Annotated in this window: 40 protein-coding genes and 1 riboswitch; of the genes, 18 read left to right on the forward strand and 22 right to left on the reverse strand. The window is 64.0% G+C overall.

The annotated features are described in order from the left end of the window. Positions 1-131 precede the first annotated feature (131 nt). The 6 genes from ACVOL0_RS01060 to ACVOL0_RS01085 all read right to left on the reverse strand — a co-directional run bounded on the left by ACVOL0_RS01060 (position 132) and on the right by ACVOL0_RS01085 (position 6,798). Entirely contained in the window at positions 132-530 is a 399-nt protein-coding gene (locus ACVOL0_RS01060) for a RidA family protein (protein ID WP_481547494.1), read from the reverse strand. 35 nt (positions 531-565) lie between these two features. Further along, complete coding sequence (locus tag ACVOL0_RS01065; RefSeq protein WP_481547495.1) at positions 566-2,005, reverse strand: N-acyl-D-amino-acid deacylase family protein; 1,440 nt, start codon at positions 2,003-2,005, stop codon at positions 566-568. A gap of 3 nt (positions 2,006-2,008) precedes the next feature. Then, positions 2,009-2,884 carry a MurR/RpiR family transcriptional regulator gene (locus ACVOL0_RS01070; protein ID WP_481508579.1) on the reverse strand — a complete coding sequence of 292 codons (876 nt, stop codon included), beginning with the start codon at positions 2,882-2,884 and terminating at the stop codon, positions 2,009-2,011. 2 nt (positions 2,885-2,886) lie between these two features. Beyond that, positions 2,887-4,242 carry a GntT/GntP/DsdX family permease gene (locus ACVOL0_RS01075; RefSeq protein ID WP_481547496.1) on the reverse strand — a complete coding sequence of 452 codons (1,356 nt, stop codon included), beginning with the start codon at positions 4,240-4,242 and terminating at the stop codon, positions 2,887-2,889. 23 nt (positions 4,243-4,265) lie between these two features. Then, positions 4,266-5,531 (reverse strand): amino acid deaminase, encoded by a 1,266-nt coding sequence (locus tag ACVOL0_RS01080; protein WP_481547497.1) that lies wholly within the window; start codon positions 5,529-5,531, stop codon positions 4,266-4,268. 118 nt (positions 5,532-5,649) lie between these two features. After that, positions 5,650-6,798, reverse strand: a complete 1,149-nt coding sequence (locus ACVOL0_RS01085; protein ID WP_481547498.1) for an OprO/OprP family phosphate-selective porin — start codon at positions 6,796-6,798, stop codon at positions 5,650-5,652. A gap of 117 nt (positions 6,799-6,915) precedes the next feature. Between ACVOL0_RS01085 and ACVOL0_RS01090 the strand changes: the two genes are divergently transcribed. Further along, complete coding sequence (locus tag ACVOL0_RS01090; RefSeq protein ID WP_481547499.1) at positions 6,916-7,575, forward strand: response regulator; 660 nt, start codon at positions 6,916-6,918, stop codon at positions 7,573-7,575. A 140-nt stretch (positions 7,576-7,715) separates the two neighbouring features. On the opposite strand, the gene ACVOL0_RS01095 is transcribed toward ACVOL0_RS01090, so the two are convergent. Further along, a complete protein-coding gene (locus ACVOL0_RS01095; protein ID WP_481547500.1) occupies positions 7,716-10,358 on the reverse strand; it encodes a PAS-domain containing protein in 2,643 nt (880 codons plus the stop codon). Between the two features lie 181 nt (positions 10,359-10,539). Here ACVOL0_RS01095 and ACVOL0_RS01100 point away from each other — a divergent pair, with 181 nt between their 5' ends. Both ACVOL0_RS01100 and ACVOL0_RS01105 read left to right on the forward strand, forming a co-directional pair. Next, complete coding sequence (locus ACVOL0_RS01100) at positions 10,540-11,871, forward strand: dicarboxylate/amino acid:cation symporter (RefSeq protein ID WP_481547501.1); 1,332 nt, start codon at positions 10,540-10,542, stop codon at positions 11,869-11,871. A 234-nt stretch (positions 11,872-12,105) separates the two neighbouring features. Continuing rightward, complete coding sequence (locus tag ACVOL0_RS01105) at positions 12,106-14,397, forward strand: NADP-dependent malic enzyme (protein WP_481547502.1); 2,292 nt, start codon at positions 12,106-12,108, stop codon at positions 14,395-14,397. A gap of 237 nt (positions 14,398-14,634) precedes the next feature. Here the strand turns inward: ACVOL0_RS01105 and ACVOL0_RS01110 are convergent, their stop codons facing one another. Further along, positions 14,635-15,000 (reverse strand): helix-turn-helix transcriptional regulator, encoded by a 366-nt coding sequence (locus ACVOL0_RS01110; RefSeq protein ID WP_481547503.1) that lies wholly within the window; start codon positions 14,998-15,000, stop codon positions 14,635-14,637. A 408-nt stretch (positions 15,001-15,408) separates the two neighbouring features. Between ACVOL0_RS01110 and ACVOL0_RS01115 the strand changes: the two genes are divergently transcribed. The 5 genes from ACVOL0_RS01115 to ACVOL0_RS01135 all read left to right on the forward strand — a co-directional run bounded on the left by ACVOL0_RS01115 (position 15,409) and on the right by ACVOL0_RS01135 (position 22,402). Then, the gene (locus tag ACVOL0_RS01115; protein ID WP_481547504.1) at positions 15,409-16,548 is read left to right on the forward strand and encodes an HlyD family secretion protein; all 1,140 of its coding nucleotides are present in this window, start codon (positions 15,409-15,411) and stop codon (positions 16,546-16,548) included. Between the two features lie 198 nt (positions 16,549-16,746). Next, on the forward strand, positions 16,747-19,491 hold the full coding sequence (locus tag ACVOL0_RS01120; protein WP_481547505.1) for a M16 family metallopeptidase: 2,745 nt from the start codon (positions 16,747-16,749) through the stop codon (positions 19,489-19,491). Between the two features lie 275 nt (positions 19,492-19,766). Continuing rightward, the gene (locus ACVOL0_RS01125; RefSeq protein ID WP_282267169.1) at positions 19,767-19,964 is read left to right on the forward strand and encodes a zinc-finger domain-containing protein; all 198 of its coding nucleotides are present in this window, start codon (positions 19,767-19,769) and stop codon (positions 19,962-19,964) included. A gap of 10 nt (positions 19,965-19,974) precedes the next feature. After that, positions 19,975-21,087 (forward strand): glycosyltransferase, encoded by a 1,113-nt coding sequence (locus tag ACVOL0_RS01130; protein ID WP_481547506.1) that lies wholly within the window; start codon positions 19,975-19,977, stop codon positions 21,085-21,087. Then, on the forward strand, positions 21,068-22,402 hold the full coding sequence (locus ACVOL0_RS01135; RefSeq protein WP_481547557.1) for an O-antigen ligase family protein: 1,335 nt from the start codon (positions 21,068-21,070) through the stop codon (positions 22,400-22,402). Before ACVOL0_RS01130 ends, ACVOL0_RS01135 begins: the two co-directional genes overlap by 20 nt. A 13-nt stretch (positions 22,403-22,415) precedes the next feature. Here ACVOL0_RS01135 and ACVOL0_RS01140 read toward each other — a convergent pair whose 3' ends face one another. Continuing rightward, a complete protein-coding gene (locus tag ACVOL0_RS01140; RefSeq protein WP_481547507.1) occupies positions 22,416-23,336 on the reverse strand; it encodes an LpxL/LpxP family Kdo(2)-lipid IV(A) lauroyl/palmitoleoyl acyltransferase in 921 nt (306 codons plus the stop codon). A 213-nt stretch (positions 23,337-23,549) separates the two neighbouring features. On the opposite strand from ACVOL0_RS01140, the gene waaA reads away from it, so the two are divergent. Then, positions 23,550-24,857 (forward strand): lipid IV(A) 3-deoxy-D-manno-octulosonic acid transferase, encoded by a 1,308-nt coding sequence (gene waaA, locus ACVOL0_RS01145; protein WP_481547508.1) that lies wholly within the window; start codon positions 23,550-23,552, stop codon positions 24,855-24,857. A 238-nt stretch (positions 24,858-25,095) separates the two neighbouring features. Here the strand turns inward: waaA and ACVOL0_RS01150 are convergent, their stop codons facing one another. The 3 genes from ACVOL0_RS01150 to ACVOL0_RS01160 form a co-directional block, all read right to left on the reverse strand. Further along, entirely contained in the window at positions 25,096-26,466 is a 1,371-nt protein-coding gene (locus ACVOL0_RS01150) for a TolC family outer membrane protein (protein WP_481547509.1), read from the reverse strand. A 20-nt stretch (positions 26,467-26,486) separates the two neighbouring features. Next, positions 26,487-27,134 (reverse strand): protein-L-isoaspartate O-methyltransferase family protein, encoded by a 648-nt coding sequence (locus ACVOL0_RS01155; protein WP_481547510.1) that lies wholly within the window; start codon positions 27,132-27,134, stop codon positions 26,487-26,489. A gap of 125 nt (positions 27,135-27,259) precedes the next feature. Continuing rightward, positions 27,260-27,934, reverse strand: coding sequence for a TetR/AcrR family transcriptional regulator (locus ACVOL0_RS01160; protein ID WP_481547511.1), 675 nt, complete (start codon positions 27,932-27,934; stop codon positions 27,260-27,262). A gap of 106 nt (positions 27,935-28,040) precedes the next feature. Here ACVOL0_RS01160 and ACVOL0_RS01165 point away from each other — a divergent pair, with 106 nt between their 5' ends. From ACVOL0_RS01165 to ACVOL0_RS01175, 3 genes are all read left to right on the forward strand, one after another. After that, positions 28,041-29,168, forward strand: coding sequence for an efflux RND transporter periplasmic adaptor subunit (locus ACVOL0_RS01165; protein ID WP_481547512.1), 1,128 nt, complete (start codon positions 28,041-28,043; stop codon positions 29,166-29,168). Between the two features lie 3 nt (positions 29,169-29,171). Further along, positions 29,172-32,333: an efflux RND transporter permease subunit gene (locus ACVOL0_RS01170; RefSeq protein WP_481547513.1), complete on the forward strand. Its 3,162-nt coding sequence runs from the start codon at positions 29,172-29,174 to the stop codon at positions 32,331-32,333. Positions 32,334-32,554: 221 nt separating this feature from the next. Beyond that, complete coding sequence (locus ACVOL0_RS01175; RefSeq protein WP_481547514.1) at positions 32,555-35,428, forward strand: diguanylate cyclase; 2,874 nt, start codon at positions 32,555-32,557, stop codon at positions 35,426-35,428. Between the two features lie 52 nt (positions 35,429-35,480). Here ACVOL0_RS01175 and gdhA read toward each other — a convergent pair whose 3' ends face one another. The 9 genes from gdhA to ilvC all read right to left on the reverse strand — a co-directional run bounded on the left by gdhA (position 35,481) and on the right by ilvC (position 46,110). Next, positions 35,481-36,824 carry an NADP-specific glutamate dehydrogenase gene (gene gdhA / locus ACVOL0_RS01180; RefSeq protein WP_313173130.1) on the reverse strand — a complete coding sequence of 448 codons (1,344 nt, stop codon included), beginning with the start codon at positions 36,822-36,824 and terminating at the stop codon, positions 35,481-35,483. A gap of 120 nt (positions 36,825-36,944) precedes the next feature. Further along, on the reverse strand, positions 36,945-38,006 hold the full coding sequence (gene leuB / locus ACVOL0_RS01185; protein ID WP_481547515.1) for a 3-isopropylmalate dehydrogenase: 1,062 nt from the start codon (positions 38,004-38,006) through the stop codon (positions 36,945-36,947). 167 nt (positions 38,007-38,173) lie between these two features. Continuing rightward, a complete protein-coding gene (leuD, locus tag ACVOL0_RS01190) occupies positions 38,174-38,752 on the reverse strand; it encodes a 3-isopropylmalate dehydratase small subunit (RefSeq protein WP_481547516.1) in 579 nt (192 codons plus the stop codon). 166 nt (positions 38,753-38,918) lie between these two features. Beyond that, on the reverse strand, positions 38,919-40,337 hold the full coding sequence (leuC, locus tag ACVOL0_RS01195) for a 3-isopropylmalate dehydratase large subunit (RefSeq protein WP_481547517.1): 1,419 nt from the start codon (positions 40,335-40,337) through the stop codon (positions 38,919-38,921). 35 nt (positions 40,338-40,372) lie between these two features. Then, positions 40,373-41,926: a 2-isopropylmalate synthase gene (locus ACVOL0_RS01200; RefSeq protein ID WP_481547518.1), complete on the reverse strand. Its 1,554-nt coding sequence runs from the start codon at positions 41,924-41,926 to the stop codon at positions 40,373-40,375. Continuing rightward, positions 41,923-43,023 (reverse strand): threonine dehydratase, encoded by a 1,101-nt coding sequence (locus ACVOL0_RS01205; protein ID WP_481547519.1) that lies wholly within the window; start codon positions 43,021-43,023, stop codon positions 41,923-41,925. Before ACVOL0_RS01205 ends, ACVOL0_RS01200 begins: the two co-directional genes overlap by 4 nt. Positions 43,024-43,134: 111 nt before the next feature. Further along, a complete protein-coding gene (locus tag ACVOL0_RS01210; protein ID WP_313173550.1) occupies positions 43,135-43,386 on the reverse strand; it encodes an ACT domain-containing protein in 252 nt (83 codons plus the stop codon). Next, the gene (gene ilvG, locus ACVOL0_RS01215) at positions 43,370-45,097 is read right to left on the reverse strand and encodes an acetolactate synthase 2 catalytic subunit (RefSeq protein WP_481547520.1); all 1,728 of its coding nucleotides are present in this window, start codon (positions 45,095-45,097) and stop codon (positions 43,370-43,372) included. Before ilvG ends, ACVOL0_RS01210 begins: the two co-directional genes overlap by 17 nt. A 38-nt stretch (positions 45,098-45,135) precedes the next feature. Next, on the reverse strand, positions 45,136-46,110 hold the full coding sequence (ilvC, locus tag ACVOL0_RS01220) for a ketol-acid reductoisomerase (RefSeq protein WP_481547521.1): 975 nt from the start codon (positions 46,108-46,110) through the stop codon (positions 45,136-45,138). A 735-nt stretch (positions 46,111-46,845) separates the two neighbouring features. Here ilvC and ACVOL0_RS01225 point away from each other — a divergent pair. Further along, positions 46,846-47,580 carry an AfsR/SARP family transcriptional regulator gene (locus tag ACVOL0_RS01225; protein ID WP_481547522.1) on the forward strand — a complete coding sequence of 245 codons (735 nt, stop codon included), beginning with the start codon at positions 46,846-46,848 and terminating at the stop codon, positions 47,578-47,580. Between the two features lie 273 nt (positions 47,581-47,853). Then, positions 47,854-49,557, forward strand: coding sequence for a gamma-glutamyltransferase (ggt, locus tag ACVOL0_RS01230; RefSeq protein WP_481547523.1), 1,704 nt, complete (start codon positions 47,854-47,856; stop codon positions 49,555-49,557). 293 nt (positions 49,558-49,850) lie between these two features. Here the strand turns inward: ggt and ACVOL0_RS01235 are convergent, their stop codons facing one another. Next, positions 49,851-51,431, reverse strand: coding sequence for a BCCT family transporter (locus tag ACVOL0_RS01235; protein ID WP_481547524.1), 1,581 nt, complete (start codon positions 51,429-51,431; stop codon positions 49,851-49,853). A 186-nt stretch (positions 51,432-51,617) separates the two neighbouring features. Next, positions 51,618-51,719, forward strand: a riboswitch (TPP riboswitch). A 115-nt stretch (positions 51,720-51,834) separates the two neighbouring features. On the opposite strand from ACVOL0_RS01235, the gene thiC reads away from it, so the two are divergent. The 4 genes from thiC to ACVOL0_RS01255 all read left to right on the forward strand — a co-directional run bounded on the left by thiC (position 51,835) and on the right by ACVOL0_RS01255 (position 57,655). Beyond that, positions 51,835-53,709 (forward strand): phosphomethylpyrimidine synthase ThiC, encoded by a 1,875-nt coding sequence (thiC, locus tag ACVOL0_RS01240; protein WP_481547525.1) that lies wholly within the window; start codon positions 51,835-51,837, stop codon positions 53,707-53,709. A gap of 107 nt (positions 53,710-53,816) precedes the next feature. Continuing rightward, positions 53,817-54,407, forward strand: a complete 591-nt coding sequence (locus ACVOL0_RS01245) for a DUF4136 domain-containing protein (RefSeq protein WP_481547526.1) — start codon at positions 53,817-53,819, stop codon at positions 54,405-54,407. Between the two features lie 55 nt (positions 54,408-54,462). After that, positions 54,463-55,146, forward strand: a complete 684-nt coding sequence (locus tag ACVOL0_RS01250) for an ion channel (protein WP_481547527.1) — start codon at positions 54,463-54,465, stop codon at positions 55,144-55,146. A 241-nt stretch (positions 55,147-55,387) separates the two neighbouring features. After that, positions 55,388-57,655, forward strand: a complete 2,268-nt coding sequence (locus ACVOL0_RS01255; RefSeq protein WP_481547528.1) for a winged helix-turn-helix domain-containing protein — start codon at positions 55,388-55,390, stop codon at positions 57,653-57,655. The last annotated feature ends 16 nt before the right edge of the window (positions 57,656-57,671 follow it).

Genomic DNA, 57,671 nt, shown 5'->3' on the forward strand with positions numbered 1-57,671 from the left:
CGGCTGAAGCTGTACCGGCAATGCCTCTGCCGAGCATGGCTCGGCACTACACCTGGATTGCTAGGAAAGCCTCTGCCGAGCACGGCTCGGCACTACGGTGAAGCCTGTCCCTGCCGGACGTTACAAGGGCATCAGCTGCGCTGCGGGCGCTTGTAGGCTACGCAGTCCACTTCCACCTTGCAGTCCACCACCATGCGGCTTTCGACGCAGGCGCGGGCAGGCGGGTTTTCGCCGAAGTAGTGCTTGAACACGCCATTGAAAGCGTAGAAATCGCGGGCGTCGTCCAGCCACACGCCGCAGCGCACGACATGCTCGGGGCCGTAGCCGGCCTCGGCGAGGATCGCCAGCACATTGCCGATGACCACATGCGACTGCTCGGTCACGGTGCCGGTCACCAGCTCGCCATCGCGCATCGGTACCTGCCCGGACACGAACAGCCAGCCGTCGGCTTCGACTGCACGCGAGAAGGGCATGTGCTGCTTGCCTTGGCCAACGCCACCTTCGGCGCCATAGCGTTTGATGTCACTCATCGGTATTCCTTTGTATTGGGTACAGCGGTTGTTACTCAGGCTGCCGGTGCAGTCTCGGGACAGACAAAAAGGCCGGCTCGGGCCACGACCTGCTTGCCGTCGTAGCTCAGGCAGCCATTGACCCAGACCGCGCTGATGCCTTCGGCGGCGCGGATCGGGTCGTGGAAACTTGCGGTATCGCGTACCCGTGCCGGGTCGAACAGCACCAGGTCCGCACACCAGCCGGCGCGGACAAAGCCGCGCGCGCCCATCGCGAAGCGCGACGCAGGCAGGCCGGTCATCTTGTGCACGGCGGTATGCAGCGGGAACAACTGCTCGTCGCGGGAATAATGGCCAAGCACGCGCGGGAAGGTGCCCCACAGCCGTGGATGCGGGCGGGGATCACGCGGCAAGCCGTCCGAGCCGATCATGGTCAGCGGATGGGCGAGGATCTGGCGTACGTCGGCCTCATCCATGCCGTGGTAAACCGCGCCGGCCGGTTGCAGGCGGATAGCCGCGTCGATCAATGACACGCCCCAATCGGCAGCGATTGCTGCCAGAAGCCGGCCGCCCTGGCCGGGTTCGGGCTCGGACCAGGTGATCAGGATGTCGAAGGCGTCGGTGACCTGCTTCAGGTCCAGGGTCGAGGCGCTGGCGGCATAGGGGTAGCAGTCACAGGCGACATCCTGGGTGGCCGAGGCGGCGTGCAGGCTGGCCAGTACTTCGCCGCTGCGGCCCCAGTTGTCGATGCCGGCGCACTTGAGGTGTGAGACGCGCACGGCGGCCTGCGGCGCGCGCGCGGCACTGAAAGCCTCTTCCATCGCCTCCAGGATGCCGCCGAACTCGTCGCGCAGGTGGGTGGCATACAAGCCATTGCGCGGCAGCTCCGCGGCCAGTGCATCCACTTCCGAAGACGGTGCGCTGAAGGCGGAGGCATAGGCCAACCCACTGCTCAGCCCCAACGCACCCTGGGCAAGGCTGGCGCGCAGTTGTGCGCGCATCGCGCTGATTTCGTCGGCGCTGGCGGCGCGGTCCAGGCGATCCATATGGTTCTGGCGCAGCGCGGTATGGCCGATCAGTGCAGCTACGTTCACAGCAGGACCAACGAGCTCCACCGCCTTGCGGTAGCTGGCGAAATCCGCATAGCGGAAATCCTCGGCATCGCCGAGCAGGTTCATCGGGTCCGGCACCTGCTCGCGGATCTGCACCGGGCTGGCGCTGATGCCGCAGTTGCCAACCACCACGGTGGTAACGCCCTGCGACAGCTTGCTGAGCATGTCCGGGTTGCGGATCACCTCCAGGTCGTCATGGGTGTGCACGTCGATGAAACCAGGCGCCAGGGCCAGGCCGTGCGCGTCGACCACATTTGCCGCCGGAACGTCACCAAGCTGGCCGACCGCGACGATGTGCCCGGCATTGATGGCTACGTCGCCCTGCACGGCGGGCTGGTCGCTGCCATCGAAGATCAGGGCATTGCGTATCAGGAAATCATGCATGGATCAGTCACCCAGCGGCAGGCGCGAATCGCCGCCACGGTGGCGGTCCAGTGCCAGCTTGATGCGGCGCAGGTGCTCGTGGTTGGCGTTGGCGTCGCTGAGTGCGGTGGTGGTGGCGAGCACGTCAATCGCCAGCATCATCGCGTAGCGCGACGCGGAGGGCTTGAACACGAAATCGGTTTCCTCGATCTGGATCGGCAGCAGCCAGTCGCTGCGTTCGGCCAAGGCGGTACCGGCCTGGGTGATGGCGCCGATGCGGGCGCCATAGGTACGGGCGATATCGGCGGCGGAGACGATCTCCGGGGTGATGCCGCTCACCGACAACACCAGTACCAGGTCTTCCGGGCCTAGCGTTGCGCCGATGATCTTCATCATCAGCGCATCGCTGCAGGCCGAGACCGGGCGGCCGAAGCGCACCAGACGGCTCTGCAGTTCCTGTGCGAACACGGTGGAGCAACCGCCCAGGCCGAAGATGTGGATCATCCGCGCCTTGCACAGCGCGTCGGCCAGGCCCTGCACGACGTCTTCCTTCAGGTTGGCGATGTTGTGGCGCAGGCTTTCCTGGATGTCATCGCAGATCTGCGCGTACAGCGCAGATACCGGTGGCGCGTTCTGCTGCTCCAGGAAGCGCTTGCCGACCGCGCTGGCCGAGGCCAGGCGTGCGCGCAGTTCGCGCACGTGCTCGCAGCCCAATGCCTTGGCGAAACGCGAGATGGCGGCGGCACTGACTTCGGCGCGCTCGGCCAGCTCGCTGACCCCGTACTGCGCGGCGGCATCCACGTCGGCGAGGATGGCTGCGGCAATGCGTGCTTCCACCGGACTGAACTCGTGCTGGCGCTGGCGCAGCTCATAGACGATATCGAACGTATTCTGCGACATGTTCAAAGCACCGTGGACAGGGCCATCACCAGCGACAGGGCGATGACGGAAATAAGGGTTTCGAGTACCGTCCAGGTCTTGAAGGTCTGGGCGACAGTCATGTTGAAGTATTCCTTCACCAGCCAGAAGCCACCGTCATTGACATGTGACAGCACCACCGAGCCGGCACCGGTGGCCAGCACCAGCAATTCCGGGTGGGCATAGCCCATGGCCGCGGCAATCGGCGCGACAATGCCCGAGGCGGTAGTCATCGCCACGGTCGCCGAGCCAGTGGCAATGCGCATCAGGGCGGCCATGGTCCAGCCCATCAACAGCGGCGACAGCTCGAAGCGCTGCGACAGGCCGATGATTTCCGCGGCGACGCCGGTATGCACGAGGATGCCGTTGAGGCCGCCGCCAGCACCCACCAGCAAGGTGATCGCGGCGGTAGGCGCCAGACATTCCTGGGTGAACTTGAGGATCTGCTCACGGCTGAAGCCACGCAGCAGGCCCAGGGTGACGAAGCTCATCAAGGTTGCCAGCAGCAGCGCCACCACCGAATGGCCAATGAAGCGCAGGCCGTGGTTGAGCGACGAGCCGGGTGTTGCGATCTGGTCGGCCCAGCCGCCGAGCAGCATCAGCACTACCGGCAGCAGCAAGGTGGCCAGGGTGATGCCGAAGCTGGGCAGCTGCTCGTCGGGAATGCGGCCATGGCCTTCGTCCAGCAGCGCTGCTTCCATCGGGTTGTGTGCGGGCAGCTTGATCCGTGGAGCGACGAATTTGGCGAACACCGGGCCGGCGACGGCGGCAGTAGGCAAGCCGACCAGCAACGAATAGAACACGGTACGGCCGACATCGGCGCCATAGGCATTGACCGCCAGCATCGCCGCCGGGTGTGGTGGCACCAGGCCGTGCACCACCGACAAGCCGGCCACCATCGGCAGGCCCACCAGCAGCAGCGGCACGCCGGTGCGGCGGGCCACATTGAGCACGATCGGGATCAGCAATACGAAGCCGACCTCGAAGAAGATCGGCAAGCCAACGCAGAAGGCGATCAGCATCATCGCCCAATGCACGTTCCTGGTGCCGAAGCGGGCGATCAGGGTGCGCGCGATGCGCTCGGCGCCGCCGGACTCGGCCATCATCTTGCCGAGCATGGTGCCCAGCGCGACGATCAATGCGATATGCCCAAGCGTCTTGCCCACGCCTTGTTCATAGGCGGGCAGGATCTCCGGCGCCGGCATGCCGGCAAACAGCGCCAGGCCCACCGATACCAAGGTGACACTGATGAAGGGATTGAGTCGGAAGCGGGCGATCAGCACGATCAGTGCAAGGATCGACAATGCGGCGTAGATCAACAGCAGATTACCGTCGGTCATGCGTACAGGCTCGATGGAAGCGGTTAGAACTGCGTGGAAACAGCGCCGACAACGCGGTGCGCGTCATCGACCACCAGCAGGTGGCGCCATTTGTCGAAGGTCAGGCAGGGATGGGAAATGTCGAAACAGAGCATGTCGCCTACCTGCAGTGCATCGTCGGCCTGCAGCTCAAGGAAGGCGTGCTGGTCCATCATCGCGGTGACCTTCCAGTGCGCGGCGGCCGCGCTTGGTGCTGCATCACCGGGGCGATAGTGCAGGGCGGGCACCGGGAAGCCGGCATCGAAGGCGGCATCACGCTTGCCCAGTGCAATGATGGCCTTGCCTGGTTCAGGGCGCGACTGCACGTAAGCCCACAACCGCAGTGCGGGTTGCAGGCTGCTGCCCATGTCGCGAGCGACCGGGTTGCTGGCATGGATGCGTTCGGCGGCCTGCCGGTAGATGCCGACGTCGTGGCTGAGATAGCAGCCCGGGCGCAGCACGATCTGTGCATCGGGGTCATTGGCAAGCGCCGAGAATTCTTCGGCGACCACATCGAACCATGCGGAGCCGGCACCGCTGAGGATGGCGGGCAACTGGTGGAAACCACCGTCGGCGCGGATCGCCTGCCACTGCGCCAGGCTGCGCTGCAACATGGCGCGCACGCCAGGCTCATCACCGGCGACGCCTTCGTAGACTTCCACGCCGACCAGCGCGACCGCACCCGGCCAACGCGCAATTTCGTCCAGCACGGCCTGCGCCTGGGCTTCATCGCGCACGCCGGTACGGCCACCGGCCAGGCCAATCTCCAGCAATACCTTGATCTGCTGCCCGCGCGCGCTGAAGTAGCTGCCCAGTGCGGCCACATTGGCGGCCGAGTCCACCACGCAGGCGAACCAGAAGCCCGGGTCGCGCTGCTGCAGGGAGGCGATCAGCGCGAAGTTGCCCTTGCCGACCAACTGGTTGGCCAACAGTACGCGCTGTACGCCTTCGGCATGGGCAGCAGCCGTTTGTGGCGCTGTGGCCAGGGTGATGCCCCAGGCACCGGCATCGAGCTGCATGCGGAACAGCGCCGGGCTCATGGTGGTCTTGCCGTGCGGCGCCAGCTGGCAGCCATAGGCCTGCGCGAACTGACGCATCCACTGCAGGTTGTGCTGCAGCGCCGGGGCGCTTAGCACCGCGGCGGGCAGGCTGAGCTGCTCTGCCAGGATCGAAGGTGCAGCGGCTGCAATCGACGCGGCTGTCCACGGGCCGCCGCTGGGGAGGCCCTTGCCGACTAGAACTGTTTCGGAATGAAAGTAATTTTCCTGCACGAATCCTGCCTCTTGCCGTGGTCGCCCGGGATTATGGGGGGCTATTGGGGCGAAAGGTGGAGAATACGTGAAAATTATTTTCTTGTGTGCGCTGGTCGGGGCCGGCCGGACTGGGGGCTCAGAAGTGCAGCTGTGCGCGCCCGGCAAGAATCCCGGTGTGGTCCAGCGTCTGCCCGCGCAGTTCATCACGGCGCCGGCTGTCGGTCCAGTCCAACATCAGGCGGAGTCTGCTGGAGGCATACCAGTTCACGCCGAGGGTCCAGGCTTCAGCGCTGACATCGCGCGGCTGCGCTGGCCATTGGCGGCCATTTATACGGTCATAGCGGGCGACAAGTTCCCAGCTGCCGAAGTTGCCTTGGGGGTCCAGCTGCACAAAGCGGCCCCCCTGGGCGTCGTAGGGGCGGGTTTCGCCGGTCAGGAGCCAACTGCCTTGCAGATAGCCGGCCTGGACCTCGCCACGTTGCTGGCCGTCATCGTAGCGGGCACCGCCGTACTCGGCCTGCCACGACCACGGGCCGGAAACGCCGGCGGTTTCGAAGCTGTAGCGGTTCACCGAGACCGCGCGGCCGCTGCGGAACTCCACCAGTGGCAGGCGGCCATTGTCACCATGGTGGCCGGTGGCGCGGGCCTGTGCGCGCAGCGGCAGGGCACCATCGGCACCTGGATGGCTGTGCTGCTCGTGGGCACCGGAGACGCCAACGTGCAGCACATGGCCCGGCTGGCTCCACGGCGCATGACCAACGCGGCCGCCGATGACGTGCCCCTTGGCCTGCCAGACGTCGATGCTTTCCAGACTGAAAACGCTGCCGCTCCAGAAAACGCCCTGGTGATTGCCCTGCACGCCGATACCCAGCCGGTAAGCGGTGCCCAATGACTGCACCAGGAAGCTGCGTTCGATGGTGGGCGTGTGATTGGCGCTGCTGCGGTCGTCCAAGGTATAGAACTGCTTGAACTGGCCCACGGTCAGCTGGGCAGTGCCGATCCTGTGGGTGAGATAGACATCGCGTGCTACCGGGCGATGGCCGGCGAAGTCGGCCTCGAGTTTGTAGCCCACGCTGTGTACTTTGCCGGCAACCCCCAGCCAGGCCGCGCGCAGACCATCGCCGCTGTGCTCGGCTGGGCCGCGCTGGTCGTTGTCGAAATGGGCAAATTCGTAGTACAGGCGGCCACTGGCCTTGACGGAAACGCCGTTGCTGGCAAACGCAGCGGGTACGCCGGCCAGCACCAGCATGGCGGTGGTTGAAGCACGCAGGGGGAAAGCGGCCATCCGTTGCCTCGGCACATTGGGGAGTGCGCGGACGATAGACACGGCTGGTGTGGCCACCAATAGCGATTTGGGACTAGGGCCAGCATGGGTGGGCTGCGCCCGTGCCAAACTGGTGGCATGAGCTTGATCAAGGTGCTTGTCGCCGACGACCACCCGTTGTTCCGCGCTGCCGTGCTGCATGCATTGCGCGAAGGCGGAGCCGTGGGCGAGATGCTGGAAGTGGCCAGTGTGTCAGCCTTGAGCCAGGCGGTTGCCGAGCATGCTGACGTGGATCTGGTTCTGCTCGACCTGACAATGCCTGGCGCGCACGGGTTTTCCTCGTTGGTGTGGCTGCGCGGGGAACGGCCGGAACTGCCGGTGATCATCATTTCCTCCAATGACAATCCAAGGGTAATCCGCCGTGCACAGCAGTTCGGTGCGGTCGGTTTCATTCCCAAGTCCGCGCCGGTGGAATCGATAGGTGCGGCGGTGAGCGCGGTGATGGAGGGCGATACCTGTTTTCCGCCCTTGGCGGCAGTACGCTCCGAGCACGACGCGATGCTGGCTTCGCGGCTGGCGCGGCTGACCCCGCAGCAGATCCGGGTGTTGCTGTGCATGGCCGATGGGCTGCTCAACAAGCAGATCGCGCACGTGCTTGGTTTGGCCGAAAACACAGTGAAGGTGCATGTCACTGCCGTGCTGAAGAAGCTGGAGTGCAATAGTCGCACCCAGGCGGCGGTGTTGTTGAAGACGCTGGAGGCGGAGTGGGAGCCGGCATTGCCCGGCGCAGCACCGTAGTGCCGAGCCATGCTCGGCAGGGGCCACCCAGCACCGTAGTGCCGAGCCATGCTCGGCAAGGGCTTTCCCGGTAATGTCCCAGCCGAGCATGGCTCTGCTCTACAGGTAAGGCCTTACCGTGCGGTGGCGGCGTGGTTGATTCAACTTCCGCGTTGGTAGAGGTATGTCATCAACGAACGCAACGCTGCGGTCCGTGCCTGCTTGGAAACAAAGCCCCAATTGCGGTCGCGCGCGAGCTCGCGCAGTTCCGGGTCCTGCTCGGCAGTGAACAGGATCACGCCGGGCTCGCTACCCCAGCCTTCCACCAGCAGGGGGAGCAGGGCAGGGCCGCTGATATCACCCATGCGTACGTCCAGCAACAACAGGTCGGGCAAATTGTCGGGCCGCGTCGCGGCCTGGGCCGCTTCCGCGCCGCCGGCGAACTCCACCTGGCAGCCCCAACGTTCCAGCAGCAGGCGCGTGGCCAGGCTGATGCGCGGATCATCGTCGATGCACCAGACCCGGCATCCAGCCAGCAGTGAATCTGTTTGTGGTTCCTCCGCCGGTTTGACCGGCAGCGCGCTACAGCCAGGATCGCCGCGCGCCAGGGTGATCGAGAACACACTGCCACGTCCTGGCGTGGAGCGCAGGCCGATGCGGTGGTCGAGCAGGTGGGCGATGCGATCGACGATGGCCAGCCCAAGGCCGGCGCCGGGTTCCTCGCCGGCACCATTGTCGAGCCGACGGAACTCCTCGAATATTTCGCGCTGGCGCGCTTCTGGAATGCCGGTGCCGGTGTCGTGTACTTCGATGCGCAGTTGTTGGCCGTCGCGGCGGCAGCCGATGACGATGCGTCCGCTGCGGGTGTAGCGCACGGCATTGGACACCAGGTTCTGCAGGATCCGTCGCAGCAGGGCCTCATCGCTGCGCACCACTGCGGTGGTGGTGACATGGCTTACCCGCAGGCCGCGCGCATTGGCGAGGATGCCGAACTCGACACTCAATGCTTCCAGCAGTGGCTCCAGCGCGAAGTCACGCACCCGCTGCTCGAGCGTGCCGGATTCGAGCCGGGAGATGTCGAGCAGACTGTTCAGGATGCCGTCCTGCGCGGCCAGTGCATTGTCGACGTTGTCGGCGATATCGCGACTGGTGGTGTCCGTCAGGCGGCTGCGCAGCGTGGACAGAAACATGCGTGCGGCATTCAAGGGTTGCAACAGATCATGCACGGCTGCTGCCACCCATCGCGTCTTGGCCTGGTTGGCCTCCTCGGCATCACGCTTGGCATCGGCCAGGTCGCGGGTGCGCTCGCGGACCCGCGCACTCAGTGTGTCGGCCAATGAGCGCAGGTCGCGTGCGGCCTTGCGATAGCGGGTGATGTCGGTATAGCTGGTGACAAAGCCGCCGCCCGGCAAGGGGTTGCCGCGGATCTCGATGACATTGCCATCGGCGGTCTCGCGTTCATGCATGTGCGCGGTGGCCGAGCGCAGGTGATTGAGTCGACGTTCGATTGCTGCCTCCACCGGGCCGGGACCGAGCAGGCCGCGGCGTGCGTTGTAATGGAAGATATCGGCAATTGGACGGCCTACCTGGACCAAACCGGGCGGGAACCGGAACAGCTCGATGTAGCGCCGGTTCCAGGCCACCAGATTGAGTTGGGCATCGACCACGCAGACGCCCTGTGGCAGGTGTTGCAGGCTGGCACTTTCGCCGTGGTCGGTGACATGGGCCGCATGTACGACGCCATCCTGGGCGGTGCGTAGTTCCTGCGCATGCAGCTCGACCAACTGTTCAAGTTCGCGACGGCTGCGCTCGCGCAGGCGCGCCAGTCGTTGCCGTTGCCACAGACCGTAGCCCAGCAGCAGCAAGGCGATGATGCTGGTCATCACAATGCCGGCGAAAGTGCGCGCGCTGTTGCGGCTGCTGGCGGTGCTGCGCAGCAGGTGCAGGGTCCATTGCTGTGCTGGTAAGGGCTGCGAAACCCAGATCGCATCATCGCCATCGGCGAGTTGCACCTGCTGCTGGTTGGGCCCGAGGCGTGCGCCCGGCCAGTACTGCAACTGCCGTTGCGGCAAGGGTGCGTATTGGCGGCTGCGCAGCAGTTCTTCGCGCACAGCGTCGTCCAGGGCATGCAGGGTCAGGTAGCGCCAGGGACGATGGCTTGAGAGAAAGATCACACCGTTGCTGTCGCTGACGAAGACCGTATCGGAGGTGTCTGCCCAGGTCTGCTCCAGCGGCCGCAGAACGACCTTGACCACCATCACGCCGACCGGTTCACCGTGTTCATCGCGCACCGCTTCCGACAGGAAATAGCCCGGCATGGCGGTGGTCACGCCCTCGGCATAGAAAGTGCCGCTGCCTTCGTGCATCGCCTGGCGAAAATAAGGGCGGAACCGGTAGTCATTGCCGACGTTGTTGCTGCGTGGCATACGCCAGTTGCTGGCGGCGACCGCCACGCCGTTACGGTCGAGCAGGGTCAGGGTCGAGGTGGCAGCCGCACCGTTGATGCGTTCGAGCTTGCGGTTGATGCGTTCGCGCTCGGCGCCGTCCATGCTTGCGCGGGCCAGCGCGCTGCGCACATCCGGATCCAGCGCCAGCACTGCCGGTAGTACCCGGTGGCGTTCGATCAGGGCCTGCATGGCCTCGCCATGCAGGCGCAGTTGGGTGGCCGCGCGCGCGGCGTCACTGGCCAGGCTGCTGCGCTCGAACTGGCGTAGCGCCACCAGGCTGATCGCGGCAATCACGAATGTGGCTATCAGTGGCAGCAGCCAGCGCCTCCGGCGCCGATGGGAGGGAAAGAACGGCATGGCTGCGATGGTCTGGCAGGGCTGCTGCGCGGACCATAGGTCTTGTCCTGATATTGCCGGGCGTGCCCCGGATTCGTTGAATCGGTCTCGTTTGTGCGCTGGCAGTAACACCAATGCGTTATCGGCGGCGCGCGGTTTGGCGCGTAAAAACCCTCGGTAGTGATATCGAGGTGTTTCCGCCATGCATGCCCCTTCCGTCTCTGTTGCCAGTCCGGCCGCGCTCCGCTTGCCCCTCTACCGTCAGCTTTATGTCCAGGTGCTGGTGGCAATCACGCTGGGCGTGCTGTTGGGGCATTTGGAACCGGTGTTTGCCGAACAGCTCAAGCCGCTGGGCGATGCCTTCATCAAACTGGTGAAGATGATCATCGCCCCAGTGATCTTCCTGACCATCGTCACCGGCATCGCCGGCATGACCCACCTGCGTAGCGTTGGCCGGGTATTTGCAAAGGCGATGGCGTACTTCATGTTCTTCTCCACGCTGGCGCTGGTGGTCGGCATGGTGGTGGCGCATGTGGTGCAGCCCGGCGCTGGCATGAACATCAATCCTGCCGACCTGGATCAGAGCGCGGTGCAGGGCTATGTGGCGCGGTCGCATGAGCTGAGCCTGGTGGGCTTTGCACTGGATATCATCCCCAAGACCCTGCTCAGCCCTTTCGTTGGCGACAACATCCTGCAGGTGCTGTTCGTCGCGGTGCTGTTTGGTATTGCCTTGGCTTCGGTCGGCGAAAAAGGGCGGCCGGTGCTGGGCTTGCTGGAGGCGCTGACGAGCCCGGTGTTCAAGCTTGTACACCTGCTGATGCGGGCTGCGCCGATCGGTGCGTTTGGCGCCATCGCTTTCACCATTGGCAAGTACGGTATCGCCTCGCTGGTCAATCTGGCCTGGTTGGTGGGCGCGTTCTACCTGACCTCGTTGCTGTTCGTGGTGGTGATCCTAGGTGCGGTGGCGCGTTTGTGCGGGTTCTCGGTGTTCAAGCTTGCCCGCTATCTCAAGGCCGAGCTGCTGCTGGTGCTGGGCACCTCCTCGTCCGAGTCGGCACTGCCGTCGCTGATGGAAAAGATGGAAAAGGCCGGCTGCAGCAAGTCGGTGGTGGGTCTGGTGGTGCCCACGGGTTACTCATTCAATCTGGATGGCACCAATATCTACATGACGCTGGCGGCCTTGTTCATTGCCCAAGCCACCAATACCGAGTTGAGCCTGGGCCACCAGATCGCGCTGCTGCTGGTGGCGATGCTCAGCTCCAAGGGCGCTGCGGGGGTTACCGGCGCGGGATTCATCACCCTGGCGGCTACCTTGGCGGTGGTGCCGGAGGTTCCAGTGGCCGGCATGGCATTGATCCTGGGAGTGGACCGTTTCATGAGTGAATGCCGCTCGTTGACCAATTTCATTGGCAATGCGGTGGCGACCGTGGTGGTTTCGCGTTGGGAGGGCGCGCTGGATCAGCGCCGCCTGCGGCTGGTGCTCGATGGCATGGAGCCGCCGGAACTACCACCGTCAGCGCCAGTCAAGGCCTGAGGTTTACCTGTGTGTGCGTTTTTTTCGCGGGGCTTGCCACCGAGCAGGCGGCCCCGCGACTTTTTTGCGTCCCGAGCTTGTCATCCTCGGGGCTGAAACTGATACGCACGCAGTGCCGTGGACAGGCCCGAATTGTGCGGTTGCAGCATGAATGCGACAGCGTAGCGACAGGTCCAGCTGCCTTAACGGCGTTATCATCTCCCGTCCTTCTTGCCCATTAGCGCCCACAACTCGATGTCCAACGAAGATTTCAAGCAGGCCGCCCTCGAATACCACCGGATGTCGCCGCCCGGCAAGATCAAGGTGGTGGCAACCAAGCCCATGTTGACCCAGCGCGATTTGTCGCTGGCATATTCGCCGGGTGTGGCACATGCCTGCGAAGCGATCATGGCCGACCCGGCCATGGCCAGCGAGATGACCGCACGCGGCAACCTGGTCGGTGTGATCACCAACGGCACCGCGGTGCTGGGCCTGGGCAATATCGGCCCGCTGGCCGGCAAGCCGGTGATGGAAGGCAAGGGTGTGCTGTTCCAGAAGTTCGCCGGCATCGATGTGTTCGACATCGAAGTCAACGAAAACGACCCCGACAAGCTGGTCGAGATCATCGCCTCGCTGGAGCCGACCTTCGGCGGCATCAATCTGGAAGACATCAAGGCACCGGAGTGCTTCGTCGTCGAGCGCAAGCTGCGCGAGCGGATGAATATCCCGGTGTTCCATGACGACCAGCACGGCACCGCGATCATCGTCGGTGCGGCCGTGCTTAATGCCATGGTGATCACCGGCAAGAAGATCGAGGAGGTCAAGCTGGCCACCACCGGCATGGGCGCGGCGGGTATTTCCTGCGTCAACATGCTGGTTTCGTTGGGGTTGAAGCCGGAAAACATCCTGGCCTATGACCGCGATGGGGTTATCCACACTGGCCGTACCGACCTGGACCCGGAAAAGGCACGCTACGCCCGCGATACCGACAAGCGCACGCTGGCCGAGATCGTCGACGGCGCGGACATCTTCCTGGGCCTGTCGGCTGGCGGCATCCTGAGCAAGGACATGGTCGCCAGCATGGCGCGTGACCCGGTGATCTTCGCCCTGGCCAATCCCTATCCGGAAATCCTGCCGGAGGACGCCAATTCGGTGCGTTCGGACATCATCATGGGTACCGGCCGTTCGGACTACCCCAACCAGGTCAACAACGCGCTGTGCTTCCCGTACCTGTTCCGCGGCGCGCTGGACGTGGGTGCGACCACCATCAACGAAGAAATGAAGGTCGCCTGCGTGCGCGCGATTGCCGCGCTGGCCCGCAAGGAGGCCTCCGACCTGGGCGCTGCCTATGGTGGCGAGGTGCCCAGCTTCGGCCGTGACTATGTGATCCCGCGCCCGTTCGACCGCCGTCTGCTGGTCGAGTTGTCGGCTGCCGTGGCGCAGGCCGCGATGGATTCGGGCGTTGCTACCCGTCCAATCGCCGACATGGCTGCCTACCGCGACAAGCTGGCCCAGTTCGTCTACCGCACCAGCTTGTTCATGAAGCCGGTCTATGACCGTGCGCGTTCTGACAAGCAGCGCGTGGTCTACGCCGAGGGCGAAGAGGAAGTGGTGCTGCAGGCGGTGCAGAACGTGATCGACGAAGGCGTCGCCTTCCCGATCCTGATCGGTCGCCCGGAGGTGATCGAGGCCCGCATCGAGCGGCTGGCGCTGCGCATGCGGGCCGGCGTCGATTTCGAAATCACCAACATCAACGACGACCCGCGCTTCAACGAGTACTGGCAGTACTACCACGAGATGACTGGCCGCAAGGGTGTCACCGTGGCCGCGGCGAAGAACCTGATGCGCTCGCGTCCGACCCTGATCGCCGCGGTGATGGTTGCCCGTGGTGAGGCCGATGCGATGCTGTCCGGCCTGGTTGGTCGCTTCCACAAGAAGCTTGGCTATGTACGCAGCGTGATCCCGTTGGAGCCCAAGGTCAGCTCGACCTCGGCGATGACCGGTGTGATCAACAACCAGGGCGTGTTCTTCTTCGTCGATACGCACGTGCAGGAAGATCCCAGCGTCGAGCAGATCGTCGAATCCACGCTGCAGGCGGCGTTCCGCATGAAGCTGTTCGGCATCGAGCCGAAGATTGCGCTGCTGTCGCACTCCAACTTCGGCAGCCACGACTCCAAGGACGCATTGAAGATGCGCCAGGTGCGTGAGGCGCTGCTCAAGCGCAACCCGCGCTTGAACGTGGATGGTGAGATGCAGGGCGATACCGCCTGGGATGAGGCGCTGCGCGACAAGCTGTTGCCCAACAGCACGCTCAAGGGCCGTGCCAACCTGTTCGTGTTGCCCAACCTGGAAGCAGCCAACATCGCCTACAACCTGGTGCGCGTGTTCACCAATGGCGTGGCGATTGGTCCGATCCTGATGGGTATGACCAAGCCGGTGCACATCCTCACCAGCAGCGCCAGCTCGCGCCGTGTGCTGAACATGACCGCGATTGCCGCGGTCGATGCGCAGATCCGCAAGCAGATGGAAGTCGATCGCGCGGGTTGATTGCCAACTCGCAGTGGTCAAAGCAGAGCCGGCCTTGTGCCGGCTTTTCTTTTGCGGGTGAGCGAGGTTGCCGATCTCTTGTGGGAGCGGCGTCAGCCGCGAAGCAGGTGGCTCATCAGATCGAAAAATCGCCTGGTACTTCAGCCACGCCAGCTTCGCGGTTTACACCGCTCCCACAAGCGTTGGCATATGTTTCGGACAGGCGGCACCGATTGAACCCTCGGTCGCCGCCGAACATCACAACTGGGGAATCTTCTGCGCCTCCACTATCTGCAGCACCAGTTTGCGGGTGGCGGCGCGGCAGGAGCGATAGGCCAGCAACAGCCTCCGTTCCGATGGATCGTCCACCAGCTCTGCATTCTCGCTGGGCATCGCAGCAGAGATCGCATCCAGTTCACCTCGCCCGGTCGCCAACCATTCAAACGAAACATCCGTCACCAGGGCAATGGTGATCAAACGCATCGTGCTGGGCGATATGCCCGTCGGGCTTTCCCAGTTTCCCACCGCGCTGCGGCTTACCTTCAGTTGGCCTGCCAACTCCGCCTGCGTCATCTTCATCTTTCTCCGCGCCTTGCGGATGCGGATTCCCAGATGGTCATGCATAAATTTCTCCTCGAGCGTTGACCATGAGAGCCGACTAAAAGCCTAAGCCATTGCGAGCTGGCGCAGTCGGCAAAGACTTATTGTCAATGTTCATTACGCCCGTGGATTGTCGGAACGAAACTCGTCATTGATATTGACGACTTTTGCCAATGTAAATTGCACCCGCTGTTCGCGGTGTTTGATGTCGCTACGCTGGGTTGAAAGATGTGTTTGTCGTTGAATGGGCATTGGTAATGCGCCGACAAACTGATGAGTTTTTTTCTTAAGTGTTGAATCAGTGGTGCAAGCGTGGTGCAAACCGGATCGAGTGAAAAACTGCAACCCACCGATCAGCGCTGGGGGTCATGGATGAAGTTCAAACGGCCTGCAAAACTGTATGCATATTCCACGGGTACATTCCTGTTGTTTATGGTTGTGGCGATTTTGTTTGGCCTTGGCGGTGGCGGTGAGCCCGCAGTCGTCGGCAGGCTGGTGCCGGTACAGGGAATGGCGACGGTGGTGGCACCAGTGGGCGGGGTTGTGCGTTGGCTGGATGCGGATGACGGCAAGCGGGTCGTCGAGGGCGATACCTTGGCCTTGGTGGCCACACCGCGAACCATGCCTGAGCATGGCGACGCCAACCTGGCGCTGGAGCATGGTCTGCAGCAGAAGGAAGACAGCATCCTGCTGGCACGCGATGCGCTCAAGGAGCAGCTGGCAGCGCAGGCGTCAGGCTTGCACGAGCAGATGCAGGCTGCGCGCGCCGAGGCGCAGCAGATTGCGCTGGAGATCGCCACCCGGCGTGAGCAGATACGGGCCGCTGGCGACGTACTGACACGGCGGCGCGGGATTGAAATGGCGTCTGCCGCGGGTCTTGCCGCGGCAGAACAGCAGGAAGCGCTGGTGCTCGAATACACCGTGCAACTGTTGTCGCTGCGCCGGCAGCAGGCAGCGACGCAGCGCGTGGTCGCACAATTGAAACAGGCAATCCAGGAGCTGCCAGGGCGGCAGAAAGCCAACGATGCCGCCTATGCGGAGCATCTGGCACAGCTGCGCCTGGATCAGCTTGAGAACGAAGCCAGTGCTGCGTTACTGGTGAAAGCGCCGGTGGATGGTGTGGTGGTTGCACGGATGGTCAAACCCGGGCAATCGGTGCAGTTTGGCCAGCCCTTGCTCAGCGTACTGCCGGGCGATGGTCGGCTGGAGGCCGAGCTGATGGTGCCGGGGCGCGCGATCGGGGCGATGGCGCCGGGTGACCGGGTGGTATTGCGCTATCAGGCGTTTCCGCATCAGAAGTTCGGTGCGCAGCATGGCACCATTTCGCATATCGGCCGCACGGCGGTGGATAGTGAAGAGGCCAGCTTTGCCGCGGAATTGCCAACGGTGAAGGAGGCTTTCTATCGGGTTACCGTCGAGCTGGCCAGCCAGGCGATTGTGGCCCATGGTCGCCTGGAGCCACTCAAGCCCGGCATGATGCTGGACGCGCAGATCACCGGGGGGCGGGAGCCGCTGAGTGATCGTTTGCTGCAGCCCATGTATTCGTTCGGGGGCTGGTTGGGCGGGCGTTGATGGCTGGTGATTGCTGCAATGGAAGGATCGCCTCAATTGCATGCCAGCAGATGCTGGGCTGGCTGCTCTGGCGCCCCAGGCTTGTCAGCTTTTGCGATGATCTGCGTTGGTGTCTGGCCGCACCCGACGTGACACCGGGGGTGCCGTGCACATGGATTTTTGCATTGATCGAATACCAATGGGGACTGGATTCCGATGATGAAACTTTCGTGTTGTGGCTTGGCGTTGGCGCTTTCGTTGGCATTGATGCCGCCGGCGCAGGCAAAATCGGCCATGGTCACGGTGCCTGCCAGTGTGCAGGCCGGCCCCTGCGTCGAGGGTGTGTGTGAGTACCGCTTGCAGAATGGTCTGCGCGTGCTGCTGTTTGCCGATGCCAGCAAGCCCACCGTTACCGTCAATCTGGTCTATGGTGTGGGCTCGCTGCATGAGAACTACGGCGAGACCGGCATGGCGCATCTGCTTGAGCACCTGATGTTCAAGGGCACGCCCAAGCACCCGGATATCCCTGCTGAAATGCAGCAGCGCGGGGTCAGCAAGAACGCGACCACCTCGCTGGATCGCACAAACTACTTCGCCTCGTTCCCGGCCAATGATGAGACCCTGGACTGGTTGCTGGGGCTGGAAGCCGACCGCATGCTCAACGCCAAGGTGGCCAAGGCCGACCTGGACAGCGAGATGACGGTGGTCCGCAATGAGATGGAAGCCGGCGACAACAGCCCGATCGGCGTGCTGATGAAGCGCATGCGCTCGGTGGCCTTTGATTGGCACAACTACGCCAACATGCCCATCGGCGCGCGCTCGGATGTGGAAAACGTACCGATCGAGAACCTGCAGGCGTTCTATCGCACCTGGTATCAGCCGGACAATGCCTTGCTGATCGTCGCTGGTCGCATCGACAGTGAGCAGGTGCTGGCGCGGGTTGCCGCGCATTTCGCGCCACTGAAGAAGCCAGTTCGGATCCTGCCTGGCTTTCATACCGTGGAACCGGTACAGGACGGTGAGCGCGAAGTCAGCGTGCGTCGCAGCAGCGATCTGTCCTTGATTGCCGCCAGCTACCACGTGCCAGCACTGGCGCAGGCCGATAGCGCGCCGTTGGCAGTACTGGGCAATGTATTGGGGGACAACCCCAACGGCCGCCTGTACAAGGCGCTGATGGAGACCAGGTTGGCCGCCTATGCCGGTGCCAGCAGCGAGACCCTGCATGATCCTGGCTTGTTTACGCTGGTATCGGTGTTGCCCAGGGAAGGCGATCCGGACAAGGTGCAGGCCGAGTTGTTGAAGCAGGCGGAAGCCATCGCCGCAGCGCCGATCACCGATGTGGAAGTGGCTGCTGCCAGGCAGCGTCTCGGCAACGCCATCGATAAACGTGCCAGCGACGTCAATGCGATGGCGATGGCCTTGTCCGAATACCAGGCTGCCGGCGACTGGCGCTTGCTGTTCGTGCAGCGCGATGCAATCGAGGGTGTGACCGCGGCTGATGTGAACCGGGTTGCGGCGGCCTACCTGAAGCCGCAGAACCGTACCTTGGGTCGCTTCGTCCCCACCGCCGCGCCGGACCGTGCGGTGATTCCCGCAGCGCCGCCAATTGCAAGCCTGGTGGATGGCTACAAGGGTCGAGCCGCGGCCAGCGCGGGTGAAGCGTTTGATCCCAGCGTTGAAAACATCGCCGCGCGTACCGAGAGTTTTGTCATCGGCGATGGTCTGCGGGTTTCCTTGCTGCCCAAGCGCAATCGCGGGCAGACGGTGACTTTGAATGCCAGCTTCCGCTTCGGCGACGAGCAGGCCATTAGCGGGCGCAGCGAGGCCGGCAGCTGGGTTGGGCCGATGCTGATGGCGGGTAGCAAGAGTCTGGATCGCGGCCAGATCGCGGCCCGGTTTGATGCGCTCAACACCCAGGCGCAGGTGAGTGGCGGCATGCAAGGTGCCAGCATCGGCCTCAACGGCAAGCGCGAAACCTTGGCCGAGGCCCTGCGGCTGGCGGCCGATGTGCTGCGCCACCCGGCATTCCCGCAGGCTGAGTTCGAGCAGTTGCGGCTGCAGGCGCTCACCGCGCTGGAGTTCCAGCGCAGGGAGCCGGGAATGCTGGCGTCGATGGCGTTGAATGCGTATTTCGATCCATGGCCGGTTGGGCATCCGCTGCACGTGCAATCGGTCGATGAGTCGCTGGCCCGGTTGAAGGCGCTCAAGCTGGACGAGGTGCGTGCCTATCACCGCGACTTCTACGGCACTGCCGTGGGTGAGATCGCGGTGGTGGGAGATTTCGATCCGGTGGCGTTGAAGGCCGAGTTGCAGGCCTTGTTCGCCGATTGGAAATCGCCCAAGGCCTATGCGCCGATCAGCACCCACTATCGGGATGTGGCTGCAACACATGAGCGCTTCGCCACCCCGGACAAGCCCAATGCAGTGCTGCTGGCACGGCAGAACATCTCCATCAATCTGGCCGATGCGGATTTCCCCGCGCTGAACATCGCTGTCGCCATCCTCGGCGGCGATCCGCTCAAGGCACGCCTGGCCGAGCGTATCCGCCAGAAGGAGGGCTTGAGCTACAACGTCGGTGCTGGGCTCAGTGCCGACGAAAGCCGCGTAGGCCGCGATGACAATGGCAGCCTGGGCATCCAGGCGATCGCGGCGCCGGAAAACATGGGCAAGCTGGAGGCCGCGCTGCGTGAGGAACTGGGCCGCCTGGTCGCTGACGGCATCAGCGTGGAGGAGCTGCGTAGCGCAGTAGCCGAAAAGAAGGTGGCACGTGAGCAGTCACGGGCGGCCGATGCTGCCATCGCCGGGCTGTTGAGTGATCACTTGTACTACGGCCGCGACATGAGGTTTGAAGCGCAGCGTGATGCCGAGTACCAGGCACTGACGGTAGAGCAGGTCAACGCTGCCATCCGCAAACACCTCAAGCCGGAGCGGCTGAGCGTATTTGTCGCCGGTGACTTCAAGTAACGGTGACCTCAAGCAGGCAGGCAGCGGGGCAGTCGGCGGCTGTTCCGTTGCAATGCCACGCAGGGTTGCCAGTGGGGTGCCGTGGTCGTAGTCACTGCCGGGATCGCTGCCCACTCACGCTGGGCCGGCCGCTGCAGCAGGGCAGGATAGGGCGGCACTGTCCCGGTCGCGGCCGGGACAATGCCGGGTTTTCGCCACCCGCGCTGCGTTGAAGCGGCCGCTTGGGCCCGGCACTGCTAGAATTGCGCGAACCTGGTTTTTTTGTGAATGACGCCATGAGCCATACCGCCACCGCGCCCGCCAACGCCGAGAAGCGTTACACCGTGCACCGCGCCGATCTGCCGCTGAGCTGCCCGACGCCGGAAATGGCGCTGTGGAACTCGCACCCGCGGGTCTACCTGCCGATCGAGAACGAACCCAATGGCGAGGCTGCCTGCCCGTATTGCGGTTCGGTATTCGTACTGGCCGACTGATCGCTGACCGATGCGCCGTTTGACGGTGGTGCAGTTGCTGCCGGCGCTGCATTCCGGCGGCGTCGAGCGCTCAACGTTGGAAATAGCTGCGGCACTGGTGGCTGCCGGTCACCGGGCCATTGTCGTGTCCGCCGGTGGGCGCCTGCTGCAACCGCTGTTGGACAGCGGTGCCGAACACCTGACCCTGGATATCGGCCGCAAGTCGCTGCTGACCCTGCGTCACGTGGCCTCGCTGCGACGCCTGTTCAGCGAAACCGGCGCCGACATCGTGCACGCCCGTTCGCGCCTGCCAGCCTGGCTGGGCTGGTATGCGCTGCGCGGCATGCCTGCGAGCCAGCGTCCGCGCTGGATGACCACCATGCACGGGCTGAACTCGCCTGGCCGCTACAGCGGCATCATGGCCAGCGGCGAGCGGGTGATCTGCGTCTCGCAGACCGTGCGTGACTACCTGCTTGAACATTACCGGCAGACCGATCCGACCAGGCTGCGGGTCATACCGCGCGGTGTGGATGTGGTCCAGTTCCCGCGCGTGGAGCGCAGCGACCGCAGGCCGCGTCTGGCCGTGGCCGCGCAGCATCCGCAACTGGGCGCGCAGCTGCCGTTGTTGTTGTTGCCCGGGCGTGGCACCCGCCTCAAGGGGCATGTGCATGCCTTGCAGCTGCTGGCGGCGTTGCAGCGCGAAGGGCAACCGGCAATGTTGTGGATGCCAGGCGTCCGCGAGCCTGGCCGCGAGGCCTATGTACGCGAGCTGGAGCAGTTGGCGCAGACACTGGGTGTAGCCGATCATGTCGTGCTGAGCGAACCCACCGTCCGCATTGCCGAGGCCTATGCGGCCAGCGATCTGGTGCTGCAGCTGTCGGACAAGCCGGAAGCGTTCGGTCGCACCGTGCTGGAGGCGCTGTCGGTGGGTCGTCCGGTAGTTGGATGGAACCATGGCGGGGTGGGCGAACTGCTCAACCAGCTACAGCCTTCCGGCGCGGTCGCGCGGGGTGACCTGCAGCAGTTGACGCAAAGCGTGTTGCAGCTGCTGCACAGCCCGCCGTCGCTTCCGCGAAAAATTCCCTATACGTTGCAGGCCATGCAGCGTGCGACCCTGGATGTCTATGCAGAACTCGGTAGCTGATCGGCCTCATGCGGTGATGTCACGGCAGGCGGGCTGGTGGGCGCCGATCTGGGTCATCGCCTATGTCGCCCTGTTGCCGTTGCCGGGCATTGCCGAGTCGGTACTGGCGCTGGGTGCCTTGTTTACCGTGCTGCGCCTGTTGTTGCTGCGGCTGAAAGCAGGCGACGGTATCCGCAGCCTGTTGGGCGTGCCGGCCTTGGCGCTGACCAGCGTGCTGTTCTGTGCGTACTGGTTGCCGCAGCTCGGCTCGGCGGTAGGTGCGGAGGACCCGGGCAGAGTCTGGGGCAAGGTCGCCAGTGGGCTGCGCTATCTGCCCTTCATGTGGCTGGTGGCGATAGCGGTGGGTACCAGCCAGCGCCGCCGCACCACCTTTACCGGCCTGGCGGTGGTCACCGGGCTGTGGACGCTCGATGCACTGCTGCAGGCGGGTATTGGAACCAGTCCCTTGTTCTGGAGTCTGGACCAGCTCAAATGGCTGAGCAGTGGGCACGGCCTGTGCACCGTGCAGGAAGTTGCCGCGGCTGATCGCCTGCCCGGTGTCTTCGGGCCCTGCAATCTGAAATTCGGCCAGGTGCTGGCCAGCCTGTCGCCGTTCCTGCTGTTTCTTGTCGGCGCACGCTTTGGACGTTGGGGCTGGTTGGCGAGCGCCGCCGCGGTTGGCGTGGTGCTGGTGCTTGCTGGTTCACGTGCTTCGCTGATCACCTATGCGCTGGTCCTGCTGATTTCCGGTTGGCGCCTGCTGGGGGCCAGGTGGCTGCTGTTGGTGATGCTGGCCGGTGTTGTCGGCATGGGCGCATTGGCGGCGGGCTCAGCACAGGTGCGTGAGCGTTTTGCGCGTACCGCGATGGCGTTCAGTGGTGGTGCCGGCGGGGTCAACGAGGCGCTGTCAGGACGTAGCCAGATCTGGTCGGCTGCGCTGTGCATGGTGCGCGAGCACCCGGTCAATGGTGTCGGCGCGCGCGGTTTCCGCGACGCCTATCCGGGCTGCAATCCAAGCCCGGAGCAACATCCGGTGTGGGGCGAGGGTCCGGCCCTGCACGCCCACCAGATCGTGCTGGAGATCCTTGCCGAGACCGGTGTGCTTGGCCTGTTGCTGTGGATTGCCGGCGCGGCGATGGCGCTGCGTGCCTGGATCTACTCCGGGCCACAGGCGCGTGATCGGGCGCGTCCGGCGGCGCTGGCCTTGGCGGTGACGGTATTTCCGCTCAATACCCACCTGGCATTCTATTCCGCCTTCTGGGGCGGGCTGACGGTAGTACTGGCGGCGCTGTATGCCGGCGCCTTGCTGGCCGAGCCGGACAAGCCTGGCAACTGAGACGGCAGCCGCTTCAGTCGTAGAAGTGACTGCGGCCTTCGGGCTGGCGCTTGAAGCGGCGGTGGATCCACAGGTACTGCGAAGGTGCTTCGCGCACCATCTGTTCGATGGCCGCGTTGACCTGGGCGGTATCTGCAACCGCATCGTCGGTGGGGAAGTCGGGCAGGGGCGGTGCGATTTTCAGCACATAGCCGCTGCCTTCACGTCGATGGAAAAACGGCACGACGGCGCAGCCGGTCATCCGCGCGAACTGATGGGTGGCGGTGATGGTGGAGGCCTGCATGCCAAAGAACGGCACAAATACCGAATCCTTGCCACGCATGTCCTGGTCCGGCGCGTACCAGAGGAAGCCGCCCTTCTTCAGATGTCGCACGGTGGCGCGGATGTCTTCATTGGCGAACATCGCGCAGGCGTAGTTCAGGCGCCCGCTTTTGACCGCCCATTCCATCACCGGGTTGCGGTACTTGCGGTACATGCCGGCCAGTGGCACGTGATCGCAGAGCAGGCGGCCGCACATCTCCAGGGTCATGAAATGGCCTGACACCAGCAGCACACCGCGGCCTTCGGCCTGCAGTGCCTTGAGATGCTCCAGCCCTTCCCATTGCACCTGCGGGCGGATGACGTCGATCTTGCCCCACCACGCACGGGCAAATTCGAACACCCCCACGCCGAGTGCGTCGAAGCTGTCGCGTAGCAGGCGTTGCCGCCAGGCCTCGTCTTTCTCCGGGAAGCACAGTTTGAGGTTGACCTCGGCGGCATGACGGCGGCTGCGGGCCAGGTGCAGGGCCAGCCAGCCAATGCCGCGGCCCAGAGCGCGTTGCAGCGTCCATGGCAGGCGCGCGGCGATGAAGGCGATGCCAAGCCAGGCAAAGGTGGGCCAATGACGTGGCTGCAGCAGCGACGGCCGGGTGGCGGTGGAGGGTGAATCGGACATGGGTCGATTCTAAGCCACGGGGATGACGGCTGGAGCACGGCAAGGTTTGCTGGAGTGGGTGGCCGGTGCAGGGTGCCTTGGGGAGAAGGCTGAAGACAACAGCACCCCTCCTCAACCCTCCCCTGCGCTGCGCGCAAGGGAGGAGGCCAAGCGACGGTAGTGCGGCAGCGCTTCGTCTCACGCAGTTCCGTTGTTCTCCCGTATCCTTCGCCGATGCGTAAGGATCCAGTCGAATTTCTGCTGCGCGGCATTTATTCCGTCGTGCTCTATCTGTTGCTGCCCATCACCGTGTACCACCTGGTGTGGCGCGGGTTCCGCGTGCGCGAGTATTTCCGCCGCTGGGACGAGCGTTATGCCTCCTATCCGGAGAGTGGTGGTCAGCCACGGGTGTGGTTGCATGCGGTGTCGGTGGGCGAGGTCAATGCGGCGGCGCCGCTGGTCAATGCCCTGCGTGCGCAGCGGCCGGACATCCGTTGGATCATCACTACCATCACCCCGACCGGTTCGCAGCGTGTGCGCGCGCTGTGGGGCGATGCGGTCGATCATGTCTATCTGCCGTATGACGTGCCCGGCAGCGTCAGTCGCTTTCTGGGCCACTTCCAGCCCAGCCTGGCGCTGATCCTGGAGACCGAGTTGTGGCCGAACATGTTGTTCGGTTGCCGTGATCGCGGGATTCCGGTGTACATCCTCAATGCGCGCCTGTCGGCACGTTCGCTGAAGGGGTATCGCGTGCTCAAGGCCCTGGTTGGTCGTGCGCTGCGCACGGTGACCTGTGTGGCGGCGCAGTCGCAGGCCGATGCCGACCGTTTCATCGAGCTGGGTGCATTGCCGGAGCAGGTGCAGGCCTTGGGCAACCTGAAATTCGATATCCATCCGCCGGACCCGACAGTGATGCTGCGTGCATTCCATCAACATGTGCCGGCGACGCGGCCGATATGGATTGCCGCCAGCACCCACGAAGGCGAAGAGCAGGCGGTAATCGAAATCCATGCGCGCCTGTTGAAGCAGCATCCGGAGGCCTTGTTGCTGTGGGCGCCGCGTCATCCCGAGCGTTTTGCCAAGGTTGAAGCATTGGCGCGTGAAGCAGGCTGGCGTGTGGCCACGCGCAAGGCGCAGCAATGGCCGGGCGCCGACGCGCAAGTGTTCGTGATCGATACGCTGGGCGAATTGATGGCCTTTTACGCTTGTGCGCAGGTGGCATTCGTCGGCGGCAGCCTGCAGGCGATCGGCGGCCACAATCTGCTGGAGCCGGCGGCGATGGGTACGGCTGCGGTTACCGGCCCACACCTGCACAACTTTGCCGAGATCTCGCGGCGGATGGATGAGGCTGGAGCGCTGTGCATCTGTGCTGATGCGAGCGAGGTGGGTGCAGCCGTGTCGCGTCTACTTCAGGATGAGGTCGAACGCGAGCGCATGGTGCAGGCGGGGCGTGCACTGGTCGCCAATGGCCGTGGCGCGCTGGAGCATACGATCGCCTTGATATCACCGCAGTTGCCGCCGCCGAGTGAGTCCGCTGCGTAGTTCAGGTAGGCGAGGCGCTGGGCCTGTTTGTAGGAGCGGCGCAAGCCGCGAAGCAGGCGCAGCGACGGTGTGCACTGGTGCCTGGATTTCAAACAACACCAGCTTCGCGGCTTGCGCCGCTCCTGCAAAGAAGCAATGCGGTGCCGTGCCGGTTGGATGATGGTGCAAGCGAGCAATGTTCCAGAAACAAGAAAGGCGGGCCGAGGCCCGCCTTTCTGCTTTGCGTTGCTGCGCGGAGTTACTGCGCTTTGTTCGACTGCAGCTTGGCTGCAGCGTCGGCGGTCAGCAGGCGGTTGATGTCCTGGACCTCGCTGATTTCCAGATCACCAACGGCCTGGCTCAGCTGCAGGCGGGCCTGCAGGAAGTTGTAGCGGGCGCTGGCGTAGTCCAGCTGCGCCTGGAACAGGGTCTTCTGGTTCTGCACCACGTCCAGCACGGTGCGGGTACCGACTTCCAAACCAACCTGCGATGCGTCGAAGGCGCTCTGTGCCGAGACCACGGTCAGACGACGTGCTTCCACTTCGCTGATGCCGGCGACCAGTGCCTGATAGGCATTGCGGGTGTTGCGGTCCACGGCACGCTTCTGCTGTTCGAAGGTGTCCTGGGCGATATCGCGACGGGCCAGCGCCTGGCGTACGCCGGACTGGGTGGCACCGCCGGCGAAGATCGGCACGTTCAGGGTGAGGCCGATCGCATTGGTGGTGGCATCCGGGGTCTGCGTGCCGCTACCGGTGTTGTCACCCCACCTGGCGCTCTTGCCCCAGTTGCCACCCAGCGACAGGGTCGGGTAGTGACCGCCGCGTGCGGCAGACACGCTGGATTCGGCTGCACTGACCTGCAGTTCCTGTGCTTTCAGTGCCGGGTTGCGCGAGATCGCCTCGCTGACCAGCTGGTCGGCATTGGCACGGTTGGCCGGCACTTCCGGACGGAAATCGACCGGCAGGCCGCGCAGGTCGCGTACTGGCTGACCGGTCAGCTCGGTCAGTGCCTGGTAGGCATCTTCCAATGCGTTGCGGGTCTGGATGGTGCCGGCGCGGGCCTGGTCATACTGGGCGCGCGCTTCGTGCACGTCGGTGATCGGCGCCAAGCCCACTTCCAGGCGCTTGTCGGCATAGTCGAACTGCTTCTTGGCGGCCGCTTCGTTGGTTTCGGCAGCGACCAGCGATTCAATGCCGACCAGCACATTGAAGTAGGTGGTCGCGGTGCGCACGATCAGGTCGTCGTTGGCCGAGTCCAAGGTGAAATCGGCGGCTTTGCTGACGTCGCGCTGCGCACGCAGATTGGCGAACTGGCTCCAGTTGAACAGGGTCTGGCTGCCGTTGATGCCGTAGCTGCGGGTCTTGGTGGTGGCGCTGCCGCCGCCACTGCCTGCGACGCTGTCGTACTTGCTGTGGTTGCGGGTCAATGAAGCTTCGCCGCCAATCTGCGGCAGCAATGCCGCACGCGCCTGTACCTGGCCTTCCTTGTCGAACAGGCGCTGGGATTCAGCCGCGGCCAGCTGCGTGTCACCGTTGCGGGCCATTTCGTAGACCTGCAGCAGGTCGGCGGCATGGGAAGTCAGCGGAGTGAGGGCGACTGCCAGCGCAAGGGTGAGGGATCGGCGGATCATTGCGGCTTCCTTGGACGGTTTTAGAGTTGGAATTGCGGTGCGGGCGCAGCGCCCTGCAGATAATCAAGATCGGTTTCGAACAGCGAGGTGATGCTGCCATCGGCCTGGACCAGCACCGCTTCCATCACCGGCGAGACGCCGCGGATGGCAAACAGGCGGCCGCCGCTACGCAGCAGCTTCAGCAGTTCCACCGGAACGGTTTCTACCGCACCGGTGATGCAGATGGCGTCGAACTGACGCTGGCTCTGCCAATTCAGGCCGTCGGCCACTTCAATGCGGACATTGCTGCCCAGCTTGGCGGCGTCCAGGTTCTGGCGGGCACGCTCGGCCAGCTCCGGCTGGATTTCCAGGCTCAGTACTTCGCGGGCCAGTTCGCCCATGCAGGCGCTCAGGAAGCCGCTGCCGGTGCCGATTTCCAGCACTTCGTCGGTGGGTTGCAGGTCCAAGGCCTGCAAGGTACGGCCTTCGATGACCGGCTTCATCATCTTCTGGCCATGACCCAGCGGCAGCTCGATATCGGCATAGGCCAGGGCGCGGTGCGATTCGGCGACAAATGCTTCACGCGGCAGGCGGGCCAGCACGTCCAGCACGCGGACCTCCAGCACATCCCAGGGCCGGATCTGCTGTTCAACCATCATTTCGCGGACGTGGGAGTAATCGATCGTCATGGGAAGCTCATCATTCCTGCGCAGTGGGCCGGTCATTTTACCGGTTACCAGACACAAAGTACGGGCCCAACATTGCGGCGAGGGCCGCGTTGGACGCAGTGCCGGAAGTCACTCGCACCTCCGGTTCATTCAGCTTGCTGGCGCGGGGCATACGCCCGGATGAAAAAATCAACGCTGGCGGCGATATGCACGTCGGCGTTGAGCTGATCCGGGGCGGCGCACAGGCCACACATCATATGCGCATGGACCTCGCCCTTGATCAGGCAGAAGAACTGCCGCGAGGCCAGTGCCAGGTCGTCAATGGCCAGCTGGCCACGGGCAACGCGGGCGCCGAGGAACTCGGCCAGGGCGGTCTCGGTGCGGGCCGGGCCGGCCTGCCAGAACATCTGCCGGACCCGGTCATCGGTGTCAGGCGTCATCATCATGCGCTGGGTGGCGATGGCCGCGTCGCTGCTGATCAGCGTGAAAAACGCATGGCCGATACCCAGCAACTGGCCGCGCAGCGGCGCCTCGTTGTCGGTGACAAACAGCTCGTCGGGCATCATTTCCATGCACTTGGCCTGGATCGCCTCGCTGAACAAGGTGTCCTTGTCGCCAAAATGGCTGTACACCGTCAGCTTGGAGACACTGGCACGGGCGGCAATCTCGTCCATGCTGACGCCGTTGAAACCCTGCTCGATGAACAGCTCCTTGGCTGCGTCCAGAATGGCCGCACGCTTGCCCAGGTCCTTGGGGCGACCCGGACCGGAACTGCGTTGCGCCGCTGCCGCGGGCGCTGAGGAGGGTTTCTTCGGAGACATCAGGTAATACTAGACCAGCTGGTTCGATATTTATACTATACCGATGCGTTCAGTAATGGCGGTGAAATCCCGTCTCCTCTCTCCCCTTGCGTCAGCGACCTTACTTATGACCCACCTACGATGGATTGGCTGTTGCCTGCTGTTGCCCTTGCTTGCTGCCTGCGGCAAGCCTGAAACCGCGCCCGTACATGCTGTACCCGTGCTGGTTGAGCATCCGGCCGGCAATGGCGGGGTGGCGGTCGGCGCCTATCCGGGCGAGGTGCGTGCGCGCGAGGAAACCGCACTGTCCTTCCGTGTCGGCGGCAAGCTGCTGCGGCGTGAGGTGGATGCTGGCCAGCGGGTCAGCAAGGGCCAGTTGCTGGCCGAACTCGATGTTGCCGACTACAACCTGCAGGCGCGTGCGGCGCAGGCACAGTTCGCTGCGGCCGAGGCTGACCTGGTGCGTGCCCGCGATGAACACAGGCGCTACCAGGCGCTGGCCAGCCAGCAACTGGTCAGTCAGTCGGCACTGGATGCGCAGACCGCTGCCCTGAAGGCGGCGCAGGGCCAGGCCGATGCGGCGCGGGCCAATCTCGATGTTGCGCGCAATCAGTCCGCCTACGCCCAGCTGCATGCGCCGGAAGGCGGCATGATCGCCAGCCGCGAGGCCGAGGCCGGGCAGGTGGTTGCCGCTGGCCAGACCATTTACACGCTGGCTGCCGATGGCGCGCGCGAAGTTGCCATTGCGCTGCCGGAAAGCACGATCCGCGATTTCAGCGTCGGCCAGGCGGTGCAGGTTGAGTTGTGGAATCAGCCCGGCAAGCCCTTGTCAGGCAGCATCCGCGAGATTGCCGCTGCTGCCGATCCGCAGGCACGCACCTATGCCGCGCGGATCAGTCTGGCGGCTGATGCATTGGACGCAGTCGAGCTAGGGCAGAGCGCGCGGGTGTTCATCGCCCACGGCAAGGACGGTGTGATGAGCATACCGCTGGCGGCAGTACAGCCTGGCAAGCAACCGCAGCAGGCCAGCGTGTGGGTGGTGAACCCGGCCGATGGCAAGTTGCAGGCGCGCGCGGTGATGCTGGGCGCTTATGGTCCGGAAAGCGTGCCGGTGCTGCAGGGTCTGAAGGCTGAAGATTGGGTGGTTGCGGCCGGTGGGCATCTGCTGCGCGAGGGCCAGCAGGTGACTGCCGTTGATCGCAGCAACCGGCCGGTGCTTGCGCCTGCCGCCGTGTCCGCAAAGAAAGGGGAGTGAGGCGTGAAGCGCTTCAACCTCTCCGAATGGGCGCTCGGTAACCGCCCGCTGGTGCTGTTCATGATGATCGCCATGGCGATCATCGGTGCCTGGTCGTACAAGCACCTCGGGCAGTCCGAAGACCCGCCGTTCACCTTCAAGGCGATGGTGGTGCAGACCATGTGGCCCGGTGCCACCGCCGAGCAGGTGTCCAAGCAGGTCACCGAGCCGATTGAAAAAGCACTGATGAACACTGGCGAATTCGAGTTCATCCAGGCCTATTCGCGCCCGGGTGAGTCGCAGGTGATCTTCATGGCACGCGACTCGATGCCGTCCAAGGATGTGCCCGAGCTGTTCTACCAGGTGCGCAAGAAGGTCGGCGACATCCATTCGCAGCTGCCGGCCGAAGTGATCGGGCCGTTCTTCAACGATGAGTTCGGTGACACCTTCGGCAATATCTATGCGCTGACCGGCAAGGGCTTCGACTATGCCTTGATGCGCGACTATGCGGACCGCATCCAGCTGCAGCTGCAGCGCGTGGACGATGTGGGCAAGGTCGATCTGCTCGGCCTGCAGGATGAGAAAGTGTGGATCCAGCTGTCCAACACCAAGCTGGCCACGCTGGGCGTATCGATGCAGCAGGTACAGCAGGCGCTGGCGCAGCAGAATGCGGTGGCTCCGGCCAGCTGGTTCGAGACTCCGACCGATCGCGTGCAGCTGCGCGTCAGTGGTCAGTTCACCTCTGTCGAAGACATCCGCAACTTCCCGATCCAGGCCGGTGATCGTACCATGCGTCTGGGCGATATCGCTGAAGTGAAGCGCGGCTTCGCCGATCCGGCCTCGGCCAAGATGCGCTTCATGGGTGAGGACGCCATTGGTATTGCGGTGGCGATGAAAAACGGCGGTGACATCCTCAAGCTTGGCAAGACCCTGGACAGCGAGTTCGAACAGCTGCAGAAGACGCTGCCGGCCGGCATGCAGCTGCGCAAGGTGTCCGACCAGCCGCATGCGGTGAAGGAGTCGGTGGGCGAGTTCGTCAAGGTGCTGACCGAGGCGGTGGTGATCGTGCTGCTGGTGAGTTTCTTCTCGCTGGGCTGGCGCACCGGTCTGGTAGTGGCGGTGTCGATCCCGCTGGTGCTGGCGATGACGTTCTTCGTCATGCACCAGTTCGACATCGGACTGCACAAGATATCGCTGGGTGCGTTGGTCCTGGCGCTGGGTCTATTGGTGGACGACGCGATCATCGCGGTGGAGATGATGGCCACCAAGATGGAGCAGGGCTATGACCGCCTGCGCGCGGCCAGTTTTGCCTGGACCTCCACCGCGTTCCCGATGTTGACCGGCACCTTGATCACCGCCGCCGGCTTCCTGCCGATTGCCACCGCGGCATCGAGCACCGGTGAATACACACGCTCGCTGTTCCAGGTGGTGACCATTGCACTGGTGGTGTCGTGGATCGCCGCGGTGCTGTTCATCCCGTACCTCGGCGACAAGATGCTGCCGGACCTGCACAACCCGCAGCCACCCAAGCCGGGCAGCATCGCCGGGCGCTGGCACGCCATGCGTCTGCGTTGGGCTGATCGCAATCCGGCCATGGCCAACCTGATCAAGCCGAAGGAACTGGCGCACGACCATGACCCTTACAAGAGCGCGTTCTACCAGCGCTTCCGGGTATTCCTGGATGCCTGCCTGCGCCGCCGCTGGCTGGTGATCCTGGCTACGGCCGGTCTGTTCGTGTTCTCGCTGGTGATCTTCCGCTTCGTGCCGCAGCAGTTCTTCCCGGATTCGACCCGGCCCGAGCTGATGGTGGATATCGAACTGGCCGAAGGCGCGTCGCTGACCGCCACCCAGGCACAGGCGCAGAAGTTCGAAGCGTTGATCAAGGGCCACAAGGGTGTGGCCAACTTCGTCGGCTATGTCGGCAACGGTTCGCCGCGCTTCTATTTGCCGTTGGACCAGCAGCTGCCGGCCACCAACTTCGCCCAGTACGTGGTGCTGGCGCAGGACACCAAGGCGCGCGAGCAACTGCGGGATTGGTTGTTGAAGGAAGTGGTGCCCCAGTTCGGTGACGTGCAGCTGCGCGTGACCCGTCTGGAGAACGGCCCGCCGGTTGGTTACCCGGTACAGTTCCGCATCTCCGGCGAGCATATCGAACGTGTGCAGGCCATTGCCGCGCAGGTGGCGGAGAAGGTGCGGCAGAACCCGCATACCACCAACGTCAACCTCAACTGGAGCGAGCCGAGCAAGGTGGTGCGGCTGGTCGTGGACCAGGACCGTGCCCGCGTACTCGGCGTGAGCAGCGCGCAGATCGCGCAGTTCCTGACCAGCTCGCTGTCGGGCATGAGCGTGAGTACCTACCGCGAAGGCAATCGCCAGATCGGCATGTTGCTGCGCGGCCCGGACGACGAGCGCGCGCGTCTGGACATGCTCGGCAGCCTGGCCATCCCGACCGCCAGCGGCAAGTCGGTGTCGTTGTCGCAGGTTGCCAAGCTGGAATATGCCTTCGAAGACGGCATCATCTGGCACCGCGACCGCCTGCCGACCGTCACCGTGCGCGCCGATATCGGCGACAGCATGCTGCCGGTGGGCGTGGTCGAGCAGATCGTGCCGACCTTGAGCGACATCCGCGACGACCTGCCCAGCGGCTACCTGCTGAAAACCGGCGGTACCGTGGAAGACTCCGCACGCGGGCAGAACTCGATCAAGGCCGGCATGCCGCTGTTCCTGGTGGTGGTGGCGACCCTGCTGATGGTGCAGTTGCGCAGCTTCTCGCGGGCGGCGATGGTGTTCATCACCGCACCGCTGGGCATCATCGGCGCCACCTGGTTCCTGCTGCTGTTCCAGGCGCCGTTTGGCTTCGTGGCGATGCTGGGCACGATTGCCCTGGCCGGCATGATCATGCGCAACTCGGTGATCCTGATCGACCAGATCCAGCAGGACATCGATGCCGGCCATGACCGCTGGCACGCGATCATCGATGCTACGGTGCGCCGCTTCCGGCCCATCGTGCTTACCGCGTTGGCGGCGGTGCTGGCGATGATCCCGCTGTCGCGCAGCGCTTTCTATGGCTCGATGGCGATCTCGATCATGGGTGGGCTTATCGTCGGCACGGTGTTGACCCTGGTGTTTCTGCCGGCGCTGTATGCGGCCTGGTTCCGGGTGCGCCCGGACGAGGCCGGCCACTGAGGCGCCGGCCCTGGTGATTCTTCGTTGCCAAGCCCGGTCGTAAGGCCGGGCGTAAGAAACGACGATGGATTTCACAGTTGAGATGGTAAATTGTCGCGTCGGCGGGGGAGCCGGCGCGACCTGCGGAGGCGGGTTTGTACAGACGCCAGAGGGTTGTTGACGCCATATCTGCATGGTTTGCCGGCCGGAACAGGCTGGCGGGCGGGCTGTGCGCCCTGTTCGTGACAGCACTGCTATGGGCCGCAACCCTGCCGCTGGCGTCGGCCTCGCGGCATACCGTGGCGGGCTGGGGGATGGAGCAGGGGCTGCCGCATAACCTGGTGCAGTCGGTGGCACAGGGGAGTGACGGTTTCATCTGGCTGGGCACCTGGGAAGGTGTGGTCCGCTTCAACGGGCGCAGCTTCACCGTCTTCGATCGCCAGAACACACCGGGCGTGGAGCTGTCCGGCGTGCTGAGCATCCTGCCGGAGGCTGACGGCGCAGTGCTGTTTGGCACCATTTCAGATGGTGTCTATCGTTATCACCGTGGGCGTTGGGAAGCCTTGGGCGGTGCCGATGCCCGCCATCTATCAGTCACCGCACTGCTGCGGGATCCGTCCGGTGATCTATGGATTGCGGCCAAGGACAAACTGCTGCGCTTGCAGCGCTCCGGGCAGCTGCTCGATGCCGGTGCCACGCTGGGTCTGCCCGAGGTGCCGATTACCGCGCTGCGCCTGATGGCCGACGGGGCGGTGCTGGTGGCTACCGAAAAAGGTGTTTACCAGTTGCAGCAGGGGCGACTGGCAGCCTGGAACGATACGGCTGGTTGGGTGGTACGTGATCTGGTCGATGATGGAAGCAAGGGCTGGGTGGTAGCGGCCGATGACGGTGTTCATTGGCTGCATGGCGATGGTCAGCGGCAGCATCTGCTGGCGGGGGAGCGAGTGGATGCGGTGCGTCACGACGCCAGCGGCGCGTTGTGGCTGAGCCTGTCTGCTGGCCGATTGGTGCGCTTTTCAGCGGGCAAGAGCGAACGGATCGGAGTGCCAGGACAGGTCAGTCCAGCCTTGTTGATCGACCGCGAAGGCCTGGTCTGGGCCGGTAGCACGGATGGTCTGTTCCGCATCGACGAGGGTGCCGCACGCGGTCTGACCGCTGAAGATGGGTTGGGCTCGGACTATGTGCGGGCGCTGCTCCAGACCGACAACGGCGATGTCTGGATCGGGCATTCCGAAGGCTTGAATCGCATGCGCGGTGATGTGATCAGCGCGGTGCGGTTGTTGCCGGGCACTGGCCGCGATGCCTCGGTGCTGGCTTTGGCGAAGCGTGGCCAGGGCGTGTGGGCAGGCACGTACAACCAGGGCGTGCTCGGCCTGGATGCGGCCGGTCGGGTCGTGCAACGGATCAGCTTGCCTGGCACCGTGCAGCCCTTGATCCGCAGCCTGTTGAGTGAAAGCGATGGCAGTCTGTGGATAGGCAGCTCGGAGGGACTGTTCCACTATCAGCAGGGCAAGCTGCATCACTACGGATTGGAAGAAGGGCTGCCGGGCCTGGCGGTACATGCGCTGTACCGCGATGCTGCCGGCGTGCTTTGGATAGGCACCAACGGCGGCATGGCGGGCTTGGGAACGGGCGGCAAACTGCAGGCGTGGTCGCCTGATGTTGATTTCCCGGCACGTTACGTCTTCGACTTCCTGGGCGACGACAATGGTGATCTATGGATTGCCAGTGACCACGGACTGCTGCGCAAGCGCGGTCTGGACATTGCCGTCTTCGATCATCGCAACGGACTGCCGCGCGACAAGGTATTCCGGGTGATCGACGATGGTGCCGGCCACCTGTGGCTGCCCAGCAATCAAGGCGTGTTCCGGCTCGACCGCACGGACCTGATTGCCGTGGCTGCGGGCGCACGCACGCATCTTGCCGTACAGGTGCTGGACCATACCGATGGCATGCCCAGCAGCCAGGGCAATGGCGCCTCGTCCCCCGCGGGCTGGCTTACCCGCGAAGGTGAGCTGATGTTCCCAACCGCCGGCGGCCTGGCGGTGATAGACCCGCAGCGGGTCGATGGCAATACGCGTTTCCGCAAGTTTCCGGTGGCCATTGAAAGCGTGGTCATTGATGGTGATCCGCAACCACTGCTTGGTGCGTATTCGCTGCCAGCCGGAGTGGATCGTATTGCAGTGGCCTATGCCGGCCTGGGCTTCCGCGCGCCGGACAAGATGCGCTACCGCTATCGCCTGGAAGGTTTTGACAGTGATTGGGTGGACGCGGGTAGTCGCATTGAAGCGGTCTACACCAACCTGCCGCCGGGAAAGTACCGGCTGCGCATCCAGGCGATGTCCTTGCCCTTGGATTGGGAAAATACCAGCCGTGGCGGTGAAGCATCGCTGGCGCTGGATATCGCCGCACCACTATGGCAGCGGCCGTGGGTGCGTTGGCTGAGTGGTCTTGCCGTGCTTGCTCTGATCCTGCTGCTGGCAGGTTGGCGGGCAGCCAGCTATCGGCGCGGCCAGCGGCGTTTGAGCAGTGAGATCGCTGCACGAACCCAGGAGTTGAGCGAGAAGAATCGCGCGTTGGAACAGGCTGATTCAGAGCGCGCGAGCCTGTTGCAGCGCCTGGAGCATCAGGCGATGCACGATGCGCTCACCGGCCTGCCCAATCGGCGGGCGGGCGATGCTTATCTGCAGCAGGCACTGCAGCGTGCCAGTGTCCGCGGCACGCCCTTGAACGTCGCACTGGTGGATGTTGATCACTTCAAGCAGATCAACGACCGCTATGGTCATGATGCCGGGGATCAGGTGTTGCGCGATATCGCCAGCCTGCTGCAGCTACGGCTTGGCAAGGAGCAGTTCGTGGCGCGGCATGGCGGTGAGGAATTCCTGGTGGTGATGCACGGGATTCCCTTGCAGGAAGCGGTAGCGGCATTGCAGGAAGTGCGCATACGCCTCGCAAGGCTGCGCTTCGAGGAAGTAGATGCCGAGATCAATGTCACCGTAAGCATCGGTGTTGCGGCATTGGGGCCGGGGCAGGCTGACGGGCGTACCTTGTTGGCGGCGGCGGACAGGCAGCTCTATCGTGCCAAACGCGAAGGCCGCAATCGGGTGCTGGCGTAACGACGGCGCCCGCAGGCGCCGCCATTTTCAAGCCATCCGTTGGCCGGACGGATCAGTACAGGCCTTGCGCCAGCATGGCGTCGGCGACCTTGACGAAACCGGCGATATTGGCACCGTCCACGTAGTTGACGCTGCCATCGGCGCGCACGCCGTGCTGCACGCAGTTGGCGTGGATTTCCTTCATGATCACGTGCAGGCGTTCGTCGACATCGGCATGGCGCCAGGACAGGCGCAGCGCGTTCTGGCTCATCTCCAGGCCCGAGGTCGCCACGCCGCCGGCATTGCTGGCCTTGCCCGGTGCGTACAGCGTGCCAGCCTGCAGGAACACATCCACCGCTTCCAGCGTCGATGGCATGTTGGCGCCTTCGGCCACGCACAGCACGCCGTTGTGGACCAGGGTGCGCGCGTCGGTTTCGTCCAGCTCGTTCTGGGTGGCGCAGGGCAGGGCGATGTCGGCCGGGATATGCCAGGGGCGACGGTCGGCCAGGAATTCAAAGCGGGCATCGTCGGCCAGTTCGGACAGGCGGCCGCGGCGCTCGTTCTTCAACGCCATCACCTCCTGCAGGCCCTGCTCGTCGAAGCCATCGCGTGCGTACAGCGTGCCGCCGGAATCGGAGAAGGTCAGCACCTTGGCACCGAGTTCGCTGGCCTTGATGGCCGCGTACTGGGCGACATTGCCGGAGCCGGAAACCAGCACCTTGGCGCCGTGGGTCTGGCGTTTGGCGTGGTGCAGCATCTGCTCGACGAAGTAGACAGTGCCAAAACCGGTGGCTTCCGGCCGCATCAGGCTGCCGCCGTAGGCCAGGCCCTTGCCGGTGAACACGCAGGCCGCATCGTTGCTGAGCTTCTTCATCATGCCGGCCATGAAGCCGACCTCGCGCGCGCCCACGCCGATATCACCGGCCGGCACGTCGGTATCCGGGCCCAGGTGACGGTACAGCTCCAGCATCAGCGCCTGGCAGAAGCGCATCACCTCGCCATCGCTCTTGCCCTTGGGGTCGAAGTCCGAACCGCCCTTGCCACCGCCCATCGGCAGGGTGGTCAGTGCGTTCTTGAAGGTCTGCTCGAAGGCCAGGAACTTGAGGATGGACAGGTTCACCGAAGGGTGGAAACGCATGCCGCCCTTGAACGGGCCGATTGCCGAGCTGTGCTGCACGCGCCAGGCGCGGTTGACGTGGGTCTGGCCCTTGTCATCGGCCCAGGCGACGCGGAACTGGATGACCCGCTCCGGCTCGACCAGACGTTCCAGCAACCCGTACTGCGTGTATTTCGGGTTCTGCTGCAGGAATGGCCACAGGCTGTGGGCCACTTCCTTTACCGCCTGCAGGAACTCGGATTGGTTGGGGTCGCGCTTGGCCACGTAAGCCAGGAAGTCGTCGGGGGTACGGTAGTTCAAGGTCATTCCTTTGTTGATGCGGGACCTGAAGTGACAGGTCCAATGAAGAAACGGCGTGGTATCCACCAAGCGGGAACAGCCCGCAAAAAAAGACGCGGCCAAGGGCCGCGTCCAGTTAGCTCAGTTCAATTGTGCAAGCACGGCTAGCCCGGCTTGCTGGGTGTTGAGTGCCTGTCCTTGTGCGGCCAGGTCGGCGGTGAAATGGCCGCCATCAAGCGCGGCGCTCACCGCTTGTTCGATGGCGGCAGCTTCGGCCTCCAGACCCAGCGAGTGACGCAGCAGCATCGCCGCGCTGAGGATGGTGGCGTAGGGGTTGGCGATGCCCTTGCCAGCGATATCCGGGGCCGAGCCATGGATAGGCTCGTAGATGCCGACCTTGCCTTGTTCGCCCAATGAGGCCGACGGCAGCAGACCCAGTGAACCGGCCAGCATCGAGGCTTCATCGGTGAGGATGTCGCCGAACATGTTCTCGGTGACGATCACGTCGTAGACGCGTGGCTTGGCGATCAGGTGCATGGCCATGGAATCGACCAGCTGGTGTTCCAACTCCACATCCGGGAATTCTTCGCGGCCAATGCGTGCGGCGATGTCACGCCACAGGCGCGAGGTCTCCAGCACATTGGCTTTGTCCACCGAGGTCAGCTTGCCGCGGCGCTGCTGGGCCAGGCGGAAGGCGCTGCGCAGCACGCGCTCGATCTCGACCACGGTGTAGCGGCACAGATCGCTGGCGCTGTCGGCATCGCGGCTCTTGTCGCCGAAGTAGATGCCGCCGGTGAGCTCGCGCACCACCACGAAATCCACGTCCTTGAGCAGTTCCGGCTTGATCGGCGAGGCGTTGAGCGCGGCCGGGTGGGTGCGCACCGGGCGCAGGTTGGCATACAGGCCCAGCGCCTTGCGGATCGCCAGCAGGCCTTGTTCCGGGCGCACCTTGGTATTGGGGTCGGACCACTTCGGGCCACCGACGGCACCGAGCAGGACCGCATCGGCTTTGCTGCAGGCTTCCAGCGTGGCGGCCGGCAGCGGCTCGCCGTGCTTGTCGATGGCAATGCCGCCGATGTCGTGCTCGCTGAAGCTGAAGCTGTGGCCGAAGCGGGTGGCGATGACCTTGAGCACGTCGACGGCGACGGCGGTGATTTCTGGACCGATGCCGTCACCCGGCAGTACGACGATGTTGGCTTGCATGTATGGGTTCCGGTTGCTGTTGTTGTTTTTCTAAAGCCCCTCTCCCTCCGGGAGAGGGGGGGGGGAGGGTAGGGGGTGCCATGCGCTGTTTGGCTGCAGTAGGCTTCGCCCGCACCCTCATCCGCCCCTACGGGGCACCTTCTCCCGAAGGGAGAAGGGCAGGCGTCTCACGCCGCTTTCGCCGCCTCATACCGCTCGATTTCATCCACCCGGCCCAGCAGCCAGCCCAGCTGATCCACGCCTTCCAGCAGACAGGTCTGCGAGAAGCCATCCAGCGGGAAGCTGTACGCCTTGCCGCTGGAGGTGCGCAGTTCGCGCGCCGCCACATCCACGGTCAGCTCATCGTCCGGGTTCTGCATCAGTTCCTGCACATCGGCCTCATCCAGCACGATTGGCAGCAGGCCGTTCTTCAATGAATTGCCACGGAAGATGTCGGCGATCTCGCTGCTGACGATTGCCTGCAGGCCCAGATCGGTCAATGCCCACGGCGCATGCTCGCGCGAGGAGCCGCAACCGAAGTTGCGCCCGGCCAACAGAATCGCGCGGCCCTGGTTGTGCGGCTGGTTGAAGGCGAATTCGGGGTTCGGCGAACCATCGGCCTGCCAGCGCCAGTCATTGAAGGCGTTCTTGCCCAGGCCAGCGCGCTCCGTGGTGGACAGGAACCGCGCCGGGATGATCTGGTCGGTGTCGATATTGGTCTGGCGCAGCACCACGCTGCGCGAAACGATGCGGGTCAGTGCGGCCATCAGTACAGCTCCAGTGCGTAGCCCTTCTCCCACCGGGAGAAGGTGGCGCGCAGCGCCGGATGAGGGTGTGCTTGCGCAGGGTGTTTGCCGGAATGAGCAGCGGTCGCCCTCATCCGCCCCTTCGGGGCACCTTCTCCCGGAGGGAGAAGGGCAAAAGCGATGGCCATCACGCCACCTCCTTGGCAAACAGATCGCGGGTGTCGGCAACACGGCCGTTCACCGCTGCCCATGCCGCGCTCATCGGCGAGGCGAGCAGGGTGCGCGAGCCCGGGCCCTGGCGGCCTTCGAAATTGCGGTTGCTGGTGCTAACCGCCAACTGGCCCGGTGCGACCAGATCGCCGTTCATGGCGATGCACATCGAGCAGCCCGGTTCACGCCATTCGGCACCGGCAGCCCGCACGACGTCGTGGATACCCTCGGCCTCTGCGTCGCGCTTGACGATCTCCGAGCCCGGCACCACCAGCATGCGCACGCCATCGGCGACGCGGCGGCCGCGCAGCACCTGTGCCACTTCGCGCATGTCACTCAGGCGGCCATTGGTGCAGGAACCGACGAACACCACGTCCACCGGCGTACCGATCAAGCTGTGGCCGGCCTCGAACTTCATGTAGTCCAGGCCCTTCTGCGCGGCGGCATCGTTGGCAGCCGGAATCGGCGCATCAACGGCAATCGCGGTGCCCGGGTGCGTGCCCCAGGTCAGGGTCGGGCGGATGTCGGCGGCGTCGATCTGCACTTCGACATCGAAGCGCGCGCCTTCGTCGCTGTTCAACGAGGACCAGTACGCCACGGCGGTGTCGAAGTCGGCGCCCTTGGGGCCGCGCGGGGTGTTGGCGACCCAGTCGAAGGTGACCTGGTCCGGCGCCACCATGCCGGCGCGGGCGCCAGCTTCGATGGACATGTTGCACAGGGTCATGCGTTGTTCCATGTCCATCGCGCGGATCGCCGAGCCGCGGAATTCCAGCACATGGCCGGTGCCGCCGTTGACGCCGATCACGCCGATGATGTGCAGCACCACGTCCTTGGCACCGACGCCCGGTGCCAGCTCGCCGTCAACGGTGATGGCCATGGTCCTGGCCTTGCGCTGCAGCAGGCACTGCGTGGCCAGCACGTGGCCGACTTCGCTGGTGCCGATGCCGAAGGCCAGCGAGCCGAACGCACCGTGGGTGGAGGTGTGGCTGTCACCGCAGACGATGGTCATGCCCGGCTGGGTGAAACCCTGCTCCGGGGCGATGACGTGGACGATGCCACGGTTGGCCGAGGACAGGTCGAACAGCTCGATGCCGTATTCGGCGCAGTTCCTGGCCAGGGTTTCGACCTGCGCTTCGGAGGCCTTGCTGGCGTACGGCAGCTTGCCGTCCGGACCGGCCGGCAGGGTCGGCGTGGAGTGGTCCATCGTCGCCTTGGTGCGGTCCGGGCGGCGCGGCTTCAGGCCGCGCTGGCGCAGTTCGGTGAAGGCCTGCGGCGAGGTCACTTCATGGATCAGGTGCAGGTCGATGTACAGCACGGCCGGCGCGTTGTCGGATTCGGGAACGACAACGTGGGCGTCCCACAGTTTGTCGTACAGGGTCTTGGGTGCGGAGCTCATTGGTTCGTTCCGTTGCCTATGTTCTGCCGTCGCGCTCAGGCGCTGACGGCTTCCTCGGTGGTGCTGCTTTCACGCTGGCGCAGCAGGCGGTTGGTGACATCCAGCCAGGCCAAGGCGCTGGCTTCGATGATGTCACGGCTAGTGCCGGTGCCTTCGAGGATCTCACCTTCGTGACGCACGCTCAGGTTGGCTTCGCCGCGTGCATCGGCGCCGATGCCGACGCTGTGCACGTGGTAGCTGTCCAGTGTCAGCTGCACGCCGGTGGCCGCCGACAGGGCCGAGAACAAGGCATCAACCGGGCCGTCGCCCTGTGCGGTTTCAGCGACGCGGTTGCCTTCCGGATCGGACAGTTCAACCAGCGCATTGGCGCGGCTGCCGACGTCGCTGATGGTCATCGAAGCCAGGCGGTAACCGTCGCTGCTGGAGGTGCCCTGCATCAGGGTCTGCAGATCGGCGTCGGTGACCACGCGCTGCTGCTCGCACAGCGCCTTGAACTGGTCGAATACCAGCTTCAGCTCTTCTTCTTCCAGCCAGTAGCCCAGCGCACGCAGGCGCGCCTCGACCGCGGCGCGGCCGCTGTGGCGGCCCAGCACCATCTGCGAGGACTCCCAGCCCACGTCTTCCGGACGCATGATCTCGTAGGTGTTGCGGTTGCGCAGCATGCCGTGCTGGTGGATGCCGGATTCGTGCGCGAATGCATTGGCGCCGACAATGGCCTTGTTGCGCTGCACCGGCATGCCGACCAGACGCTGCAGCAGCTGCGAGGTGGGCACGATGCGCTGGGTGTCGAAGCCGGTATCGAAGTTGTAGAAGGCATTGCGTACCTTCAGCACCATCGCGATTTCTTCCAGCGCGCAGTTGCCGGCGCGCTCGCCGATGCCGTTGATCGAGCCTTCCACCTGGCGCGCGCCGCCTTCGATGGCGGCCAGCGAGTTGGCCACAGCCAGGCCCAGGTCGTTGTGGCAGTGGGTGCTGAAGATGACCTTGTCGGCACCGGCGGCATTGGCGATCACATGCTGGAACATCGCGCGGATTTCTTCCGGCGTGGTGAAGCCAACGGTGTCGGGCAGGTTGATGGTGCGCGCACCGGCGGCAATGGCAACCTGGGTGACTTCGGTCAGGAAGTCCAGTTCGGTGCGGGTTGCGTCCTCGGCGGAGAACTCGACATCGTCCAGATAGCCGCGCGCCATGCTCACATGCTTGTGCACCGACTCCAGCACCTGTTCCTTGCTGATGCGCAGCTTGTGCTCGCGGTGCAACGGACTGGTGGACAGGAACAGATGCAGGCGCGGGCGCGCTGCGGCTTCCAGGGCCTTGATGGAGGTTTCAATATCGCCGGCCAGGCAGCGCGACAGCACTGCCAGGACCGGCTGGCGTACCTCACGGCCGATCAAGGCCATGGCCTCGCGGTCGGACTGCGAACTTGCGGGGAAGCCGGTTTCGATCACGTCCACGCCCAGTTCCGCCAGCGCCCTTGCCATCACCAGCTTCTGCGGTGGCGTCATGCTGCAGCCGGGTGATTGCTCACCGTCGCGCAGGGTCGTGTCGAAGATGGTAATTCGCGGGGTGTTGTTGGTTGGAGTATTCACCAGAGGGTCTCCTCGACTGCGGCGGTAACGGGAATTTTGGGGGATTCGGATTTGGAGCTGCGCTGTGTCGCTGCAACGACACGGCTTCTAAGTCGTTCGGCGTTACGCCGTCGCGGTTTGCGCGGTGGGCTGGGACGTACTTCAGACAACAGGGTCGACAATACCGTGGCATCGATGTTGCCGCCCGATACCACCGCACACTTGCGCTTGCCGGAGACGCGGCGACCAGCGGCCAGCGCCAACGCGCCAGCCCCTTCGGCGATCACGTGCTCCTCCAGCGCCAGCCGCACCAGGGTTTCGCGCAGCTCGGCTTCGCGCACGATGACCACATCGTCGAGCAGGCTGGCGCACAGGCGGCGGGTGAGGAAGCCGGGAATCTTGACCTTGACGCCATCGGCCAGGGTTGGCACCGGGTCGACTTCGCGCACGTCGCCCTTGATGGCACGCGCCATCGAGTCCACGCCTTCAACCTGCGCGCCAATGATGCGCACGCCCTGCGACTTCAGCGCCAGGGCGACGCCGGAGGCCAGGCCGCCGCCGCCGATCGGCACGATCACCACGTCCGGCGCATGCGGTGCCAACTCGATGCCCAATGTGCCTTGGCCGGCGATCACGTCAGGGTCGTCGAAGGCGGACAGGAAGCGGTAGCCATTCTGTTCGGCCAGCTCACGGGCGAAGGCATAGGCATCGTCATAGCTGCTGCCGTGCTGGCGCACGGTGGCGCCCCAATGCTGCACGCCGGCGATCTTGGTGGCCGGTGCGCCATGCGGCATCACCGTGATGGCCTGCACACCCAGCCGGTGCGAGGCCCAGGCCACGCCCTGGGCGTGGTTGCCGGCCGAGGCGCAGATCACCGGGCGCTCGTCACCGCGTTCCAGTGCGGCCAGCATCGCGTTCAAGGCACCACGCACCTTGTAGGAGCCGGTGCGCTGCAGGTTCTCCAGCTTCAACCAGGTGCCGAAACGCTCGGCGTAATGCAGCGGGGTAGGTGGCAGAAAACGGCGCAGGCGTGCCTGCGCGGCCAAGACGTCGGCAACGCTGACGTTCAATGCGTCAGCGGGTGTTGCAACTGCGTTGGCGCGGCCACGGTCAGGCATGTACGTGGCCGTCACCGGATACAAGCGAACCAGCTGTCGACTGTTCGCGTTGAAGAAGACGCCTCCGTTGCTTGTGGCGGCGTACTACCGGTACGCCACTTACGTCGCTGCTCATACGCTGGCACCTGCTACCGGTACCAGCTGCACGGATTCGCAGTCGTAGACCTTCTGCAGCTGATGGCACAGGGTTTCCGGCGGGCGCGTGCCATGGATGTCCATCTGCACGTGCCAGCGGCCGGCATCGTCGGCATTGCGATTGCCGGCGATGTTGCTGGGGGCGAAGCCGCGCCGTTCGACCATGCCGATCACGCGCACCAGCGCGCCTTCGGCAGGCTTCAGCACCAGGTCAAGCCGGTATTGCATTGGAACTCTCCTGCACTGCCTTGGCATGGGCTGGGTTGCTGTCCAGCATGGTGCTGTTGGCGTTGTTGGGTGGCACCAGCGGCCACACGTTGGCGCGTGCATCGATGGACACGTGCAGGAACGCCGGGCCGGGCGTATCCAGCATGGCGGCCAGTGCATCTTCAACCTGCGCGCGCTGGGTGATGCGGGTGGCGGGGATGCCGAATACCTGCACCAGCGCTGCGAAATCCGGGTTGTCGGACAGGTCGATCTCGCTGTAACGCTCGGCGAAGAACAGCTCCTGCCACTGGCGGACCATGCCCAGCGAGGAGTTGTCCAGCAGCACGATCTTCACCGGCAGGCGACAGCGGGCGATGGTGGCCAGCTCCTGCACGTTCATCATGAAGCTGCCATCACCGGAGACCAGCACCACGGTGCGATCGGGGCAGGCGAACTGCGCGCCCATCGCTGCCGGCAGGCCGAAGCCCATCGTGCCCAGCGCGCCGGAGGTCAGGTGATTACGCGGGTGATTGAAGCGACAGTGCTGAGCAACCCACATCTGGTGTTGGCCGACATCACAGGCGATCACGGTATCCGGCGGTGCCACTTCGCTCAGCCGCTTCAGCAGCGCTGGGGCGTAGATGTCGTGGCCGGGTGCGTCATAGCGGGCGGCGAATTTTTCGCGGTTGGCGGCACAGCGTGCGCGCCAGCTGTTGCAGCTGCTGCGGATGCTGGTCAGTGCCTGCAGGCCGGCTTTGACATCGCCGGGAATGGCGATGTCGACCGCGCGCAGCTTGGAGATCTCGTAGGCATCGGCATCCAGGTGGATGACGCGGGCGAACGGGGCGAACTCGGCCAGCTTGCCGGTGGCACGGTCATCGAAGCGCGCGCCGACCACGATCAGCAGGTCCGACTCCTGCACCGCCATGTTGGCGGCGCGGGTGCCGTGCATGCCCAGCATGCCCAGGTATTGCGGATGATTGGCTGGCAATGCACCCAGGCCGCGCAGGGTCAGCACGGTCGGGATGCCCGAGCTTTCGACGAAGTGGCGGAACTCGCCGACCGCATCAGCCAGGCCGATGCCGCCACCGCCATAGATGACCGGCTTTTCGGCAGCGGCAATCATTTCCACCGCGGCAGCCAGCCGCTCGGCAGACGGCGCCGGCACCGGATCCACCGAAGCCGGCACGTGCTCGGGCAGGTGCGAGGCATCGCCCAGCTGCACGTCCTTGGGCAGGTCGATCAGCACCGGACCGGGCCGCCCTTCGCGGGCGACACGGAAGGCTTCGGCAACCACGTGTGGCAGCTCATCAACGCTGCGCACCAGCCAGCTGTGCTTGACGATCGGCAGGGTCATGCCGAACACATCCAGTTCCTGGAACGCATCGGTACCCAGCAGCGGGGTAGCGACCTGACCGGTCAGGCACACCATCGGTACCGAGTCGAGCATGGCGTCGGCGATGCCGGTGACCAGGTTGGACGCACCCGGGCCGGAGGTGGCCACGCATACGCCTACCTTGCCGCTTGCGCGGGCATAGCCATTGGCGGCCAATGCGGCGCCCTGCTCGTGTCGTACCAGGATGTGCTTGAGGCTGGAGTCCACCAATGCGTCGTAGAACGGCATGATGGTGCCGCCCGGGTAGCCGAACAGCGTTTGCACGCCTTCGGCTTCCAGAGCCTGCGTCAGCCAGCGTGCGCCGTTACGGGGCGCACCGGGGGTGGATGTGTTCATGCAGCGACCTTTGCCAGTTGCGGGTGGGGGACCGCGGATTACGCAGTCTGACCTTGCAGCCAAACCATCTTGGCGCGCAGTTCCTTGCCAACCTTTTCGATCGGGTGTTCCATGTCGGCCTGCTGGAACTTCTTGTAGTTCGGCAGACCGGCGTCGTACTCGGCTTCCCAGTTCCTGGTGAAGGTGCCGTTCTGGATGTCGGTCAGCACGTCCTTCATGCGTGCCTTCACCGAGGCATCGATGACGCGCGGGCCGCTGACGAAATCGCCGTACTGGGCGGTCTCGGAGATGAACTCCAGCATGCGGGTGATGCCGCCTTCGTAGAACAGGTCGACGATCAGCTTCAGTTCGTGCAGTACTTCGTAGTAGGCGATTTCCGGCTGGTAGCCGGCTTCGACCAGGGTTTCAAAGCCGGCCTGGACCAGCGAGGACGCGCCACCGCACAGCACGGCCTGCTCGCCGAACAGATCGGTTTCGGTCTCTTCCTTGAAGGTGGTCTTGATGATGTTGGCGCGGGCGCCGCCCAAGCCGGCGGCATAGGCCAGCGCGAACTGCTCGGCCTTGCCGCTCTTGTCCTGGTAGACCGCGTAGATGCACGGCACACCGCGGCCGATTTCATATTCGCGACGCACCAGTGCGCCCGGGCCCTTCGGCGCGACCAGCACCACGTCCAGGTCGGCGCGCGGCTCGATCATGCCGAAATGCACGTTCAGGCCGTGCGCGAACAGCAGGCAGGCGCCCTGCTTCATGTTCGGGGCCAGCACCTCGTTGTACAGTTTCTTCTGCACCATGTCCGGGGTCAGCACGGCGACCAGGTCGGCGTCCTTGACTGCTTCGGCCGGGCTCTTGACGGTGAAGCCATCGGCCTGCGCCTTGACCTCGGTGGGGCCGCCAGCGCGCAGGCCGACAACCACGTCGAAGCCGGATTCACGCAGGTTCATGGCATGGGCGCGGCCCTGGCTGCCGTAACCGACGACGGCGATTTTGATCTGGGGCAGTTCGTTGGTGCTCATGGTGCTTGGTTTCCTTGCAATGAAGAGAGTCAGGCAGAAATAAAAACGGCCGTTGCGTCAGGACGCAGCGGCCGGGGCGGGCGGGGCAGACACCATGCAGGCCGCAGCGCTGCAGCAGGCGGCGTTGACGGTGTGTTTGTTGAAGGTGTCTGGGGTCGGATACATGGTTTCAGATGAAATAGAAGCTGGAAACGAAAAACCCCGCGCCGGGGCCGGTGCGGGGTCTTTGTTCGAATCTGGCATTTTCTGCTACGCGCCAGCTCGCCCCGCCCCTGTAGGTTCGGTAATAAGTACGAGTACAAGCAGCGACGCCGCGGCGTGAGCCGGGGTCGAAGGCGAGTTGGCGGTGGTGTTGTGGCGTTGCAGCATCAGTCGAGATAACCACCGCAGGCAGGTGCGTGTCAACGCTTGCAGGTGTGATTTTCTGGTTTCGCTGCGTAAGCCCCGTCGTGGCGGCATGGTTGCGGCTGAAACCTACACGTACGAGCGTCCACTGAGGCTGGATTGCGCGGATTCGGGCCAATCCGGCGGTTTGGATTGGCGCGGGAGAGAAATTTTGTCCGGGGGGTGATTGGATTGCGCCGCTTTTGCCGGTTTAGGAAGTAAGAGGCTCTTTTCTGGGCCGGCCGGAGGAAGGAAGCCATGATGCAGTTAACAGGACAGCACATCACGTGTGCAGGCGGGCACCGCTGTGACGGACCCCGCGGCGAGCCGACGCCAGGTCTGGTGCAGCTGATGGGCCAGGGAGGGGGGCTGCCTGCACCGCTGATCTACCGGAAGGGTTGGACCCTGCTCGGCTACCTGGCGATCGAGTCCAACCGCATGCATTCGCGGGCAGCGCTGGCGGCCTTGTTGTGGCCAAACCTGGGTGAGACCAGCGCACTGACCAACCTGCGCCAGGTGCTGAGCAACCTCAATCGCTTCTGCACCTTGGTTTTGGGGCAGGGCATCCTGCGCATCGAGCGCTCTGCGGTTGGTCTGATGCGCGGCAGTGAGCCACTGTTCGATGTCGATCTGCTGCAGCAGACGCCGTGTGAGTCGGTCCATCTGATGGCCGAGCAGCGGGTGTTCCTGGATGGAATGGAGGACATTGCCGATTCCAACTTCCAGAGCTGGCTGGCGAGCACCCGGCAATTGCTGGACGCGCAGCTGATCGATGCGGCGGCACACTGCTGCGATGAAATGCTGGAAGCCGCCCGTTGGGAGCCGGCGGTGCAGCTGGCCAATGCCTTGAGTCAGCGCGATCCATGGAATGAAGTGCATACCCGACGGGTGATGCGCGCCCATGCCGGTACCGGCATGCATGGTGCGGCCTTGAAGGTCTACCAGCGATTCGAATCGACACTCCAGCAGGAACTGGGCTTGCATCCTGGCCAGGAGACGCGTGGCCTGCTTGAGCAGATCAGTGGTGGGGCCAGCGGTGGGCATGAGGCAGCCGGATTGATTGCAATGGCGTCTGCGCGGATCTAGGGCTGAGTTGCCCGTGGTGATCTGCGAGCAGGCTGTTTTTCTGTGGGAGCGGCGTCAGCCACGAAGCTGAGCTTGCCCAAACCTCCTCATCTGAAGATCTCCTTGCTTCGCGGCTGACGCCGCTCCCGCAAAGACAGTCCGATGCCGGCGAGCCCTGCTCGGCTGGCTTGAACGCCTGGGCGAGGGCGAGCGTTGTACGAAGCACATGCGCAAGGCGTGCGTCAGCGCGGGGGCTGGGCTATCGTCCAAGCATTCCCTTGCTGGTTGTCCGCCATGCTGCGTACCGCGTTGTTGCTTGCTCTATCCACGGCGTCGGTAACGACGCTTGCTGCAGACCGTCTGACCGGTCATGAATTTGCCACCCGTTCGGAAGTCATCGCGCCACATGCGATGGCGGCCACGTCGCAGCCGTTGGCCACGCAGATCGCGCTTGACGTGATGAAGGCGGGTGGTTCGGCGGTGGACGCAGCCATCGCCGCAAATGCTGCCCTGGGCTTGATGGAGCCCACCGGCAACGGTATTGGCGGCGATCTGTTCGCGATTGTCTGGGACCCGAAGACGCAGAAGCTCCATGGTTACAACGGTTCGGGCCGTTCTCCGCGTTCGCTGACGCTGGCCGAGTTGCAGCGGCGCGGCCTGAAGGAAATTCCAGCGACCGGGCCGCTGCCGGTGTCGGTGCCTGGCGCGGTGGATGGCTGGTTCGCCTTGCACGAACGCTTCGGGCGCAAGCCGATGGCGGAGAATCTGGCACCGGCAATCGCCTATGCGCGCGCAGGGCATCCGGTGTCGGAGGTGATTGCCTATTACTGGGATCGCTCGGTGCCCAAGTTGTCGCAGTATCCGGGCTTCAAGGAACAGTTCACCATTGATGGGCACGCGCCGCGCAAGGGGCAGATGTGGCGCAACCCGAACCTTGCCAACACCTTGCAGCGGATTGCCGATGGCGGTCGCGATGCGTTCTACAAAGGCGACGTCGCCAGCAGCATTGGCGACTACTTCAAGGCCAATGGCGGCTACCTGAGCTACGAGGACATGGCTGCGCACCAAGGTGAGTGGGTCGAGCCGGTCAGCAGCAACTACCGCGGCTACGACGTGTGGGAGCTGCCGCCCAACAGCCAGGGCATCGCCGCGCTGCAGATTCTCAATGTATTGGAAGGCTACGATTTCTCGAATATCCCCTTTGGCTCGGCAGAGCACATCCATCTGTTTGTCGAAGCCAAGAAGCTGGCGTTCGCCGATCGCGCCCGCTTCTATGCGGACCCGGCATTTTCGCCGGCGCCGGTACAGCGGCTGATATCCAAAGAGTACGCCGCACAGCGCCGTGCGCTGATCTCGATGGACAAGGCCTTGAAGGAAGTGCAGCCGGGCACGCCCAGGCAGCTGGAGGAGGGCGACACCATCTACATGACCGTGGCCGATGCCGACGGCATGATGGTGTCATTGATCCAATCCAACTATCGCGGCATGGGTAGCGGCATGGCGCCGCCGGGCCTGGGTTTCATCCTGCAGGATCGCGGCGAGATGTTCGTACTGCAGAAAGACCATCCCAACGGCTATGCGCCGGGCAAGCGTCCGTTCCAGACCATCATCCCGGCCTTCATCACCAAGGACGGCAAGCCGTTCGCCAGCTTTGGCGTGATGGGCGGTGCGATGCAGCCGCAAGGGCATGCGCAGATCGTGATGAACCTGGTGGATTTCGGCATGAACCTGCAGGAGGCTGGCGATGCGCCGCGTATCCAGCATGAGGGTTCGACCGAGCCGACCGGGCGGGCCACGGCGATGCGTGATGGTGGCGAGGTCAATCTGGAAACCGGGTTTTCCTACGAGACGGTACGCAGTTTGATGCGCAAGGGGCATCGCGTGGTGTTTGCCGATGGCCCTTATGGTGGTTATCAGGCGATCATGCGTGACCCGGAAAGCGGCGTTTACTACGGCGCTTCGGAGAGCCGCAAGGACGGGCAGGCGGCGGGGTACTGATCTTTGCTTCTTGTGGTTGTAGCAGGGCCAAAGCCAAAGCCAAAGCCAAAGCCAAAGCACCCCTCCCCAACCCTCCCCTTCGCTGCGCGAAAGGGAGGGGGTAGAAGCGGCTCCGTCGCCATCTTGTAGATCGCCAAGAACGGCCCCCTCCCTTTCGCGCAGCGAAGGGGAGGGTTGGGGAAGGGGAGCTCTTCGCTGCCGTCCTTACCACCCAATTGTTCAGCCACATTGTGCAGCTGGATGCGAAGCCAGCCAGATGCGCCGCGGCAATTCACAGCTCCCGCAGCTCCCGCCTACTTGTCCAGACCTGGCGAATGCTCAGTGACTGCACGTGCTTCTTCCTGTGCCGCCTGCTCGCGCTCGATCCATGCCTCCATCATGTGCCGTGCGCGCTGCGCGAGCCGACGCTGGCGGTTGTGCTCGGCGTCCAGTATGCGGTACAGCGATACCATCACCAGCACCATCAACAACGCGAAGGGCAGCGCCGCAATGGTGATCATACCCTGCAGTGCTTCCAGCCCGCCTGCCAGCAGCAGCACCGCCGCGATCAACGCAATGGCCACCCCCCATACCAGCTTGCGCGACAAGGGCGGGTCGCCAGCATCGTCGGTGGACATGCTGGCCAGTACCAGCACCGCAGAATCGGCTGAGGTGACAAAGAAGATCATCAGCAGGACCAGCGCCAGTACTGACAGCAGCAGCGACGCCGGCAGGCTGTCAAACAGGGTGAACAGCACCGTCTCATAGCCATTGCCCAGCGCCAGCACCAGGTCGGTGTGGCCGAACAGCTGCGTCCATAGCGCGGTGCCGCCGAATACGGAGAACCACAGGAAACCGAGCAGGGTGGGGGCCAGCACCACGCCGACCACGAACTCGCGCACACTGCGACCGCGCGATACGCGGGCAATGAACGAGCCGACGAACGGTGCCCAGGCAATCCACCAGGCCCAGTAGAAAATGGTCCAGTCCGCAACCCAGGTGCTGCCGGAGAACGGCGACATGCGCAGGCTCATGGTCACCAGTTGGTTGAGGTAGGAGCCCAGCGTGGTGGTGAAGGTATCGAAGATGAAACCAGTCGGGCCCAGCACCAGCACTGCGGCCAACAGCAGCGCAGCCAACGCCAGGTTGAAGTTGGACAGCCACTTGATGCCGCGCTCCACGCCGCTGCTGGTGGACAACATGTAGAGCACGAAGGCCACGGCGATGACGGTCAGCTGCAAGGGCACATCGGCACGCAGCCCGACGACGCGTTGCAGGCCGGCGGCGATCTGGATGGTGCCAAAGCCCAGTGTGGTGGCTACACCGATCGCGGTGGCGACTACCGCGGCGATATTGACCAGCTTGCCGAACCAGCCGCGATGGTGACGGCCGATGATCGGCTGCAACATGTCGCTGACCAGGCCGCGGCCATTGCGGTTGTACTGGAACCAGGCCATCGCCAGCCCGATCAGTGCATAGATCGCCCAGGGATGCAGGCCCCAGTGGAAGAATGCATAGCGCATGGATGCGCGCGCAGCGTCCATGCTCTGCGCAGGCAGGCCTTCGGGCGGGGTGACGAAATGTGACACCGGCTCGGCCGCGCCCCAGAACACCAGTCCGATGCCCATGCCGGCCGAAAACAGCATCGACAGCCAGCTGGCATTGGAAAAATCAGGCTCGGCATCCTCGCCGCCAATACGCAGGCTGCCAAAGCGGCCGAAGGCCAGGTACAGCAGGAAGCTGAGTGTCAGGAACACGATCAGCAGGTACATCCAGCCGGCGCCTCGAACTACCTGGGCCAGTGCGGCCTGCACCACGTCGTTGAAGGGACCGGGCGCGATGCCAGCGATCAGCACCAGCAAGGCAACCAGGGCGATGGAAATTCGGAACACCATCGAGGCTTCTCCGGTCATGGGGTGGAGGGAAGCAGGCCATGGCTTGCAATACGGTCGGCGCGGATTCCGCGCCATCGGTGGAGAACGTGTTTACCCCTGTCGATCCTACTGAATGCGACGTCAGTGTTCCGTTAGCGCCATCACTGGCATGGCTTGCGCCAGTGCTATCGGTTTGTGGTCTAATGCCGCCCGAAGCGGGGGTACCGTGACCATTGGGTCGCGGTTGAGACATACCCTTCGAACCTGATCCGGCTGATACCGGCGTAGGGAAGCTTCGTGTGCCGCCAGTCGATGTGCCCGTAGTGGGCCAGGGCCGGCTGGCGTACGCCTTCGCTTCGTTCCGTCATGCGAATCCCTCGCGTGGCCTTCGCACACCGCGTGCGGACAGACAGGACGAATGCCAATGAATACACAGCCCAGCCTGCAGCAACAGGCCCAGCAACTCTCCGAGTCGGTGACCCGGCCGATTCCAGGTTCGCGCAAGATCTTCGTCGCTGGCTCGCGCGCGGACCTGCAGGTGCCGATGCGCGAAATCGCGCTGACCCGCACGCCAACCTTGTTCGGCGGCGAGGACAATCATCCGGTTACCGTGTACGACACCTCTGGTCCTTACACCGATCCGCAGGCCACCATCGATCTGGCAGCGGGCTTGGCGGCGGTGCGTACGCGCTGGATCGAAGAACGTGCCGATACCGAGCAGTTGGCCGGGCTCAGTTCCGAGTTCGGCCGTGCCCGTCAGCACGATGCCAAACTCGATGCCGTACGTTTCCCCGGCCGCACGCTGCCCCGGCGTGCCATCGGCACCGCCAATGTCACCCAGATGCACTACGCGCGCCGTGGCATTGTCACCCCTGAGATGGAATACGTCGCCATCCGCGAGAACCAGCGGCTGGACGCGGTGCGTGATGCCGGCCTGCTCGCGCAGCATCCGGGGCAAAGCTTTGGTGCCAGCATCCAGCAGATCATCACTCCGGAGTTCGTACGTGACGAAATCGCGCGCGGTCGCGCGGTGTTGCCGAACAACATCAATCATCCCGAGTGCGAGCCGATGATCATCGGCCGCAACTTCCTCACCAAGATCAACGCCAACATCGGTAACAGCGCGGTGTCGTCCGGCATCGCAGAGGAAGTGGAGAAGCTGGTGTGGGCGATCCGTTGGGGTGGCGATACGGTGATGGATCTGTCCACCGGCAAGCACATCCATGAGACACGCGAGTGGATCGTGCGCAACTCGCCGGTGCCGATTGGCACCGTGCCGATCTACCAGGCGCTGGAAAAGGTCGATGGTCGCGCCGAAGCGCTGACCTGGGAGATCTTCCGCGACACCTTGATCGAGCAGGCCGAGCAGGGCGTGGACTACTTCACCATCCACGCCGGCGTGCTGTTGCGGCATGTGCCGCTGACGGCAAAGCGGGTTACCGGCATCGTCTCGCGTGGCGGCTCGATCATGGCCAAGTGGTGCCTGGCACATCACAAGGAGAACTTCCTTTACACGCACTTTGAAGACATCTGCCAGATCATGAAGGCCTATGACGTGTCCTTCAGCCTCGGTGATGGCCTGCGCCCGGGCTGTATTGCCGATGCCAACGATGCGGCGCAGTTCGGTGAACTGGAAGCGCTGGGCGAGCTGACAAAGATTGCCTGGAAGCATGATGTGCAGACCATCATTGAAGGCCCCGGCCATGTGCCGATGCAGCTGATCAAGCAGAACATGGACAAGCAGCTGCAGGAGTGCGGCGAAGCGCCGTTCTATACGCTTGGGCCACTGACCACCGATATCGCCCCGGGCTACGACCACATCACCAGCGCGATCGGCGCAGCGATGATTGGCTGGTACGGCACTGCGATGCTCTGCTACGTGACGCCGAAGGAGCACCTGGGTCTGCCCAATCGGCAGGACGTGCGCGACGGCATCATGGCGTACAAGATCGCCGCACACGCCGCTGATCTGGCCAAGGGCCATCCGGGTGCGCAGGTCCGCGACAACGCCTTGAGCAAGGCGCGCTTCGAGTTCCGCTGGGAGGATCAGTTCAACCTCGGTCTGGACCCGGAGAAGGCCAAGGAATTCCATGACGAGACGCTGCCGAAGGATGCACACAAGCTGGCTCACTTCTGTTCGATGTGCGGTCCGCATTTCTGTTCGATGAAGATCACCCAGGATGTGCGCGAATACGCCGCCGAGCAGGGGCTGGAGGAGGCGCAGGCGCTGGCGGCGGGGATGGCCGAGAAGTCAGCGCAGTTCCGCGAGCAGGGCGCACAGGTCTACCGCGTCGAATAGACCGGCGACAGGGGCGGGGCACCCATGCCGGTGCCCCTGCCGCTGCTTGACGCCAGCGCAGGTACAGACGTGCTAGCGTGCAGCCGTCCACACCACAGGGGTAGGCCATGAAACTTCGCTTCGTTTCTCTGCTGTTCGTCTTGTCCACGCTGCTCCTGCTGGGCGCCTGCGCCAGCACCCCGCGTGTCGCCAGCCAGGCAGATCCTACTGCCGACTTTTCGCGTTACCGCAGCTTTGCCTTCTTCAGCCCGCTGGCGCTTGAGCAGCACGGCTATACCACCATCACCAGCAATCGCATCCGCGCCGCGGTACGTACGCAGATGGAGTCGCGTGGTTATCGCTTCGATGAGGCCAATCCGGACCTGTGGGTGAACCTCAACGCCTACCTGCAGGACAAGACCCAGGTCACCACGATGCCGGAAGTGGATTACGACTATTACTACAGCTATCGCGCCCGCAGCTATGTTGCCGTGCCGTACTGGCGTGACCGTACCGACGTGCGCCAATACACCGAGGGCACCTTGAACGTGGACGTGGTGGATGCGCGGAAGAAGCAATTGGTTTGGGAAGGCGTTGCGGTCGGTACGGTGGGGCGGCTGAAGCCGGAGCAGCGTGGCGAGCGGATCGATGCGGCGGTGGCGGCGATCTTTGCCACCTATCCGTATCGCGCCGGGATGGCAGCTGGCACTACTCCCTGAGTCCCGCGCCTGCGGGCCTCGGTTCAACTACCCGTTCGGCACTGGCAATGAAGGGATGCAGATGCAGCTGCGCTTGAAGTGGATCGTGATCGCGCGCAGGCACCCCTCGGCGTGGTTGCTGGGGGTGCAGTTGCTCGGGGTATTGCTGTACCCGGCGATGGAGCACATGCCGGCTGGGCGCGCGCTGTTTGGTGCGTTCGGCATGCTGGTGCTGGGCTTGGCGGTATGGGTGGTGCGGCGCAGCCCGCTGCTGTTGTGGCTGGCCTTGACCCTGGCGATCCCGGCGGTGGTGTTCTCCATCGCCGGTGCCTTGTTGGGGCGCTATTCGCTGATCGCGGTGGCGCAGGCATTCGAGAGCCTGCTGTACTTCTATACCTCCTGCAGCCTGATCGCCTACATGCTGCAGGATCACAAGGTCACGCGTGATGAGCTGTTTGCCGCCGGCGCCACCTTCACCTTGCTGGCCTGGGCATTCGCGTTTGCCTATTCAGTGTGCCAGCACATCTATCCGGGCAGTTTTGTCGCCACCAACGAAGGCGATTTCAGGAGCTGGGTCGAGTTGCTTTATCTCAGCTTCAGCTTGTTGTCAGGGGTGGGCCTGAGTGACGTGGTGCCCGTGCACCCGCAGGCACGTGCTTTGGTGATGCTGGAGCAGTTTGCGGGCGTTATGTACGTTGCATTGGTGGTTTCGCGGCTGGTTGGCCTGACCATCTACAAGGCAGAGAAAACTGAACGCTAGATAAAAAAATCGCGCCAGAAGGCGCGAATCATGTAGCTGATTATGTAATTACGTCGGCGAGAGAGAGCCTGATGTCGTCCACGTTTGGCACGTGGGGAACCTGGTTAGAGTAATATCTGTTCCAGATAAAACATTTGCTCTGTGCGTTGATGCCTTTTGCGGAATTTGGCGGCTTGTAAGGGCATGGGCCCGGATAGCTGGACACAGGATGCGTGTCCGCCAGCGATTTTGAAAGACCGCGATGGCAACGAATCCCACCGAAAAACCTAGCTCTGACCGACTGCGCGTCGGTGAGTGTCTGGTAGTGCTTTCCTCTCGTGAGGTGCACTTGCCAGGAACACACAAAACCCAGCGGCTCACGCCCAAATCGGTGGGCGTGTTGTTGGCGCTTGCGCGCAAGCCAGGCCAGGTGGTGACCCGCGAGGAACTGTTTGCCGAGGTCTGGCCGGACACCATGCCGACCAATGATGTGCTGACCCAGGCCGTAACCCAGCTGCGCAAGGTGTTTGCCGCAACCGAGGCCGGTGAGGCCGCGCCTTATATCGAGACCATCGCCAAAACCGGCTATCGGTTGCTTGCCCCGGTGGCCTGGGAGTCAAGGGCAGATGTCGTGGCTGTTGATGCGTTCGAGCGTGTTGATGTGCCGGACACGGCTTGTGCACCTGCAGACGCACGCGAAACAGCACGCAACAAACGTCGCAAGCTGCGTCGATATGGCTTGTTGGCAATTGGTATCGTGTTGTTGCTCAGTACCTTGGTAATGGCATGGTTGTTGTGGCGTGATGCGCCATTGCAGGTTGATGCGACGGTTGTCGAAGGCAACCGGGTGGTGGGCAGCCCTGCACGTCCCTATCGTTTGATCACCGCAAGCGAAGGCGTTGAGGTCAATCCTTCGCTTTCGCCTGATGGTGCGCTGGTGGTGTTCGCCCGCGAAAAGGACAACAGCTCCAGCTTGTGGATACAGAGCGTGAGCAATGCCACCGCAACGCCGCTGCTGGTGCCACCTGCGGGGGCATCGGACCGTTTCCCGGTGTGGTCACCCAACGGCCGCAATATTGCCTTTGCGCGCTTCCTTCCGCAGGGCGATTGTGAGGTGTTGGTGGTGTCGGCTACGGGTACTGGCCTGCGTCGGGCCACGCGTTGCGATGGTACCGACATGCTCAGCTTTGACTGGGCGCCGGACGGTGCCAGCCTGTTGTTTGGCTCGATGACCGGCCGTTACGCCAGCCGCGGTATCCGCAGTCTGGATCTGGCATCGGGACGCTGGTCGTCTTTGCAGTACCAGATGGGCACTGACGATTTCGACTATGCGCCGCGCTATTCGGCGGACGGCAAAAAGATCGGCTTCGTGCGTAATCCCCAGGTCGGGGATATGTGGGTGATGGACGCCGATGGCAGCAATGCACAGCGTTTGACCGACGAAGCCGCCGAGATTCGTGGCTGGAGCTGGTTGGGGTCGGATGAAATGGTGTTTGGCCGCCGCATCGACAGCGAAGCACGCCTGTATCGGTTGGACGTGGCCACGCGGGCGTTGCGTGACATGGGCATTGATAACGCACAGAGTCCAGCGGTGTCCCGGGGCGGTGGCAATCTGGCATTCATGCGCAGCCAGCCGCAGATCGGCTTGTTCCGCATTCCGCTGGGCAGCGGCGGTGCGCCACAGCGCTTGTTTGCTTCGTCGGCGCGGGATGGCCAGCCGATGGTCTCGCCTGATGGTGCGCAGCTGGCCTTTACCTCGGACCGGTCCGGTGCGTTTGCGCTGTGGTGGGCGCGCCTGAATGAACCTGCATCCCTGCAGATGATCGAAGGCTTGCGCCCTGAGGCGCGCCAGCCGATGGACTGGTCCAGCGACGGGCGGCGTCTGCTGGTGACTGGCCGCGATGCGGATGGGGCGCCGGGTATTTATGAGGTGGCGCCCGAAGAAGGCCATTGGAGCAAGCTGCCGGTGCCTGCGCGTGAACCGTTGCAGGCGATTTATGGGCCTGCAGCCAATACGTTGCTGGTGGTGGAGCGTGGTGACGACGAGCGGATGACGCTGACCTTGTTCGATCGTAGTCAGCAGCCCTGGAAGCGCCTGGCATCATTGGATGGTGTGTCGCAGGTGCGCTACGACGCGGCAGGGCAACGGGTCCTTTTCACACGATTGGCCAGTGGCGGGCTGTGGCAGGTTGCGGCAAGCCTGGCACCGGACAGCATGAAGACCGTGCACGCCGAGTTGCCCAGTCGCTGGCGGTACCGCACTTGGGCGGTGGCGGCCAATGGTGCGGTGGAATACCTGGACATCAGCCGCGACTGCAGCAGCCGGCTTACTGCCATTGCCGGAAATGGAACCAGCCAGTGTCTGGATGCGAGCCGTTTCAGTGCGGGCAATGGCGTGAGTCTTGCTCCTGATGGCAAGGCGGTTTTCGTCGCCTTGGTCGCTGCGGACAATGCCGATATCGGGATGATGCGTATTCCGCAACGTGCCCCGCGGCGGGTGATGGGGCTGGCTAAGTGGTTGTCGCCGTAAGGAAAAATTGTTTCGG

The sequence above is a fragment of the Stenotrophomonas sp. STEN021 genome (assembly GCF_056760175.1).

Bases quoted from the DNA above. Each gene is read 5' to 3' on its own strand.
- ACVOL0_RS01060 (WP_481547494.1), bottom strand. From the start codon at position 530: ATGAGTGACATCAAACGCTATGGCGCCGAAGGTGGCGTTGGCCAAGGC.
- ACVOL0_RS01065 (WP_481547495.1), bottom strand. From the start codon at position 2,005: ATGCATGATTTCCTGATACGCAATGCCCTGATCTTCGATGGCAGCGAC.
- ACVOL0_RS01070 (WP_481508579.1), bottom strand. From the start codon at position 2,884: ATGTCGCAGAATACGTTCGATATCGTCTATGAGCTGCGCCAGCGCCAG.
- ACVOL0_RS01075 (WP_481547496.1), bottom strand. From the start codon at position 4,242: ATGACCGACGGTAATCTGCTGTTGATCTACGCCGCATTGTCGATCCTT.
- ACVOL0_RS01085 (WP_481547498.1), bottom strand. From the start codon at position 6,798: ATGGCCGCTTTCCCCCTGCGTGCTTCAACCACCGCCATGCTGGTGCTG.
- ACVOL0_RS01090 (WP_481547499.1), top strand. From the start codon at position 6,916: ATGAGCTTGATCAAGGTGCTTGTCGCCGACGACCACCCGTTGTTCCGC.
- ACVOL0_RS01095 (WP_481547500.1), bottom strand. From the start codon at position 10,358: ATGCCGTTCTTTCCCTCCCATCGGCGCCGGAGGCGCTGGCTGCTGCCA.
- ACVOL0_RS01100 (WP_481547501.1), top strand. From the start codon at position 10,540: ATGCATGCCCCTTCCGTCTCTGTTGCCAGTCCGGCCGCGCTCCGCTTG.
- ACVOL0_RS01105 (WP_481547502.1), top strand. From the start codon at position 12,106: ATGTCCAACGAAGATTTCAAGCAGGCCGCCCTCGAATACCACCGGATG.
- ACVOL0_RS01110 (WP_481547503.1), bottom strand. From the start codon at position 15,000: ATGCATGACCATCTGGGAATCCGCATCCGCAAGGCGCGGAGAAAGATG.
- ACVOL0_RS01115 (WP_481547504.1), top strand. From the start codon at position 15,409: ATGGTTGTGGCGATTTTGTTTGGCCTTGGCGGTGGCGGTGAGCCCGCA.
- ACVOL0_RS01120 (WP_481547505.1), top strand. From the start codon at position 16,747: ATGAAACTTTCGTGTTGTGGCTTGGCGTTGGCGCTTTCGTTGGCATTG.
- ACVOL0_RS01125 (WP_282267169.1), top strand. From the start codon at position 19,767: ATGAGCCATACCGCCACCGCGCCCGCCAACGCCGAGAAGCGTTACACC.
- ACVOL0_RS01130 (WP_481547506.1), top strand. From the start codon at position 19,975: ATGCGCCGTTTGACGGTGGTGCAGTTGCTGCCGGCGCTGCATTCCGGC.
- ACVOL0_RS01135 (WP_481547557.1), top strand. From the start codon at position 21,068: ATGCAGAACTCGGTAGCTGATCGGCCTCATGCGGTGATGTCACGGCAG.
- ACVOL0_RS01140 (WP_481547507.1), bottom strand. From the start codon at position 23,336: ATGTCCGATTCACCCTCCACCGCCACCCGGCCGTCGCTGCTGCAGCCA.
- waaA (WP_481547508.1), top strand. From the start codon at position 23,550: ATGCGTAAGGATCCAGTCGAATTTCTGCTGCGCGGCATTTATTCCGTC.
- ACVOL0_RS01150 (WP_481547509.1), bottom strand. From the start codon at position 26,466: ATGATCCGCCGATCCCTCACCCTTGCGCTGGCAGTCGCCCTCACTCCG.
- ACVOL0_RS01155 (WP_481547510.1), bottom strand. From the start codon at position 27,134: ATGACGATCGATTACTCCCACGTCCGCGAAATGATGGTTGAACAGCAG.
- ACVOL0_RS01160 (WP_481547511.1), bottom strand. From the start codon at position 27,934: ATGTCTCCGAAGAAACCCTCCTCAGCGCCCGCGGCAGCGGCGCAACGC.
- ACVOL0_RS01165 (WP_481547512.1), top strand. From the start codon at position 28,041: ATGACCCACCTACGATGGATTGGCTGTTGCCTGCTGTTGCCCTTGCTT.
- leuB (WP_481547515.1), bottom strand. From the start codon at position 38,006: ATGCAAGCCAACATCGTCGTACTGCCGGGTGACGGCATCGGTCCAGAA.
- leuD (WP_481547516.1), bottom strand. From the start codon at position 38,752: ATGGCCGCACTGACCCGCATCGTTTCGCGCAGCGTGGTGCTGCGCCAG.
- leuC (WP_481547517.1), bottom strand. From the start codon at position 40,337: ATGAGCTCCGCACCCAAGACCCTGTACGACAAACTGTGGGACGCCCAC.
- ACVOL0_RS01205 (WP_481547519.1), bottom strand. From the start codon at position 43,023: ATGCCTGACCGTGGCCGCGCCAACGCAGTTGCAACACCCGCTGACGCA.
- ACVOL0_RS01210 (WP_313173550.1), bottom strand. From the start codon at position 43,386: ATGCAATACCGGCTTGACCTGGTGCTGAAGCCTGCCGAAGGCGCGCTG.
- ilvG (WP_481547520.1), bottom strand. From the start codon at position 45,097: ATGAACACATCCACCCCCGGTGCGCCCCGTAACGGCGCACGCTGGCTG.
- ilvC (WP_481547521.1), bottom strand. From the start codon at position 46,110: ATGAGCACCAACGAACTGCCCCAGATCAAAATCGCCGTCGTCGGTTAC.
- ACVOL0_RS01225 (WP_481547522.1), top strand. From the start codon at position 46,846: ATGGGCCAGGGAGGGGGGCTGCCTGCACCGCTGATCTACCGGAAGGGT.
- ggt (WP_481547523.1), top strand. From the start codon at position 47,854: ATGCTGCGTACCGCGTTGTTGCTTGCTCTATCCACGGCGTCGGTAACG.
- ACVOL0_RS01235 (WP_481547524.1), bottom strand. From the start codon at position 51,431: ATGGTGTTCCGAATTTCCATCGCCCTGGTTGCCTTGCTGGTGCTGATC.
- thiC (WP_481547525.1), top strand. From the start codon at position 51,835: ATGAATACACAGCCCAGCCTGCAGCAACAGGCCCAGCAACTCTCCGAG.
- ACVOL0_RS01245 (WP_481547526.1), top strand. From the start codon at position 53,817: ATGAAACTTCGCTTCGTTTCTCTGCTGTTCGTCTTGTCCACGCTGCTC.
- ACVOL0_RS01250 (WP_481547527.1), top strand. From the start codon at position 54,463: ATGCAGATGCAGCTGCGCTTGAAGTGGATCGTGATCGCGCGCAGGCAC.
- ACVOL0_RS01255 (WP_481547528.1), top strand. From the start codon at position 55,388: ATGGCAACGAATCCCACCGAAAAACCTAGCTCTGACCGACTGCGCGTC.